Genomic DNA, 57,671 nt, shown 5'->3' on the forward strand with positions numbered 1-57,671 from the left:
CGACTAAATCGTCCCTATGCATGAGTTTTATTACTTTTGCATAGGCTTTTTTATTTGTTTATTAAAAGGGGGATTTAAAATGGCAAAAACAATGTCGGTTCAAGATATTGCTAGTACTTTAAAATCATATTGGAGTAATCAAGGATGTATGATTATGGATGCTTATGATACAGAAAAAGGGGCAGGAACAATGAGTCCCTTTACATTTTTGAGAGCTGTCGGTCCAGAGCCTTGGAATGTTTGTTACGTTGAACCATCCAGACGTCCAGCTGATGGTCGTTATGGTGAAAATCCTAATCGATTATATCAACATCATCAATTCCAAGTTTTAATGAAACCTTCTCCAGATAACATTCAAGATTTATATATTGATTCATTAAAAAAACTGGGAATTAATCCGTTAGAACATGATATTCGGTTTGTAGAAGATAACTGGGAAAATCCATCAATGGGTTGTGCTGGTGTCGGCTGGGAAGTTTGGCTAGATGGAATGGAAGTAACGCAATTTACTTACTTTCAAGTTGTTGGTGGAATTCAAATGAATCCAGTTGCCGTAGAGATTACTTATGGAATGGAAAGATTGGCATCCTATATTCAAGATGTTAATAACGTGTTTGATTTAGAGTGGTCAAATGGAGTTAAATATGGTGATATCTTCAAAGAGCCAGAATATGAACATTCTAAATATAGTTTTGAAGAAAGTGACCAAGAAATGCTTCATAAATTATTTGATGCCTATGAAAAAGAAGCACAACGATTAATTAAAGAAGGATTAGTTCATCCCGCATATGATTATGTTTTAAAATGTAGTCATACTTTTAATTTGTTAGATGCTCGGGGAGCCGTTTCCGTTACCGAGCGAGCTGGTTATTTATCACGAATTAGAAAAATGGCACATGGAATTGCTCAGGCTTTTGTAAAAGAACGTCAAAAATTAGGATTTCCTCTAATTAAGAATGAAGCTATTCGTGAAAAAACACTTGAAGAATATGCTAAAAAAGATCAACAAGAGAAAAAAAGAAAACAAAAAAAGAATAATAAGGGGGATAAAAAATAATGACACATAATTTTCTACTTGAAATTGGGTTGGAAGAAATGCCAGCTCCTGTTGTTACCCCAAGTATCAATGAATTAGCTGAAAAAGTTGAAAAATATTTAACTGAAAATCGAATTTCATTTGATAAAGTTAAAAAGTATTCTACTCCACGTAGGTTAGCTGTTGAAATTTCTGGTTTATCAGACAAACAACCTGATATAGATGAAGAAGCTAAAGGACCAGCTAAAAAAATTGCAGTTGCTGATGATGGTAGTTGGAGTAAGGCTGCTATTGGTTTTGCTAAAGGACAAGGATTGGAACCTGATAACATTACTTTTAAAGATGTAAAAGGTACTGATTATGCATTTGTTAATAAGCACGTTACAGGGAAACCGGTTGAAGATATCTTACCGGGATTAGTTGATGTAATTAAGTCAATGAATTTTCCTACCATGATGAAATGGGGAACTAATAAGTTCCATTTTGTTCGTCCAATTAAATGGCTGGTTGCTTTATTAGATGATGAGGTAATCCCAATGCAGATTGTAAGTGTTAAATCAGGCAGAATCACTCAAGGACAACGTTTCTTGGGAAACTCCATCAAATTGAATAATGCTAATGATTATGAAGATGAGTTATTAAAACAGTTCGTAATTGCTGATGCCGATAAAAGAAAAAATAAAATTAAACATCAAATTGATACCATTGCTAAAGAAAATGATTGGAAAGTTAACATTGATCCTGAACTACTTGAAGAGGTTAATAACTTAGTTGAATGGCCAACTAGTTTTTCGGGTAAGTTTGACAAACGTTTTTTGAATATTCCTCGTGAAGTCTTGATTACTTCTATGAAAACCCATCAACGTTTTTTCTATGTCGAAAATCAAAATGGGAATTTACTACCTGATTTTATTTCAGTTCGAAATGGGAATTCTGAACACTTAAATAATGTAATTGAAGGAAATGAGAAAGTTTTAGCAGCTCGCTTATATGATGCTGAATTCTTTTACGAAGAAGATCAAAAAAATAGCATTGATTATTTTGTTAATAAGTTAAAGAATGTTAGTTTTCATGATAAAATTTCCTCAATGTATGAGAAAATGCAGCGGGTACAAGTAATTGCACAACTAATTGCTAAGCAAGTTGGGCTTAATCAAAAACAAACTGATTTATTACATCGTGCGGCTGAAATTTATAAATTTGATTTAGTAACCGGGATGGTTGGTGAATTTTCTGAACTTCAAGGTATTATGGGAGAAAAATATGCTCTTTTAAATGGAGAAGATCCAGCTGTTGCTACAGCGATTAGAGAACATTACATGCCTATCTCCGCCAATGGTAAACTTCCTGAGACAAAAATTGGTGCTATTTTAGCAATTGCTGATAAGTTAGATAGTGTTTTGACTTTCTTTGCTGCGGGAATGATTCCAAGTGGTTCAAACGATCCATATGCATTAAGAAGACAGGCAACTGGGATTGTACGCATCTTTGCACAGCAACAATGGGATTTGCCAATGACTGCTTTAATGCAAAATATAATTGATGATGAAACAAAGAAAGATGTTTTACCTAAAATTGACCAAAGTAAAGTTATTAATGATGTAGTTAAATTTATTAAAGATCGTACAAAACGATATTTAGAAGGCAAAGATATTAGTTATGACTTAATTAATGCAGCTGTTTTGTCAACCAGTACAGATATTTTTTATAATATTAAAAGTGCTGTTGTTTTAAGTCATCATCAATATGATGATGATTTTAAGTCTACTATTGAATCCTTAACTCGAGTTACTAGAATTGCTACCAAGAGTGGTTTTAACTCAAATGATCTATTTGTAGATCCAGCATTGTTTGAAAATGATTCTGAGTTAAAGATGAATGCTGCGGTTGATAAATTAAATTCAGGATTTGTGGACTTGGATGCGGATGCTGCATATACTGAATTGGCTGATTTACGCAACGTGATTGATGATTATTTTGACCAAACTATGATTATGGTGAAAGATGAAACTGTAAAAAATAATCGATTGAAAGAGTTAACTAAACTCTCAAAATTAATTAATCATTTTGCCAATGTAGAAGAAATAATGGTTAAATAATAAAACCGATAATGAGTTAGTTGGTGATGATATTCATGACTAAAATTCCTGAAGAATTTGTCGAAAAAGTACGTGAGAACACAAATATTACTGATGTGGTTGGCAAATATGTTCAATTAAAGAAATCTGGGAAGAATTATTTTGGGTTATGTCCATTTCATGAGGAAAGAACGCCCTCTTTTTCAGTCAATGAAGAGAAGCAAATTTTTCATTGTTTTAGTTGTGGACGAGGAGGAAATGTTTTTACATTTTTGATGGATTTACAAGGACTTTCTTTCCCCCAAGCAGTAGAAGCAGTTGCAAAGGATGACGGAATTGAACTTCCATCAGATGCAACCTGGAATAAAGTGTCTCCTAAACAGGCATCCGCTAAACCATTAGCAGATATTCAAGAAAAAGCTGCCAAACTTTATCATCATATTTTAATAAATACTAAACTTGGCGAGTCTGCACTTGAATATTTACATCAACGTAAAATCAGTGATGAAATGATTGAAACTTTTAATTTGGGTTTTGCTCCTGAAGATCGTGTTTTAAAGCCTTTCTTTGCGGAAAATAAAACGGATTATCAGTTATTACGTAAATCAGGTTTGTTTACTGAAAGTACTTCTGGTGATTTGCGTGATCGTTTTGTTGGTAGATTAATGTTTCCTATTAGGAATATTTCTGGAGCTACAATTGGTTTTTCTGGTCGACTATTACAAAAAAATGATGATTTACCTAAATATTTGAATAGTCCTGAAACTGAAATTTTCAATAAACGAAGAATTGTTTATAATTTTGACTTAGCTCGTCCCAACATTAGAAAAAATCATGATTTAATTTTATTTGAGGGATTTATGGATGTGATTTCTGCTTATCAAGCAGGAGTTAAAAATGGAGTTGCCTCCATGGGGACTAGTCTTACCAACGAACAGATTTATGATTTTAATCGAGTTACTGATCGTGTTTATGTTTGTTATGATGGAGATACTCCTGGACAAAAAGCTACGAATCGTGCTGTTGATTTACTTTCAAAAGAAGGCCACTTTAATGTTAGAGTAATTCAAATGCCAGACGGAATCGATCCAGATGAATATCGTCGTGAACAGGGCTCTGAAGCATTTCAAAAAGTGATTAAAAATGGTCGCGAACCAGTCATTAAGTTTAAAATTAATTATTTACGTTCGCAATATAATCTTTCTAATGAAGAAGATAAGTTAGAATATGTTAATCAAGTATTACATTTAATTGCTAAATTAAATAATCCAGTTGAACAAGATTTATATTTGAATGAAATTGCGACATCTTTGGATTTGAGTAGTAAAAGTCTAAAAGTTCAATTAACTCGTTTTCAAAAATCCTTTTCAAAGCAAAATTGGCATGAGAAAAATCAAAAATTTGATCAAAGTTTTCATCCACAAATTTTAAATAAAAATACGCAAAAATATTCTCAGGTTGAAAATGCTGAAAGACAGTTATTAAATGCAATGTTATTAGATTCTGATGTTTGGACACGAGTAAAACATATTTCGGGTTTTAATTTCATTCATGATGATTATCAACAGCTTTATATGTTTGCACAAGAATTTTTCAAAAATCATGATGAGTATGATTCAGCTGAATTCAGTGATTTTGTTGGAGAACGTAAATTACAGTCAATTTTAGCTGAAATCGAAATGAATGATGATTTTAGTCAGCATAATGATAAAGGTATTGATGATTGTGTTAAAATAATAATGGAAGATGCACCACTCAATGAACAAATCAAGCAAATTAAAGCTGATTTTGATAATGCTAAACAACTTGGTGATGAAATGCAGCAACTTAAGTTAGCAAGTGAAATTATTGAGCTTCAAAGAAAACTGCAACAACTAAAATCGTCTGAAAAGTAATGGGAGGTTATAAAATGGCAGAACGAAGAGCTAAAAAAGAAAAAGAATTAAAGAAATCTACTCCCGAACCAAAAAGTAAAACCCAAGCTAAAAAATCTAAAACTACTAAAGCATTAAAAAAAGAATTTGATAAAGATGGCTATAAAAAAGTTTTTGATGTTTTAAAAAAGAAATATAAAAAAATTGGCCATATTACCTATAATGTTCTTCAACAAGAATTACAAGTTCCATTTGATTTAAGTAAAAAACAAATGGATGAGTTGATGGAAAAAATTGAAGATTCTGGGATTAGCATTGTTGACGAAAATGGTGAACCTGATGCACGTGCTTTAAAGGCTGCTAAGAAAGTTACTCAAAAAGAACTTAAAAATGCCTCTAATTCTAAAGGGGTTAAGATTAACGATCCAGTTAGAATGTACTTAAAAGAAATTGGACGAGTACCTTTATTAACTGCTGATGAAGAAGTACAGCTTGCACTTCGAATTGAACAAGGTGATGAATCTGCTAAACAAGAATTGGCAGAAGCTAACTTGCGATTAGTTGTTTCAATTGCTAAACGTTATGTTGGACGTGGAATGCAATTTCTTGATTTAATTCAAGAAGGAAACATGGGATTAATGAAAGCAGTTGAAAAATTTGATTATCGTAAGGGATTTAAATTTTCAACATATGCTACTTGGTGGATTAGGCAGGCAATTACTCGAGCAATTGCTGATCAAGCCCGAACAATTCGAATTCCAGTTCACATGGTTGAAACTATTAACAAACTAATTAGAGTTCAAAGACAGCTACTTCAGGACTTGGGTCGTGAACCTTTGCCAGTAGAGATTGGCGCCGAAATGGATATGCCAACTGCAAAAGTAAGAAATATCTTAAAAATATCTCAAGAGCCTGTATCGCTTGAAACTCCCATTGGTGAAGAGGATGATTCTCATTTGGGAGATTTTATTGAAGATAAAGATGCTACTAGTCCAGAAGATCATGCTTCCTATGAATTATTAAAGGAACAGTTAGAAAGTGTCCTTGATACATTGACTGATCGTGAAGAAAATGTTTTACGACTTCGTTTTGGTTTAGATGATGGGAGAACTAGAACTCTTGAAGAAGTTGGAAAAGTTTTTGGAGTTACGCGTGAGCGAATCAGACAAATTGAAGCTAAAGCATTACGTAAATTAAGACATCCTTCTAGAAGTAAGCAATTAAAAGATTTCTTAGATTAATAAAAAACAGAGATCCCTTGGGGTCCCTGTTTTTTATTAATACATAGTATAGTTAGGAGTAATTAAATGGATGCTAAAAATTTATCGAAACGAATGCAAGCCGTTGCAGATTTAGTTCCATCAGCTAAAACAATCGCTGATATTGGGTCTGATCATGCTTATTTACCTGCGTATTTATTATTAAATGGGATTATCCAGTTTGCAATTGCTGGAGAAGTTAGAAAAGGACCTTTGAAAAATGCAGAACTAGAACTTGAAAGACTCCATCTTCAAGGAAAAATGGAAGCAAGACTCGGTGATGGCTTAGATGTTATTCATGCAAAAGATCAAGTAAAAGTAATCACTATAGCAGGGATGGGTGGGGAATTAATTACTAAAATCTTAGATCGAGGAACAGACAAGTTAAACTCTGAAACAATATTAGTTTTACAACCTAATGTTGATGAAAATGTTTTAAGATACTGGTTAATGAAGCATAACTTTAAAATTATTGCTGAAAATATAGTAGTTGATGCTAATCATTACTACGAGATAATAAAAGCACAGTATACTTTTGAAAAAATCTCTTATAATAAAACTGAATTGGATTTTGGACCAATTTTAAAACAACAACAAAATCCCATTTTTAAAGCAAAATGGAATCATCGTTTAAAGAAAACTAATGAAATTTTAGATAAATTAAAGAAGTCTAAAACTCATCCTGTTACTAAAATAAAAAAGTTGGAAGCATTCAAAGCTGAAATGGAGGATGTTTTAAATGACTAAGGTCAATGATATTATTACTAGATTTGAAAAATTTGCTCCATTAGATTTACGTGAAGATGGCGATCCAACTGGTTTTCAAATTGGATTAAAAAAAAATAATGTGCATAAAATGATGACTACTTTAGATGTACGGCCAGAAATAGTTCAAGAAGCGATTGATAAGCATGTTGATTTTATTTTTGCTCATCATCCAGTAATGTTTCGACCAGCAAAAAATTTGGATTTGTCAAATCCACAAAATAAGATGTATGCCGATATTTTAAAGCACAATATTACCGTGTATGCTGCTCATACAAACTTAGATAATGCTAATGGTGGTATGAATGACTGGCTAGCGGAAGCAATAAAATTGCAAAATATCAAAGGATTAGTTTTGCATGATACTGATATTAATGGAATCAATCATTATATGGGTCGGATTGGTAATTTATCGCATTCTATGAGTGTGCGAGAATTAAGCGAATTATGTAAGAAAGAGTTTGGAATTTCTGGATTGCGGGTAGTTGCTAATGACGTAAATCGCTTGATTAAGCGAGTAGCTATTTTGGGTGGAAGTGGTGGAAAATTTTATTCTACTGCTTTAAAAAAAGGCGCAGAATTGTATATTACTGGGGATCTTTATTATCATACTTCTCAAGATATGTTAGCTTATGGACTAGATGCCATCGATCCCGGTCACCATATTGAAAGTATTTGTAAAATTAAATTACAGACAATATTTCAAAAGTGGAATCAAGAAAATGATTGGAAAATTGAAATAATTGCTTCTGATATTAATACAGATCCATTTACATTTGCATAAAAAAAGAGTCTGATTTAAGTATCAGACTCTTTTAATTTATTTAAGGCTTCATTACTAATTTGAGTAAGTTAACTCCGAAAATAGCGATTATAGCTCCAACAATTGCAACATCAATTGCAATTGTTTTAGAAAAGGGAACTTGGACTAAAGCTGACCCAATATAACCAATAATTTCTCCGTAAACAATACCCCAAAATAAAGTTGTTAAGTTAGCAGCAATTATTCTCATCGTATTAACACCCCTTACTTAATAGTAGTTTATCACTATTTTTCTCAAATGCAATTAAGTCGTGCCTATCAAGCAAAAGTAATTTATTTGTTATAATTGAAATAATATAAATGAAAGGGAGCGTTGCTAATGTCATACTCTTTATTGCAAAACATTAGTTCTTATAGTCTATTGCAAAGCACTAATACTTTACCGAAACTGGTTAATACTGCTAAAGAAAAAGGATATACAGCGCTTGCTTTAACGGATAAAAATGTAATGTATGGATCAGTTGCGTTTTACAAAGAAGCTAGTAAGCATGGTATTAAACCAATTATTGGATTGACATTATCAGTTCAAGGAACGTTTCTTTCAGAACATTCTTTTGATTTGGTTCTACTTGCTAAAGATCAAATTGGATATCAAAATTTAATGCGATTATCGACCTTGGCTATGACAACTAATTCACCACTTAAATTAAAACAATTGGGGGAATTATTACATCATTTGTTTGTTTTGTTACCTGAAACTAGTGAAGCCAATATCTTAATTACTTATGATCGAGTAAAAGATGCAACTTCTAATATCAATGATTTGAAACAATTAGCAGATGCTAATGCGGTAAAGCTAGGAATTACTGATGATTTTAAAAATAATCAATTACAACAAAAAAAGGAACTAAGCCAAAATACACAAATTGATTTAGTAGCATTAAACTCGGTCTCTTATTTAAAAGCACATGATTATTTTAATACGAAAGTTTTAAAAGCTATTGAAGCTGGGACAGTTTTGAATAATATTCCTGAACAAAAAAATGATTTAGGACATGATTGGTTAAGAACCAAAGACGAAACTGAAAACCGTTATTTAAATCATGACTTAAAATCCGCTTTAAACATAAACAAAGAGATTGTGGAGGCGTGTAATGTTACTATTCCTAAAGAACAGCCTCAATTACCCCACTTTGAAAATCCTACTCATGAATCTTCAGCTGAATATTTACGGGAATTATGTGAAGATGGTTTAAAAAAGATTATCAAACAACATCCTAAACAAAAAGTAGAATATCAAGATCGACTAAAGCATGAACTAGATGTTATTAATCGAATGGGTTTTGATGATTATTTTTTGATTGTTTGGGATGTAGTTAATTTTGCACATACTCATAACATTTTAACTGGACCCGGCAGAGGTTCTGCTGCAGGATCATTGGTAGCTTATTGTTTAAAGATTACCGATGTTGATCCGATTGAATATGATTTGTTGTTTGAACGTTTTTTAAATGAAGAACGAGCACAAATGCCTGATATTGATTTAGATATTCCTGATGACAAACGTGATGAAATTTTGCAATATGTTCATGAAAAATACGGAAATGATAGAGTGGCCCAAATTATTACATTTGGAACTTTAGGTGCTAAACAATCAATTCGTGATGTTGGAAGAGTATTTGGAATGACACCTGGTGAAATGTCTGAATGGAGTAAGGCAATTCCTGACCATCTTCATGAAACTTTAAGCAAAGCATTTCAAGAGTCGCAAAAGTTAAAAAATATTGTTGCCGATCAAAAAATCAATTTAACCTTATTTGAAACTGCTAATGAATTAGAAGGATTGCCAAGACATTATTCTACACATGCAGCGGGTTTGATTTTAAGTGACAAACCAATAGTTGAAAAGGCACCATTACAAAATGGAAATGACGGATTATTGATGACTCAATATTCTAAATATTATGTTGAAGACGTTGGTCTTTTAAAAATTGATTTCCTAGGTTTGCGTAATTTGTCAATTATGGCCAACATTTTAAAGATAATTCAAAAACAAGAAAAACTTGATTTTGCAATTTCTGAAATCAATTTAAACGATCCTAAAACATTAAAATTATTTCAAGAAGGAAAAACAGATGGAGTTTTTCAGTTTGAATCTACTGGAATAAAAAGTGTTTTAAAAAGGATGCATCCTGATAGTTTTAATTTAATTGCAGCAGTTAACGCCTTGTATCGTCCAGGACCAATGGAAAATATTGATAGTTTTATTGCTAGAAAAAATGGAAAAGAAAAAGTTGATTACCAAAACGATGCTATTAAGAAAATTTTGGGTTCAACTTATGGAATTATTGTTTATCAAGAACAAGTTATGCAGTTAGCAGCGACAATGGGTGGATTTTCTCTTGGGCAAGCCGATGTTTTAAGGCGGGCAATGAGTAAAAAACATCGAAATGAAATGGATTCTATGAAAGAACGGTTTATTAATGGTTCCATTACTAATGGCTATAGTAAAGAAACAGCAGAAACTACTTTTGAATATATTGAACGATTTGCTAGTTATGGCTTTAATAAATCACATGCGATTGCGTACAGTAAAATGGCCTTTGAACTTGCGTATTTAAAGGCTCATTTTCCAGGTCCCTTTTTTGCGGCATTACTTAACTCTGTTTTGGGTAATAAAAATAAAATCAAAAACTATATTCAAGAAGCTAAAGATGATCAAATTAAAGTTTTAACTCCTGATATTAATTACAGTAATCCAGAATTCATTTATCAAAATGAATCAATTAGATTTGGATTTAATGCTGTGAAAGGGCTTAGATCTGATTTTATTAAAGAAGTTATTCGGATTAGAAAATCGGGTGGTTTGTTTACCAGTTTGTCTGATTTTATTAATCGGATGGAAAAGAAGTTTCGTAAAGAAGATCAAATTAAAGCGCTAATTTATACTGGGGCTTTTGATAATTTTGGCTATAATCGACGGGAATTAATTGAAGCAGTTCCTGGATTAATTAATTCTGCTGAACTTTCAGGTTCGTTATTAGACTCAATTCCAGGTTTAGAGGTAAATATTAAAAGAAAAGCTGATTTTTTAGATTGGGAAAAAGTTAACTTTGAAAATGAATATCTTGGAACTTTTTTATCTGGTCATCCAGTTGAAAGATATAATGATTTAAAGGTACAAAAACATGCTTATCGTACCAATGAATTGCACAATGGGCAAAAAAATGTTTCTACAATTTTGCTTATTTCGCATATTAAAGTTATTAGAACTAAAAAAGGTCAATTGATGGCATTTATCGATGGAAGCGATCAATTTGGAACGATTGACATCACAATTTTTCCACAATTATATGCTCAAATTGGGCAATCTCTAAAGCAAAATATGGTAGTGTTAGTCCAAGGAAACGTTGAAAAAAGACGAGAATTACAAATTATTGCTGATTCAATTCAGCCTGCTGCAAATGTGGTTCATCAGATAGAAAATAAAAATGTGAAAAGTAAAAAAATGTTTTTACAGATTTCTGAAGAACAAGATAATAAAATAGTTTATGATAAGCTGAAAAACATTTTACTTGAAAATCATGGCACAATTCCAATCATTTTATATCGAAAAAAATCAAAGAAAAAACAAATTTTAGATCATAAATTTAATATTGCTTTAAACCCAAAAGTAATACAGGAATTGAGTGATTTACTGGGAAAAAACAATGTTGTAACAAGATAGTTTTTTATGAGCAATCAGCAGACATCTTTTTCTAAAAGTGATACAATGATGTTGAAATCTATTAAAAGCAAATTAAGTTTTAAACTTGATTTACATTAAAAAGGAGAGGTTTTACTTATGAAGAGAACAAAAATCGTAAGTACACTTGGACCTGCTTCAAATGACGTCGACACAATTGTTGACCTTTTGAATTCAGGTGCCAATGTTTTTCGTTTCAACTTTTCACACGGAGATCATGAAGAACATTTAGCAAGAATGAATATGGTCAGAGAAGCTGAAAAGAAAACTGGTAAAGTTGCCGGAATTATGCTTGATACCAAAGGTGCTGAAATCAGAACTACTGTTGAAAAAGGTGGTAAACTTGATTTTAAGATTGGTGACAAGTTTAGAATTTCTATGGATGACAGTCTTGAAGGTACTAAAGAAAAGATTGCTGTTACTTATCCAGGCTTATACGATGATGTTAAGGTGGGCGGACATGTTTTATTTGATGATGGTTTGCTTGATGCAAAAATCATCGAAAAAGATCCTAAAAACCACGAACTCGTTGTTGAAGTTATGAATAATGGTATTTTAGGTTCACGTAAAGGTGTTAATGCTCCTGGTGTTTCAATCAATTTGCCTGGTATCACTGAAAAAGATTCAGATGATATTCGTTTTGGTTGTGAACACGGCATCAACTATATTGCTGCTTCATTTGTTCGTAAACCTCAGGATGTTTTAGACATTCGTGCATTACTTGATGAAAAAGGAATGCAAGATGTACAAATTTTTCCTAAGATTGAGTCTCAAGAAGGTATTGACAACTTTAATGAAATTATTAAAGTATCAGATGGTTTAATGATTGCTCGTGGTGACATGGGTGTTGAAATTCCACCACAAATTGTACCAACTGTGCAAAAACGTTTGATTAAGATTTGTAATGAAATTGGCAAGCCAGTTATTACTGCAACTCAAATGTTAGATTCAATGCAAGACGAACCTCGTCCAACTCGTGCTGAGGTTTCTGATGTTGCTAATGCTGTTTATGATGGAACTGATGCAACGATGCTTTCTGGTGAAAGTGCTAATGGTGATTACCCAGTTAAATCGGTTGCTATGATGGCTAGCATTGATGAAGAAGCTGATAAACATTTCGATGAATTTGGTACGCCACGTCCTGTATTTAATGATAGCGATGTAACTGAAGCTCTTGGAGAATCAGTTGCTCGTATTGCTAAAGATATGGGGATTCACACGATTGTTGCAGCTACCGGATCAGGTTATACTGCACGCATGATTGCTAAATACCATCCAAATGCTAATATTTTAGCACTTACTTTTGATGATCGTGTTCGTCGTGGATTAACAGTTAACTGGGGTGTTTTACCAGTACTCGTTGATAAACCTGCTTCTGCTGAAGAAATGGTTAATTTAGCTGTTTCTAAGGCTGTTGAAACTGGATTAGCTAAAGAAGGCGAAGAAATCATTGTTACCACAGGTGTTCCCTTAGGTGACGAAGGTACTACTAACACAATTCGTGTTCAGTTAATTGGTGCCAAACTTGCTCAAGGACAAGGTATTGGTGATGAAACAGTGATTGGAAAAGCTGTTGTAGCTGGTGATGCTAAAGAGGCAGATGCTAAGACTGTTGATGGTAGTGTGTTAGTTGTTAAAGATACCAACAAAGATTACTTGCCAGCTATGAAAAAGGCTAGTGCAATTGTTGTTGAAAATGGTGGATTAACTTCATACGCTGCTGTTGTTGGAATTTCATTGAATATTCCAGTAATTGTTGCTGCTAACAATGCTACTAAAAATATTAAAGACGGTGAATTAGTCACTGTAGATGCTCGTCGTGGAGTTGTTTACCAAGGTAATCAATCTAAAAATGAGTAATTAATTTAATTATTTTAAAAAGACATTCGATTTTATTCGAATGTCTTTTTGTTTTGTTATAATAAGAATAACAAGTGATAAATAATTGGAGATTGAAAATGAATATAGATGATGGAACAATTATTACCGGTAAAGTAACAGATGAAAATGAGAAAGAATATTTTGTACAAAAAGTTGGAATTACTTATTCATTAAACAAAAAAGAAATTAAAAAAACTCTTAAGTTAGGTAGCAATTTTAAAGGATTTGCTTATGAAAATGAAAAACACGAAATGCAAATTACTCGGGATATTCCAGAGGTAGGAATTGATAGTTACGGATGGGGGAAAGTAGTTGGAACAAAATTTGGTTTGGGTATTTTTGTTGATATTGGATTAAAAAACAAAGATATTGCAGTTTCAATGGATGATTTACCTGATATGAAATCCCTTTGGCCCGATGTCGGAGATAAATTATTAATTGCTATTAAAAAGGATAATAAGGGAAGATTATGGGGTGAATTAGCTGACAATGAAATCTTTAAGGCTATTTCACAACCAGTTGATAACCCAAAATTAAAAAATCATGATGTTAAGGCTAGGGTAATTAACACCAAAAAAATGGGAACTCAGGTTTTGACTGATCATTATAACTTGGGTTTTATTGATAAATCTGAAGAAGAACAAGAACCACGGTTAGGTGAAGAAGTTAATGCTAGAATTATTGGACTTCGTCCTAACAAGACACTCTATTTGTCCCTTCGGCCTCGTTCTTATGAATCAATTGGAGAAGATGCAGAGATGATTCAGCGGATTTTAGAGATGAAACCTAATAATTTTTTACCATATAACGATAAAAGTGATCCAGAAGAAATTAAAAATTATTTTGGTATTAGCAAAGGACAATTTAAACGTGCATTAGGAAATTTATTGAAAAGTGGATTAGTTGAAAAAGAAACAGATGGAATCAAATTAATTAAATAATTGGTGATAAAATGCAAAATCAAGTTCAAGACTATTTACATTATTTATTAGTTGAACGAGGACTATCTGATAATTCGATTAAAAGTTATCGACAAGATTTAAATGATTTTGAAAATTATTTAAAAAAATCCCACATTGACTCTTTTGCTGCTGTTGATCAATATGAAATTTTAAGTTACTTAGAATTTAAAAAGCAGAGTGGTAAAGCTCGAAATTCAATTATTCATTCTGTTTCTACTTTACGAAAGTTTTATCAGTATTTAATGAGATTCAAACTAATAACTGAAAATCCAATGAATCGAATTGACACTCCAAAAAAGGGTACCCATTTACCAGCGGTATTAACTCAAAAAGAAGTTAATCGTTTGATGAAAATGCCAGATATTAATAATAAATACGGAATACGAGATCGAGCAGTCTTAGAAACGTTATATGCTACTGGTCTTCGAGTTTCAGAATTGGTTAATTTAAAACTTCAAGATTTGCATTTAGAAATGAATCTTATTCAAACAATTGGTAAAGGTGATAAGGAACGGATTGTCCCAATTGATGAAGTAGCAATTGATTGGCTCAAAAAATATTTAAATCAAATTCGTCCAGTATTATTAAAAAAAAGGAAATCTTCATATATATTTTTGAATGCTCATGGTAGCCAGCTTAGTCGACAAAGTGTTTGGGAAAAAATCAAACATTATGTTTCTCTAGCTGGAATTAAAAAAAATGTTACCCCTCATACCTTAAGACATACTTTTGCAACCCATTTATTAGAAAACGGTGCTGACTTAAGAACCGTTCAAGAGCTTTTAGGACACTCAGATATTTCTACAACCCAAATTTATACCCATGTTTCTCATGAGCATTTAACTAGAGAATATAATAAATATCATCCCCGTGCCTAATAAGATTTTTCTAGGAGGATTTATGCTTTATAAATATCAAAAAGATAACGAAAAAATTGTTTTAGGGATTTTATCGCTTTCAAAGCGTAATAATAATGTGAAATATTTAAAACAAGAACTTAATTGGTATAATGACTCGGATCAGCGAAATGTCTATTTATGGAACGATCAGTTTAATAATTGGTCGGGAGTGATCGGAATAGAAAAGTATAAATCATGTGTAATAATAAGACATATCATTTTGACACCAGATTCCAATACAGTTTTTAATGTTTTTCGTGTTCTAGATGGTATTCAAAAAATGTATCCTGGGGAAATGATTATGGGCACATTAGAAACTCAAGATTTTATTACTAAATGGGAGCGTAATAATGAGCGAAGATAATTTAAATATTCATTTAAATGATTTCGATGGACCCTTAGAATTATTATTACACTTGATTAAACAATCAAAAATGGATATTTATGATATCGATATCAAGGATATTACTGAGCAATATGTCAACTATTTAAACAAAATGAAAAAAATGCGAATTGAAATTGCTGGAGAGTTCTTTGTGTTGGCGGCTAATTTAATGCGGATAAAATCACAAATGTTGTTAGCTGAAGAAATAGATGATGATTACGAGGAAGATCCTCGAGAAGAGTTAGTGACTCAACTAGTTGAATATAAAAGATATAAGCAGGCAGCCTATGAATTGAAGCAACGAGAAAAAGAGCATAATAAAATGCATTCAAGGAATTTATTGGTAAATAATAAAAATATTGCCATTGAAACTGATGAATTTCAAATAAATATCTTACAAAATGCTTGGAATAAAATTAAACAAAGACAACAAAGCAATTTAGATCTCCCAATTGAGCAAATTAATGAATGGAATTATGAAATTAATACTCAAATTAAAATAATTGAAGAATATCTTTGCAATAGTTCTAGTAGCGAAATAAAATTTTCTAATTTATTTACAGTAGACAGTCCTATTGAGGAATTGATTACTGATTTTTTAGCATTATTGACAATGGTTAAAAATAAAATTGTAAGAGTATTTCAACAGAGCGATGATTCTGATATTACAATTAAAGGTGTTGAAAAATGACTTTGAGGAATAAAATTGAAGCATTGATTTATGTTTCTGGGGATCAAGGAATTACAATCAAAAAATTACAAGAAATAACTAATGCGTCAAGTGCTGCTATTCGAGAAAATATTGTAAATTTAACTTTGAATTATGAAAAATCTGATTCTGCTCTTTGTATCAAACAAAATGGTAACATAGTGCAAATGGTGACCAAACCAGATTTTGATTCTTTAATTCAGAAATATACTAAGGACAATGGTTCGTTACTGACTCAATCGGCTTTAGAAACATTGACAATTGTTGCTTATAAGCAACCTGTTACCAGAATTGAAGTTGACGAAGTACGTGGAATTAATAGTTCTGTCTCTCTGCGAAATTTATTGAGTTTCGGTTTAATTAGGATTAAAGGAAAAACTGATGATCCTGGCAGCCCAAGTTTATATATTACAACTGACTTATTTTTAAAAGCATTTGGATTAAAAAGTATTTCTGAATTGCCAACTTTATCTGAAGATAATGAAACATCTTTTGAAAATAATAATGAGATGTTTGATAAACAATAAAATCAATGGAGGATCATAATAATGAATGATCGATTACAAAAAGTAATGGCTCATGCAGGAGTGGCTTCTAGACGGGCGTGTGAAACGTTAATTGAAACTGGGCATGTCAGAGTTAATGGATCTGTAGTTACTACTTTAGGAGTTAAGGTTAATAATAATGATCGAATTGAAGTAGATCGTGTACCAATTAATAGGGAAACACCAGTTTATTTTGTTTTAAACAAACCTAGGGGAATTATTACATCTGTTAAAGATGAAAAAGATCGAAAAACCGTTATAGATTATTTTAAGCATAAAGTTACTGAACGAATTTATCCGGTTGGAAGGTTAGATTATGATACTAGCGGGGTATTATTGTTAACGAATGATGGCAATTTAGATTATTTGTTAACTCATCCAAAACATGAGATTAAAAAAACGTATATTGCAAAGGTGGATGGTATTCCTGATGAAAAAGATTTGGATCGAATTCGCAAAGGTGTTAAATTAGAAACAAATGTTAAAAGTGCACCAGCAGAAGCTAAAATGCTTAAAAAAGTTGGTGATAATGAACATAGTGGATTAATTGAGTTAACAATTCATGAAGGGAAAAATCACGAAGTAAAAAAAATGTTTAATGCAATTGGACATCCGGTTGAGAAGCTTAAAAGAACTAATTTTGCCGGAATTGAAGTTGGAAAACTTGAACCGGGTCAATGGCGTCCTTTGAAAAAGCGTGAAGTTCGTGATTTGTTTGAACTAGTTCAAAGTAAATAAGAATATTGAATAAAATTTCTCAATGGTATAAAAATAAATGGATTTTAAAAATAAATTGGCGTTGTTTTTGTTAGATGAAAGACAAGCACGTCGAAAAAGATTGTTAGAAAATTTGGTAACTGGTAAAAAAACTGTTGCAACTCTCTATTGGTCATTGCGTTATGATTTATTAAAATATTTTGGCGTAGGACGTTATTTTGAAATATATAATTTTAGTTATGATGAACTTTTAGACCAAAATTTAATAAAAGCAGTTCCAAATAATTCTTTTATACTTACAAATAAAGGTAAGAAAGATAAAGCTGAATTAATGACAGTTATTCCAGATGACAATTGGTCAAGACAATTTCAAAAAATTGATATTATCCATTTTAAACAGCGATTTCTGCTTTTTATCCAAGTTGTTTCAGAATATTATCATGGTGAACGTCACTATTATGCTTTGGATATAAATCCAAAGCATAAACAGTTTGTAAAAAACTATTTTAAATCGTTAAAAAAAAACGACTTAAAACAAAAGATTAAAAATGAATTAACTGTTTTTTTATCTGAATTAGATAACAAAACTGCCTTGTTATTTGCATTTGAATTAATTGGTTACCATAATAATGGAAATACTATGGAACAAATTGCACAAAAATTAAATTTGGATCTTTTTGCAGTTTATTTTATCGATCTCTCGTTATTTTGTTTGTTTACTAAGCATGTTGAACAAAATTCAGATTCAGTTTTTAAACCACTTTTAAATGGACTAAATAAATCATTAGTTAATCAAAGTGCATTGAAAACTTTTAATTTATATGAAAAATCGCATAATATAAGCAAAATTATCAACCAACGAAAGATTAAATCTTCCACGATTTATGAACACTTATTGGAAATTGCAATTTGCTTGCCAATTAATAAATTTCCCTATTCAGATTTTGTTACAAAAAAAGATAAAGAATTACTTATTAATGAGTTGGGTAAAAAAATTGATACATGGAATTATGAAGATTTAACTGAAAATATTAAGCATAAAATTTCTTTTTTTCAATTTAGATTAATAGAAATTCTGCTTACTAAAAGAAATCTTGTAAATATAAACGGTGAAATTGAAATTGACGAAAATTAAAAGAATACTACAAGAAAAATTTGGGTTTTCTAAATTAAGGTCAGGACAAACTGATACTATTAATAAGTTATTAACTGGAAATAACGTTTTATCTGTTTTACCGACAGGATCTGGAAAAACTTTAATTTATCAGTTATTTGGTTATTTAGTTAATAAGCCAATTGTGATTGTTTCTCCATTACTTTCATTGATGAGCGATCAAGTTAATCGAATGAATTTTTTAGGTGAAAAAAAAGTTGTTGCATTGAATTCTAATCAGGATTGGGAACAAAAACAATTTGCTTTAAAACATCTAGAGCAATATCGTTATATTTTTATTTCCCCAGAAATGATTACCAACCAGCAAGTTTTACAAAAAATAAAACGTTTGTCCTTAGGCTTATTTGTAATTGACGAAGCACATTGTATTTCAAAATGGGGAATCGATTTTCGGCCTGACTATTTAGAATTAGGTAATGTTTTAAAAAAGCTTAGTTATCCACAAGTATTAATGTTAACAGCAACTGCGTCAAAAAAAGTACAAAATGATATTATTGAAAAGTTACAATTGAAAAATTATCAAAAAGTCATAAAAAGTGTTGATCGACCTAATATTTATTTGAGTGTGCATAAAACTCCAAATGAAGTTGAGAAGCAAAATTATCTTTTGGAAATTTTAAAAAAACTTAATGGACATGGAATTATCTATTTTTCTAGTAAAAAAATGGCTAATATAATGGCTGACATGATTCATAAAAAAATGGGGTTAAAAACAGCTGCGTATCATTCCGACTTAAACAGCGCTGATCGTTTTAAAATTCAGCATCAATTTATGGATAATGATTTACAGCTTATTTGTGCCACTAATGCGTTTGGAATGGGAATTGATAAATCGGATGTTAGATTTGTAATCCATTACCATATGCCACAGGATTTAGAAAGTTATGTTCAAGAAATTGGTCGTGCTGGACGCGATGGAAACAAAAGCTTAGCAATTTTATTATATGCAGAAGGCGACGAAAAAATTGCTGCAAACTTAATTGATCACTCACTTCCAACCAAAATGGAAATTACTTTTTATTTACAAAAAGAATATTCAAGAATCGGAGAATCACACAAAAATTTATTGGATTTTTATTTTAAACATGGTTTTAGTGTTGAACAAATTCAAAAAATTTTTCAAAATGAATTTTCTCAAAAAGAAAAAGAGTTGTTGAAAATGCTAGATTATATTCATTGTAATGGTTGTAGAAGAAAATTATTATTAGCGGATTTTGATGAAAAATTTGATTCTCATAACGAAATGTGTTGTGATTTTGGGGTAGAAAATAATATTGAGTTTTCATTATTTAAGCAACAAAATAATACGGAAAATTTAACTAATAATGAAAATAATTGGCAACAGATTATTAATGATTTACTGTAGATAACATTTAAAATGATATAATAAAATAAATAGTTTTTTGGAGGTTTTGATTTGAATAATAACGATAGTGAAAATAAAAAAAACAAACCATGGAATCAATCTTTTTCTGATGACCGTGATGAAAGTGGTAATTTATCTCGAACAGAATTACGGAAAAGTCAAAGTAATTTTAAAGTAATTGTTGCTGTTTTAATCTCAATTATTGTTTTAATTGCTATTTTTGCTTTAGCATTTGGAATGTCTAAGCAAAGCACAGTACAACAAACTTCTAAGGTAACAACTCATAAAAAAGTTGACAAGAGTCACAAAAAAAGTGATAAAAAGAATAAAAAAGATGAATCAAAAGTAAAATCTGATAAAAAGAAAGATTCTAAAACTACTACAAAGAGTGATAATACAGCTCAGACAGCAAAAACTGATACTAGTAATTATTCTCCATCAACAGCTAATACTACTAAAGTAACCCCAACTGCTTCACCAAGTACTAACTCAACATCTTCAAGTGGTACTGGTTTACATAATACTGGAACACCTTCTAATCAATCTAACCAGCAGCCAGCTCCAGCTTCAACTAACAATAGTGCAAATAATCAGTCGCCAAAACAACCTAACAATCAACAAAATTCTGCTGATAATAATCAACAAAATCCCCAATCTTCAAATAGTTCAGATGATTCTGCTAATTATGTTGTGGCAAGTAGCAATCAAGGAGTTTATCGAATTGCTAAAAATGCCGGAATCTCAGTGTCACAATTACAAAACCTTAATGGGTTAAATAATCAAAGTGTTATTAAACCAGGACAAAAATTAAAAGTTAAATAAAAATAGGGATTGATATAAATGCATAAAAAAGGGCTTCAAGTTGCGATTGATGGACCAGCATCAGCTGGGAAAAGTACGGTTGCAAAAGCTGTTGCTAAACGTTTTAATTACATATATGTTGATACTGGTGCAATGTATCGGGCAATAACGTTAAAAGCAATTGAAGAACATTTAAAATTAGATAGTGAAGTTAAAATTTTAGATTTATTGAAAAAAATTAATATTGAGTTTAAACCAGGAAATCCAGTACAACGTGTATATGTAAATGGACAAGAAGTTACTAACCAAATAAGATCAGAAAATGTTACCAATAATGTTTCAACAGTTGCAGCATTACCAACAATCCGCAAAGAACTAGTTAAACGACAACAAGAAATAGCTGCTGAAGGCGGGGTAGTTATGGACGGTAGAGATATTGGAACAACTGTATTACCAAACGCTGAAGTGAAAATTTTCTTAATCGCTAGTGTATCTGAAAGAGCAGAACGACGTTATTTGGAAAATAAAAAAAACGGAATCAATGTGTCTTTAACAGATTTAAAAAGAGAAATTGAGGCAAGGGATTATAAAGATTCACATCGTAAAATTTCTCCTTTAAAAAAGGCTAATGATGCCACGAAGATTGATACAACCGCAATGACAATTGAACAGGTTGTTAATGAAATTTCTGATTTAATCTCTAAAAAAATAGGATAAATTAAAACTTAAATATTATTTTACTGGTATTCTAAATCTATTTAAGATAAAATAAAGGTAGAGTAGTATCAAGGAGGAAATGTTTGATGAGTGAAGATGAAAACAAACAATTATTAGACGCACTTGACAATATAAAGCAAGTGAACGTTGGTGACGTAGTTAAGGGTGAAATTTTAGCCGTTGATAACGACCAACAATTAATGGTGGGAATTGATAACGCTGGTGTCGAAGGTGTAATTCCCCGCAAAGAAATTTCTGCAACTTTAGAAGATAACCCAACTGATGGATACAAAGTCGGTGATCAAGTTAAAGTTGTCGTTATTTCTAAGATTGGTGACGATAAAGAAAATGGTAGTTATCTTCTTTCTATTCGTCGTCTTGAAGCCCTTAAAATTTGGGACGAAATTAAAGATAAAGCAGAAAAAGGCGAAAATATTAACGTTAAAGTAACTCGTCCAGTAAAAGGTGGATTAGTTGTTAATGCTGATGGAGTTCGTGGATTCATTCCTGCTTCAATGATTACTGACCATTTTGTAAGTGACTTGAACCAGTATAAAGGTGAAGAATTAGAAGTTAAGATTATTGAGGTTGTTCCTGAAGAAAACCGCTTAATTCTTTCACATCGTGCAATTGCTGAAAAAGACCGTAAAGAAGCAAGAGAAAAGATTATGAACAGCATTAAACCAGGCGATGTAGTTGAAGGAACTGTTGCTCGTTTAACTAACTTTGGTGCTTTCATTGATCTTGGTGGAATTGATGGTTTAGTTCATATCTCAGAAATTTCTTACGATCATGTAAGTAAAGCTTCTGATGTATTAAAAGTTGGTGAAAAGGTTAATGTTAAAGTTCTTTCTGTAGAACCAGAACGAAACCGTATTTCACTTTCAATTAAACAATTACAACCTGGTCCATGGGATGATATTGAAGATAAAGCAGCTGTTGGTAGCGTACTTGAAGGTACTGTTAAACGGCTTGTAGACTTTGGTGCTTTTGTTGAAGTATTACCGGGTGTTGAGGGATTAGTTCATATTTCTCAAATTTCTCATAAACATATTGACAAACCAAGTGATGTACTTAAATCTGGCGAAAAAATCAACGTAAAAGTTCTTTCTATCGATCCAGATGATCATCGTTTAGCTTTGTCAATCAAAGCATTAGAAGAAAAACCAGAAGAAGATAACAGTGAAAAGAAGACTCCTAAGAAGAACGTTGATGATAATTCAACTTCTGATGCTCCAGAGGAAGAAAATGGATTTACTTTGGGCGATATTTTAGGAAAAGCCATTGATGACGATTCAGAAGAATAGTTTTTAATAAAAATCCTTCATTTTTATGGAGGCTTTTTTATTTTTTAGAGAAGGGGTGAAATTATGGCACAACCAACTGTAGCAATTGTTGGAAGACCAAATGTAGGAAAATCTACAATCTTTAATCGGGTTGCTGGTCAGAGAATTTCAATTGTTGAAGATACTCCTGGAGTGACACGTGATCGTATTTATTCACATGGTGAATGGTTAGGGCATAACTTTAATTTGATTGATACTGGTGGAATTGAAGTGTCTAATGAACCATTTATAAAACAAATTACAGCACAAGCAGAAATTGCCATTGATGAAGCTGATGTAATCATTTTTATGGTTAATGGAAAGCAAGGCATCACCGATGCCGATGAACGAGTGGCACAAATTTTATATAAATCTGATAAACCAGTTGTTCTAGCTGTTAATAAAATTGATAATTTTGAAAGTCGCGCTGATATTTATGATTTTTATGCATTGGGTTTTGGTGATCCATATCCAATTTCTGGAGCGCATGGCTTAGGACTTGGTGATTTGTTAGATGAAGTTATTAAAAATTTCCCAGAAGTTCCAGAAAATCAACCAGATGATAGCATTCGTTTTAGCTTAATTGGAAGACCAAACGTAGGTAAATCATCATTGGTAAACGCCATTTTAGGAGATAATAGAGTAATTGTTTCTGATGTGGCTGGAACAACTAGAGATGCAATTGATACTAAGTTTGTATATGATGGACAGAAATTTACGATTGTTGATACGGCTGGAATTAGAAAACGAGGCAAAGTTTACGAAAAAACCGAAAAATACAGTGTTATGCGGGCTATGAAAGCTATTGATGATAGTAATGTAGTATTGGTTGTTTTAAACGCTGAAGAAGGAATTCGTGAACAAGATAAACGAGTTGCAGGTTATGCTCATGAAGCTGGTAAAGGTGTTATCATTGTTGTGAACAAATGGGATACTTTAAAAAAGGATAATCATACGCAACAGCAATTTGAAGCAGATATTCGTAGTGAATTTCAATATTTAGCTTATGCACCAATTATTTTTGTTTCTGCAAAAACTAAGCAAAGATTAGAACGATTACCAAACTTAATTGAAAAAGTTGATGAAAATCATAATAAACGAATTAATTCATCAACTTTAAATGAAGTTATTATGGATGCTGTTGCGATTACTCCAACCCCTACTATAAAGACTAGAAAATTACGAATTTATTATGCAACTCAGGTTGCGACTGCTCCACCAACGATTGTGTTGTTTGTTAATGATCCAGAATTATTACATTTTTCTTATAAACGTTATTTGGAAAATCAAATTAGAAAAAACTTTGATTTTAAAGGAACACCAATTCATATCATCGCTCGAAGTCGAAAATAGTAATTTATAATTGGGATTAAAGTAAAATTAGTTATAATTGCGTTGCAATCGCGGTTTTCATGTGCTATCTTTAAATACGAAATGATGTTTGCATTATTTCATCTAGTTCCGCTACATAAGACTTGTAGGAGCTTAGAAGTCGGTGTTTTTTAAACATCTTTCAGGAGGTGAATCACTCATGGCCAACAAAGCAGAATTAGTAGATGACGTTGCTAAATCAACTGGTTTAACTAAAAAGGATGCAACTGCTGCCTTAGATGCAGTTTTTGATGCCATCCAAGATCAACTTGCTAAAGGTGAACGTGTTCAATTAATCGGTTTCGGTAGTTTTGAAGTTCGTGAACGTGCCGCACGTAAAGGTCGTAACCCACAAACTGGAAAAGAAATTGAAATTCCAGCAAGTAAGGTACCTGCCTTTAAACCTGGTAAAGCATTGAAAGAAGCTGTCAAATAATTATTTATTTGATATTTAGTCGGTTCGCATGTGCGGACTGGCTTTTTTGTTAGAGGAGATAATATGAGTTATTCAGAAAAAGCATTAGATGAATTACAAAAAAATAATTTAGAAGAATTTAAAAACAATTTTAGGGAAGCCTTAAAATCTGATAGTGATGAAATGCTTTTTTCACTGGCAGAGGAACTATATTCTTTAGGATTTTCAGACGATGCCTTGAAAATTTATAAACAGTTATTGGCAAAATATCCTGATGAAGATGAGATTAGAACTTATATTGCTGATATTTTAATTTCAAAAGATGAAACTGATGAGGCTTTAAATTGTTTGAACGAGATTAAGCCATCTTCGCCTTATTATGTTAATGCCCTTTTAGTAGAAGCAGATTTATATCAAACACAGGATTTGTTTGTAGTTAGTGAACACAAACTACTAGAAGCAGAAAAAATTGCTCCTGATGAAAACGTGATTAAATTTGCTTTAGCAGAATTATATTATTCAACTGGAAAATATAATCAAGCAATCCCTATCTATCTTGATTTGATAAAGCAAGGGGAATTAAGTATTTCAAATGTTAATTTAGTTGAACGATTAGGGGTTTGTTATGCACATGCGGGTAGGTTTGAACAAGCAATTGGTTATTTGGAACAAATTAAACCAATTGATATGACTCCTTCTGTGCAATTTGAAACTGGATTTACTTATTTACAATTGGGAAATTATAAAAAAGCGATTGAATTGTTTGAAATGTTACGTGATGCAGATCCTCAGTATGCTACTCTTTATGTTTATTTAGGACAGGCCTTTTCAAAAGATGGTAAGCCTGAAGAAGCACTAAGAACCTATCAAGAAGGTATAAGCGTTGACGAGTATAATGTTGCCTTATATTTAAAAGCAGCTGATACAGCGGCAGAATTGGGCAAATCAGAGCTAGTAACTGAATACTTGCAAAAAGGTAATCAGGCTAATCCACAAAATATGGCGGTTATTATTAAACTTTCAGATGTCTATCTTAAAGATGGCAAATATCAAGAAGATGTTGATTTTTTGAAGCCATATTTACAAGAACATGATGTTGATTCTCAAATCTATTGGGATCTTGCGATTGCTTATGATCATTTGGAACAAATTAAAGATGCTCAAGTATATTATGAAAAAGCATATCCGGATTTAAAAAATAATCCAGATTTTTTGAAACAATATATCCTATTTTTACGTGAGAATGGGCAGGTTGAAAAAACTATTGGTTTATTAAAGCAATATGTAAAATTGGAGCCTGGCGACGATGAAATGATCTATATGCTAGATGATTTAGAACAACAATAAAAACAAAGTGCTACATAATTATCATCTATTATTGATAACTAGTAGCACTTTTTCTTTGTTTAACCTCTTTTTGGTATAATGTAGATAACTATTATCTAGTAATGAAAGAAGGGTGCTTCTTTGAAAATTAAACATTTACCAGTTGAATTTATTGATGCCCGTAAAGTGTTGCAGGTAATCGAAAGACATGGTTATGAAGCATATTTTGTTGGAGGAAGTGTTAGAGATACAATCATTGGAATCCCAATTCATGATGTTGATATGGCAACTTCTGCTTACCCAGCTGAAATCAAACAAATGTTTAAACGAACGATTGATACTGGTATTGAACATGGAACTATTACAGTTATGTTTGATAATATTGGTTTTGAAATAACAACTTTTAGAACTGAAACGGGATATCAAGATTACCGTAGACCGGATAAAGTTAACTTTGTTAGATCTCTAAAAGAAGATTTGAAAAGACGTGATTTTACAATTAATGCCTTAGCAATGCGCGAAAATGGAGATGTAATTGATTTGTTTGATGGGGTCGGCGATTTACAACGACATTTAATTAGAGCTGTAGGAGACCCAAAACAACGTTTTAATGAAGATGCTTTAAGAATGATGCGAGCAGTTCGTTTTGGCAGTCAGTTGGACTTTACGATTGAAAGTGCTACTTTTAAAGCTATTAAGAAACATAGTGCTTTATTAAAAAAAATTGCTATTGAAAGAATTAATGTTGAATTTGTTAAAATGATGTTAGGTTGTGCACCGGGACGCGGAATTCAGCAAATGCTTGAGACAAATATGTTTAAAAATATCCCTTTTTTTAATCAATTTATTGTAAACTTAAAAGAATTAATTCATTTACCAATTGCAGAAAATATTGATAATGAAGAACAAGTTTGGTCATTATTTGCAATTGTATTAAAACTAAATTATGAACAAATAAAAAAGATGATGCGTTTGTGGAAATGTTCTAATAAAATGATTGAAACCACACTTGAAATTGTGATGGGGTGTAATGCCATCATTGGAAATAATTTGACTATTTGGACAGCTTATAAAATTGGATTAAGTAATTTATTAAAAGCTAATCAGGTAGCTGCGGTATTTGAAAATTCAATCATGCCAAAACAAATAAATGATTTATATCAACATTTACCGATTAAACATAAAAATGAATTAAAAATTAATGGTAGCATTTTAATAAAAAACGGATTTCATCCTGGACCAGATTTAGGTAAAGTCTTAAGTCAATTAGAATATGAAGTCGTTAATTTGCAAGTTAATAATGATATTGATCAATTATTAAAACGAGCAAAAAATATAAGTAATAATATGTAAATGAGGTAATTTAATGGTAGAAACATTAAGAGCGGAAAATTTAACAAAAACATACGGCGAAAAAAAATTATTTGAAGATTTGGACTTTACCATTAATGAACATGATCGAATTGGTTTGATTGGCACTAATGGAAGTGGAAAATCATCATTATTGAATACTATTTCTGGTATTGATAGTGATGTTACAGGTCAAATTATAACTTCTAAAACTTATCGTATTGGTTATCTAAAACAGCATCCTAAATTACCTGAAAATATGACGGTTTTAGATGCAGTTTTTTCTGGTAATCAAAGTGTTTTTCAAGTAATTAGACATTATGAAGAAACCTTGAATAATTATTCTAAACATCCAGATAATAAAGAATTTGAAAAGGCATATTTGAATGCTGAAGCTCATATGAATGAAAAAGACGCCTGGAATGCTGAAAGCCGTGTTAAAACTGTTTTAAACCAACTGAAAATTACTGATTTAAAGCAAAAAGTTGGGACGATGTCTGGTGGTCAACAAAAACGAGTTGGATTGGCTCAAGTTTTAATCCAATCTCCAGATTTGTTGTTATTAGATGAACCAACTAATCATTTGGACTTTGATTCAATTGCATGGTTAGAACAATATCTTGCAAAATATAAAGGTTCATTAGTAGTTGTAACGCACGATCGCTATTTTCTTAATCAAGTTGTTAATCATATTTGGGAGCTTTCATTTGGAGGATTATACGAGTATCCAGGTAACTATCAAACCTATGTTGCTAAAAAAGCTGAATTGGTTAATGAGCAACGGGATGCTAGCCATAAAGAACAACAGTTGTATAAACAAGAATTAAAATGGATGAAAACTGGTGCAAAAGCACGTTCAACTAAGCAAAATGCCCGGATTGAAAGATTCAATGATTTACAGGATAAAGTAAAGGAAGGTCTCAATACTGATGAAAATGTTGATATCAGCATGGGCCAACAACGTTTGGGTAAGAAAGTAATTGAAATTAAAAATGTTGATTTAAAAATTACTGATAAGCCAATTTTGAGAGATTTCAGTATGTTAATCCAGAATCAGCAAAGAATTGGAATTAGTGGAGAAAATGGAGCAGGAAAATCAACATTTTTAAACATGATTGCTGGCTTGATTCCAATTGAATCTGGAACTATCGAGATTGGGGAAACAGTTAAATTAGGTTATTATACGCAACAGATGGAATCAATTCCAGATGATAAGCGAGTCATAAGCTATTTAACTGATGTAGGACAAAATGTTGTTGATCAGGATGGCAATAAAATTAGCGTTACCAATTTAATGGAACAGTTTTTATTTCCCAAGTTTATGCATGGAACATTAATAAGAAAATTATCAGGTGGAGAAAAAAGAAGGTTATATTTACTGAAACTTTTAATGGAACAGCCTAATGTATTATTATTAGATGAACCAACTAATAATTTAGATATTGGAACGCTTACGGTACTTGAAGATTATATTAATCATTTTAATGGAACAACAATTACTGTTTCACATGATCGTTATTTTCTAGACAAAGTTGCCGACCAATTGTTGATTTTTGACGGTAACGCAAAAATTGAAAGATATACTGGTGTATTTACTGATTATTTGGATAGTAAAAAAGAATCTAATCAAAATAACAATAAAATTAAAAATAAGAAAAGTTCAATTTCTAATAAAATTAAAATTGATTCAAAACAAAAAACTAAGCTTACCTATGCAGAAAAGTTAGAATGGGATAAGATTGAAACTAAAATTGATCATAATGAACAACAGATTAGTGAAGTTAAATCTTTGATGCAAGAAAATGGAAGTAATTATGACAAATTAGCTGATTTGCAAAAACAATTAGAAGAACTTAATCATGAATCAGAAAATTTGATTAGCAGATGGGAATATTTAAGTCAGTTTATAGATTAATATTTAAAAGGAGTTAATATGCTAGAAGACGCATATCTGAATTTAGCAAAATTTATCTTGGAAAATGGTCAAAAAAAAGAAGATCGGACTGGAACCGGAACAATTAGTTATTTTGGTTATCAGATGCGTTTTGATTTATCTGAAGGCTTTCCCTTATTAACTACTAAGAATGTTCCGTTTAGATTAATTAAAAGTGAACTTCTCTGGTTTTTACGGGGTGATACCAATATTCGTTATTTGTTGCAAAATAATAATCATATTTGGGACGAGTGGGCATTTAAAAAATGGGTTAATTCTCAAGATTATCATGGACCGGATATGACAGATTTTGGATTACGTGCTCAAAATGATTTAAAATTCAAAAAAGAATATTTAAAACAAAAACAAATATTTTGTGAAAAAATACTTGATAATAAAAAATTTGCTTCTAAATATGGAGATCTTGGGCTAGTTTATGGAAGCCAATGGAGAAATTGGAAAACTAGTACAGGTAATACTATTGACCAAATTGAAAGTGTCATTCATACGATTAAAAATAATCCAGATTCAAGGCGAATGATTGTGACTGCTTGGAATCCAGAAGATGTGGATAATGTTGCATTGCCACCATGTCATACCATGTTTCAATTTTATGTAAATAATGGCAAGTTAAGCTGCCAATTATATCAACGAAGTGCAGATGTATTTTTGGGAGTTCCATTTAATATTGCTAGTTATGCTCTATTAACTAACTTAATTGCAAAGGAATGTGGATTAAAACCTGGATATTTTATCCATACTTTGGGTGATGCACATATTTATTTAAATCATATTGAACAAATTAAAAAACAATTAACTAGAAAACCATATCAAGCACCTAAATTATGGTTAAATCCAGACAAAAAAAGTATTTTTGATTATAATATTGATGATATTAAAATTGAAAATTATCATCACCATAAGCCTATTAAAGGGTCAGTCGCAGTATAGGAGAAATTAATGTTAGCTTATATATGGGCAGAAGCAAAGAATCATGTGATTGGAAAAAATGGGAAATTACCGTGGAATATTCCCGATGATATGAAATTTTTTAAAGATCAAACGTTAAATCATCAAATTTTAGCAGGTTATACTACTTATAAAAGTTTTGGAAGACCATTGCCACATCGTAAAAATTTAGTTTTAACTCATCGTAATCCAAAACAATTTCCATCAAATGTAAAAATATTTGATGATGAGAAATCTTTTTTGCAATATGCAAATAACTATGTAAACGATATTATTTTTGTTGTGGGTGGAAGACAAGTTTATGAATCTTTACTTCCATATGTGAGTTTATTGTATCGTACATCTATTGATAAAGAAGTTGATGGAGATACAAAAATGGTTCCAATTGATTATTCAAAATTTGAAAAAATAAAAGAAATTCCAGGAAAAAACAATTCAGAATATCCTCATCAATTTGATATTTTTAAACGTAAGGAAAATTAGAAGGAGTAATTGTGCGTAAAAGTTTTTATGAATATTTAATGACAGAAAGAAATCCTGATAGCTACGATGAAATTGCACAGTTTGCTAATAATGCTTTTTTCGATCAGACCTTTCCAAAACATGAAAATGATTTCCAAAAATTATCTAAATATTTAGAAGAGAATGCTGGATATTTGCCATCTATGACGATTTTTGATGATGCGTGGCAAAAATATTTAGCTTACCTTGATTAGGGAGTTTTCAAAATGAAAAGTAATATTCAATGGTTTCCTGGACATATGGCAAAAGCAATCAGACAATTTGAAGAAAACACCGTGTTAGTCGATATTGTCTTTGAATTAGTTGATGCTCGTATTCCATATACTTCTATTAATCCTGAGGTAAAAAGAATTAGTAAAGATAAGCCCCGTTTGATGATATTAACTAAGTCTGATTTGGCTGATCCTGATTTAACTAATAGATGGATTTCATATTTCAAAAGTCAAGGTATCGATGCAATTTCAATTGATTCTAAAGTTAATGGTGTTAGAAAGAAAATTGAAAGTGCGGCTAGAGAAATTTTAAAAGATAAATTACGTGCTAAAAATGAAAAAGGGGTTGAACGCAAGTCGATCAAAGCGATTTGTGTTGGTGTTCCAAACGTTGGTAAATCAACTTTATTAAATCAATTAATTAATAGACGTTCTGCTCCAGTTGGAAATCGTCCTGGGGTTACTAAGGGGCAACAATGGCTCACATCTAATGGACGTTTGGAATTACTCGATACACCTGGTATTTTGTGGCCTAAGTTTCAAAGTCAAGAGATTGCAGAAAAGCTAGCATTGACAGGGGCAATTCGAGAAAAATCTTACCATAGCGATGATGTTGCTCTTTTTGCTTTAGATTTTTTTAAAAAGCACCATCCAGATGAGATTATTAAAAGATATCATTTAACTAATTCTGACTTAGATTTGAATAATCCAGATTTATTATTGAAAATAACTGAAAAAATTGGCATGCGTGATGATTATGACCGCGCTTCTGATCGAATCATTAATGATATTCGTAAGGGTAAATTAGGTCGTTACACACTTGATGAACCCAGTGAACTTATTAAGGAATAATATTCATGAAAATCACAGAAATTGCTAAACAATTTAAGCGGGTTAATAACTTATCAGACCCGCTTTTTTTGTTATATAAAAATGATCCCCGTAAAGGGGTTCAAACTATTGTTCGAAAAGCATCTAATAGAATCATTAAAAATGAGAAAAAAATTAATACATTTCATGAACGATTTCGTTATGAAACTATGATTTGGGAAAAAGGCGTAACTTATATTGCTGGGGTAGACGAGGTTGGAAGAGGTCCTTTAGCAGGCCCGGTAGTGTCTGGAGCAGTTATTATTCCTAAAGATTTTGATGTTATTGCAGTAAATGATTCAAAAAAGTTAACGGATCAACAACGTCGTGATTTATTTCCATTGATAAAGCAAGAAGCATTGAGTTACAACTGTGCTAAGATTTCAAACCAAGTTATTGATGATGTTAATATCTATGAAGCAACCAAAATTGCAATGAAACAAGCTATCGAGGGACTTTCTATAACTCCAGAACATATTATTGTAGATGCAATGCCAATTGATATTGACATACAGCAAACAAGATTGATTAAAGGAGATACAAAATCAATTAGTGTTGCGGCTGCTAGTATTATTGCTAAGGTAACTCGAGATGATTTAATGATTAAATATAGTCAAAAATATTCAGAATATGGATTTGAAAAAAATGATGGATATGGAACTAAGCAACATTTGGCTGCTTTACAGACATTTGGAGCAACTCCAATTCATCGAAAAAGTTTTGCACCAGTCAAAAATTTAAAATCATAAAACACGTATCTGTCTAAAAAGATGGAGTGTTATTTATGAATAAAAGAGAATTATTACTAAGAATTAAATTATGTTCTGGAATTGGTCTTAAGGGAGAAAATTTAGTCTATGACTGGATTAAGCAATATGAAATATCAAATTTATCACTTGCAGTTTTATGTGAAAAGATTTGTCATTTATTAAGTGAAAATCGGTTGAGAACGCGAAGCTTTAAAATTAATTTTTCAAGTTCTGAATTGGATAAACTAGTAAAAAATAATCAACAGCAAAATTGGATTTCAATTTTAGATAATAGTTACCCAAAACAATTGAAAGAAATCTATCTTCCACCGATTATTTTATTTTATGCAGGAGACATTAATATTTTAACCAAAAGATCAATGCTTGGAGTGGTTGGATCACGAAAATGTTCTAAGTATGCGATTTCTGCTATGAAAAAAGCGATTACTTACAAAGTAACTAATTATTTTGTGGTTGTTTCTGGTTTAGCTGCTGGGGTTGATACATTGAGTCATCAAATTACCTTGGCAAACCAAGGTAAAACAATTGCAGTTTTAGGGACGGGATTAGATTGTTATTATCCATATTCTAATCAAAGACTGCAGCAACAATTAATGTCTGCGCAATTAGTATTATCTGAATATGGCTTAGGTGATGGTCCGAGAAAATTTCATTTCGTGGAGAGAAATCGAATTATTGCTGGATTAAGTCAAAAATTATTAGTTGTAGAAGCACGAGAAAAATCCGGTAGCTTAATCACTGCGAGTTTAGCATTACGAGAAAATCGTGAAGTTCTAGCAATTCCTGGTAATATTGATAGTTATTATTCAACTGGAGCAAACGAATTGATTGCCGCTGGAGGCCAGCCTTGTTTAGATGAACGAGATCTGTTAGGCAGAGTTGTTATTTGACAGCGTAAAAAAACTGCAATATGATGTGTTAGAATTTAAACGGATTTTTACGCATTATATATGTAGAAAATTTATGAGGGATGAATTAATGGCCACAAGTGCTACAACTTTAAAACCAACTAAGAAAAAAACAACTAAACGAAAAAAACGTAATGCCAAAAAGAAATTAGTAATTGTTGAATCTCCGGCAAAAGCTAAAACAATTAGTAAGTATTTAGGACGTACTTATAATGTTATTGCTAGTAAAGGTCATATTCGTGATTTACCTAAAAGTCGAATGGGTGTAGATATTTCAGATGATTATAAACCTGATTATATTTCAATTCGTGGTAAGGGCGATACAATTAAAATGTTAAAAGCAGAAGCAAAAAAATCCAAAGAAATCTTCTTGGCTTCTGATCCTGATCGTGAAGGGGAAGCAATTGCATGGCATGTTGCGCATGTATTAAATTTAGACGTTACTGATAAAAATCGAGTTACTTTTAACGAAATCACTAAAGATACTGTTAAAGATGCCTTTAAGCATCCTAGAACAATTGATATGAACTTGGTAAATGCACAACAAGCTCGAAGAATTGTTGATCGCCTAGTAGGATATTCAATTTCCCCAATTTTGTGGAAAAAAGTAAAAAAAGGATTAAGTGCAGGACGTGTTCAATCAGTTGCATTATGGATTGTTATTCAACGTGAAAGAGAAATTAAAGCTTTTAATCCTGAAGAATACTGGACAATTGATTCAGTGTTTAAAAAAGGACGTTCAAAATTTAAGGCTAATTTTCATGGTTTAAATGGTAAAAAAAAGAAATTAAGTAATAATGATGACGTCCAAGATATTTTAAAACGACTTGATCCTAAAGGTGATTTTAAAATTAATGACGTGAAAAAAAGGGAAAAGAAACGACAACCTCCGCTTCCATTTACTACTAGTACGATGCAACAAGATGCTAATAAAAAATTGCATTATAAAACTGGTAGAACCATGATGGCGGCTCAACAACTTTACGAAGGCATTAATGTTGGAAAAGAAGGTAGTCAGGGTTTAATTACCTATATGCGTACAGACTCTACTCGAATTTCTTCAATTGCTAAGCATGAAGCTGCTGAGTTTTTGCACAAGGAATATGGACCAGAATATGCTGCTAATCATCCTAAAAAAGGTAAATTACCTGAAGGTTCACAAGATGCTCATGAAGCTGTGCGTCCAACTTCAGCCTTTAGGACACCTAAAAGTATTGAAAAATACCTGACAAAGGATCAATTTAGATTGTACTCTTTAATTTGGTCCCGGTTTATAGCTAGTCAAATGACTCCAGCGGTAGTTGATACAGAAACAGTTACCATTGAACAAAATGGAGTTGATTATCGTGCCAATGGATCAAAAATGAAGTTTGAAGGATATTTAAAAGTTTATTCTGCTGGAAAAGAAAAAGACAATATTTTACCAGAATTAAAAAAAGGTGATGTTGTTAAATTAGATACTAATAATCCAGACCAGCATTTTACTCAACCTCCAGCTAGATATACTGAAGCAGCATTAATTAAAACCTTAGAAGAAAATGGTGTCGGAAGACCATCAACTTATGCTCCAACTTTAATGACGATTCAAAAACGTTATTATGTAAAACTTGATGCTCGACGTTTTGTACCAACTGAATTAGGTGAGATTGTCAACACTTTGATTGAAGAATATTTTCCAGATATTGTTAACGTAGATTTTACCGCTGATATTGAAGGTAAATTGGACGAAATTGAAGAAGAAAAACGTAAATGGGTTGCAGTAGTTAATCAATTTTATCAGCCTTTTTCCAAGGAAGTTACTTATGCAGAAAAAGAAATGGAAGACGTTCAGATTAAAGAACCATTAGCAGGTTTTGATTGTGAAATATGTGGATCTCCAATGGTAGTTAAAATGGGAAAATATGGGAAGTTTTTTGCTTGTTCCCGTTTCCCTGATTGTAGAAATACTCAAACTATTGTAAAAGAAATTGGGGTTAGTTGTCCTAAATGTCATGAAGGACAAGTTATTGAAAGAAAAACTAAACGTAAGCGTATTTTTTATGGTTGTTCTCGATATCCTGATTGTGATTTTGTTTCTTGGGATAAACCAGTTGGTAGAGATTGCCCTAAATGTGGTCATTTCTTAGTTAATAAAAAAGTTCGTGGTGGCTGGCAAGTTATTTGTCCTGAAGGTGATTATGAAGAAGATGTAATTAAATAATAAAAAAGACTGTTCTAGTGAGCAGTCTTTTTAAGATATTGAGGAAAATAATGAAAAGAGATAATCAGAGTCTAATCGATTTATTTATTAAATATATTGTTAATGAAAGACAATATTCTAAAGATACTGCTCGTGCTTACCATGATGATATTTTTGAATTTGATCAGTTTTTAATTGCCTCAGGAGAACCTAAAGCTTTTAGAAAAGTTGACAGTTTTGATGTTGAAGTTTTTTTAGGTCATTTGCATGATCTTGGCGATAATAACAATACAGTTTCAAGAAAAACTTCTTCTTTACGTTCTTTTTATAATTTCTTAATTAATAATGAACTGGCCTCAGATAATCCTTTTTCATATGTTCATATAAAAAAACATTTGAATCATCTTCCGCGTTTTTTTTATGAAAAAGAATTAGAAAAGCTATTTCAAACAGCTAAAAAAAATAAAAATATTAGTTTAGCAAAACGTGATTTAGCTATTTTAGAAGTTTTATATGGTTCAGGACTACGAGTAAGTGAATGTGCGAATTTAACAACTAATCACGTGGATTTAGATAATAATATGATGTTAGTTCTTGGTAAAGGAAATAAGGAACGTTACATTCCTTTCGGGAGTTATGCTAATAATGCCATTCGTGACTATTTGGATAATGCTCGTAAGCCAATTATGAAAAAATATCAAAAGGAACATAATTATTTATTTATTGATTATCATGGAGATCATTTAACTAGTCGTGGTATTGAATATATTTTGGATAAAATCATGAAAAAAAGTGGGATGAATAGTAGCATTCATCCACATATGCTTCGTCATACATTTGCTACAGAAATGCTAAATAATGGAGCAGATTTAAGAACAGTTCAAGAATTATTGGGTCATGCTAATCTTTCAAGCACACAAATTTATACACATGTTACCAAAGCGAAATTATTAAAAAATTATCAACAATTTTTTAAACGATCTTCTAAGTAGTAAAGTTAAAAACTGATTAATACTTATTAATAATTTAACTTTTCTAATAGGAGTAAAATAAGATAGAATAGTAAATATACTTAAGTTTTAGTCAGAAACATACTCAATATTTTTATTTAGGAAATTATATTTCACTTTGGGGAGATTTAGATGACGGTAATTTTAAAAAATAATCAATTAAATGTGAAAATCGACGAAAAAGGTGCTGAGATAATTTCAGTTACTAATGATGAACTCCTTGAGTATATATGGAATGCCGATCCTCACCATTGGAAGCGACATGCACCAATTTTGTTCCCAATTGTAGGAAGACTACAAAATGATGAATACAATTATGATGGAACAGTTTATAAAATGTATCAACATGGATTTGCCCGTGATAGTGAATTTGAAGTTGTGGAACATACGGATACAAAAGTTGTGTTTTTATTACAACCAAATGATGAAATTAAGCTTCATTATCCCTTTAAATTTAAATTATATGTAACCTATATTTTAAAAGGTAATGATTTAAGTGTTGATATGTTGGTTAAAAATGAAGATCATCATTCAATGTATTTTTCAATTGGAGCTCATCCCGGTTTTAGAGTTCCTTTGTGCCCCGAGAAAGAATCATTTGATGACTATTTGGTTACGATTATTCCAGATTATCAGTATTCATTGGTTAGTTTAAATAAAGATGGATTAACAACTGACAATGTACAAAATAAAGCAGGATTTACTGATCCACTTCAAATTAGTCATCATTTATTTGCTGAAGACGCGAAAATATTTGATGTTTCTAAAAACAAAAAGACGACTTTTAAAATTACTTCTAACAAAGGAAAACATGGAGTTGCGGTTACAGCTTATAATAATCAATACTTTGGATTGTGGTCAACGTATCCACAAAAGTCGGATTTTGTTTGTGTTGAACCATGGTGGGGAATTGCTGATTCAGAAGGAAGTACTGGATTTATTAAGGATAAAAAAGATATTAGTAGATTACGCTGTGGGGAAGATTTCTATGCTAAGTTTACAATTAAATTCTTTTAGAAATGAATTAAATTTATAAATTTTTAAATAAAAACCTCTCAATTTAGTAATTAATTTGAGAGGTTTTCTTCGCGGTCAAAACAGCAACTATTATTTAATGGTTTTTTAAGTATTTTAAATACCAATAATATAAACCAAAGGGAACGATATTTTCTTGTCCATGAATGATTTTTTTAATGTTATTACGGTGCCTGTAAAAAATAAATATTGTTAATACAAATGCTAAAATAGTTAAAGCTGTATCATGTGTGAAGTAGGCTGCAATCACAATTATGACAAAACCAAGCATACTTCCCAAACTAACCATACTAGTTACAAAAATACAGATGGCAAAAGCAGCAGCGGCGATCCAAAAAAAGCCAAAATTATATGCCATTAACATTCCAGCACTTGTAGCAACAGCTTTTCCACCTTTAAAGTGATCAAAGATAGAAAATGTGTGTCCTAATACGGCTGCCACACCAAAAATAAGTGGATACCATGAACTTATTCCAAATTGTGTTGGCAACCATGTTGCAAGATAGCCTTTCCCAATATCTAAGATGGTTACAATAGTTCCAGCTAGCGGCCCTAATACTCGAAAAGTGTTAGTTGCTCCGATATTTTTAGAACCATGTCTTCTGATATCAACATGAAAAAATAATTTTCCAATCCAGATACCACTTGGTATTGATCCTAAAAGATAAGCAATAATTAAAAGAGATACTAACTTAATCATTTTTCCTCCAGGTTTTATTAATTAATTAACAAAAATAATTTTAGCATTAAATTAAAGAATAAAACAGTTGAATATTGGTAATCATTGTTAATTCAATGAGTGTTTGCAATCATTTTTAAATCAGTTATTATAAATATTGGACAAAAAGGAGCTTTGCGAAATGACGAAACAAAATAATTCACAAAAATATGATGCTTCTTCCATTCAGGTTTTACATGGATTAGAAGCAGTTCGAAAACGTCCCGGAATGTATATTGGTTCAACCGATGCTAGAGGATTACATCATTTGGTTTATGAAATAGTTGATAATGCGGTCGATGAAGCAATTGCAGGTTACGGTGACGAGATAAATGTAACAATTCATGAAGATGATAGCGTTACTGTTGAAGATCATGGTAGAGGAATGCCAGTTGGAATGCATTCATCAGGTAAACCCACTCCAGAAGTTATTTTGACTGTTTTACATGCTGGAGGAAAATTTGGTCAAGGTGGATATAAAACCTCTGGAGGGTTACATGGGGTTGGCTCAAGTGTCGTAAATGCTTTATCAAAACAGCTAACCGTTCAAATTGTGAGAGATCATGAATTATACCAAGAAGATTTTGAAAATGGCGGTAATCCAGTTGGAACATTACGTGATTTGGGAAAAACTCAAAAATCTAACGGAACATTAATTACTTTTAAGCCTGATCCGGAAATTTTTACCACTACTGTATATAATTTTGATACCTTAGCTGTGAGATTACGTGAGTCTGCATTTCTTTTAAAGGGAGTTAAAATATCTCTAATAGATGAACGACCTGGTAAAGAAAAACAAGAAATTTTTAAGTATAATGACGGAATAAAAGAATTTGTTGAATACTTAAATGAAGGCAAGAGTACATTAGGAAATGTACTTTATTTTGATGGTAAAAAAGATGGCATTGAAGTTGAAGTAGCTAGTCAATATAATGATGGCTATACTGAGAATATGCTTTCTTTTGTCAATAATGTTAGAACTAAAGATGGTGGTTCCCACGAAGCTGGTTTTAGAAGTGGTTGGACGAAAGCATTTAATGAATATGCCAGAAAAGTTGGTCTTTTAAAAGAAAAAGATAAAAATTTAGATGGTAATGATGTTCGTGAGGGTTTGACAGCTGTAATTGCTCTTCGTGTCCCTGAAGAAGCCCTTCAATTTGAGGGGCAAACTAAAGAAAAACTAGGAACACCAGAAGCTAGATCCATTGTTGATAGTGTTGTTTCGGAACAATTGTTATATTTTTTAATGGAAAATGGCGACTTTGCTAATACATTAGTACAAAAGGCTCTAAAAGCCCGTAAAGCTCGTGAGGCAGCTAAAAAAGCTCGTGATGAAACTCGCCATGGTAAAAAGAAAAAGAAACGTGAACGATTATTATCAGGAAAATTAACCCCCGCACAATCAAAAGATACTAGTAAAAATGAACTTTTTTTGGTTGAGGGTGATTCCGCTGGTGGCTCTGCTAAGCAAGGTCGAGATCGAAAACATCAAGCTATTTTGCCACTTCGGGGGAAAGTTTTAAACACTGAGAAAGCTAGCACTGCTGATATTTTGAAAAATGAAGAAATTAGTACCATTATGTATACAGTTGGAGCTGGCTTAGGTAATGAGTTCATTTTAAAAGATGCTAATTATGACAAAATTATTATTATGACTGATGCTGATGATGATGGAGCTCATATTCAGATTTTATTATTAACCTTTTTTTATAAATATATGCGTCCCATGATTGAAGCTGGAAAAGTATATGTAGCTCTTCCCCCACTTTATAAACTACAAGAAGGTAAAGGAAAAAAAGCTAAGATTGAATATGCGTGGACTAATGAAGAGTTAGATAACCTTAGAAAAGATTTTCCCAAGGGAATGACCTTACAACGATTCAAAGGTCTTGGAGAAATGAATGCCGATCAATTATGGGAAACAACAATGAACCCTGAACATCGCACTCTGATTAGAGTACAAATTGATGATGCAGTTATTGCTGAGAGACAAGTTTCAACGTTAATGGGTAATAAAGTTGAGCCTAGAAGAAATTGGATTGAAAATAATGTGCAATTTACGCTTGGCGATGAAGGAAGTATTTTAGATAAAACTAATAGTTAATGGGAGGTGAATTTTTTGGTAAAAAAATCAGAAATTAAAGATTTATCGCTTGCATCTGTAATGGATGAACGATTTAGTCGTTATTCTAAAGCTATTATTCAAGAAAGAGCTTTACCTGATATTCGTGATGGATTAAAACCTGTTCAAAGACGAATTATGTATTCTATGAATAAAGATGGTAATACATATGACAAGGGATTTAGAAAAGCAGCTAAATCTGTTGGTAATGTAATGGGAAACTTTCATCCGCATGGTGATAGTTCAATCTATGATGCTATGGTTAGAATGAGCCAATCATGGAAATTAAGAGAACCATTAATTGATATGCATGGTAATAATGGATCAATGGATGGCGATCCGCCCGCTGCAATGCGTTATACTGAAGCACGATTAAGTAAAATTGCAGGCGAAATGCTGCGAGATATTGATAAAGGAACAGTTGATTGGGTTTTAAATTTTGATGACACAGAATATGAACCAACTGTGCTACCATCAAGAATTCCTAATCTGTTGATTAATGGCGCTACTGGTATTTCTGCTGGATATGCTACAGAAATACCACCTCATAATTTAGGTGAAGTAATTGACGCATTAATTTACTTGCAAAGTAATCCTGAAGCCACCCTTGCTGATTTAATGCAATTTATTAAGGGACCTGACTTTCCAACCGGTGGAATCATTCAAGGAATTGATGGAATTAAACAAGCCTACGAAACCGGTCATGGAAGAGTTATGATTCGTTCTCGAAGTTCTATTTCTGAAATGCGTGGCGGTAAGAAACTTGTTCAAGTGGTTGAAATTCCATATGAAGTTAATAAATCACAACTGGTTAAACAGATTGATGAAATTCGGTTGAACAAAAAAATTGATGGAATTGCAGAAGTGAGAGATGATTCTGATCGATCAGGATTGATGATTTCTATCGAATTAAAACGTAATGCTGATGTTCAAGGAATCTTAAATTATTTATATAAAAATACTGATTTACAAATTTCTTATAATTTCAACGTGGTCGCAATAAAAAAAATGCGTCCTGAACGTTTATCCTTAAAGGATATTTTGGTAACCTATTTAGATTATCAGCGAAATGTCTTAACTAAGAGAACTGAATTTGATTTAAATAAAGCGAAGGAACGTCAACATATTGTTGAAGGACTAATTAAAGCATTATCTATTTTAGATGAAGTAATTAAAACGATTCGTGCCAGTTCTACTCGAAAAGATGCCCGCGATAACTTGGTTAAGGAGTATGAGTTTACTGAAAAACAAGCTGATGCAATTGTTGCCTTACAGTTATATCGTCTGACTAATACGGATGTTACCAAGTTAAAAAAAGAGAACGCTGATTTAGCAAGTCAAATTGCTAAATTTGAATCAATTTTGGATAATCCTAAAGAACTCAATCGTGTTTTAAGTAGAGAGCTATCTGACATTGCTAAGGAATATCGAAGTCCGCGTCGTTCAAGTATTGAAGCTGAAATTCAAAATCTGAATGTTAGCAAAAAGGTCACTGTTCCTGATGAACAGGTAGTTGTAATGGTTTCTAAAGATGGTTATTTAAAACGAAGTAGTTTACGTTCGTACAAAGCATCTGAACTATCAGATAATGGGTTAAAAAACGAAGATTATCCAATTTTCATTAAACAATTGAGTACACGAGATTCTATTTATATTTTTACTGACGGAGGGAACTTAATTTATCGGCCTGTTTTTGAAATTGAAGATGTTAAATGGAAAGATACTGGAGAACATATTTCTCAATTAAATGGATTAGATGCTAATGAAAGTGTTATTGCAGTATTTGATTTTCCAAATCTTAATCAATCTGGAAATTTTGTTATTACCACTAATGCTGGACATATCAAACAAACTGAATTTACAAAGTTATTGCCCAGTAGAACTTACAAAAGTAGAGCTGCTGTCTATGAAAAATTAAAAGATGCTTCGCAAAAAGTTGTTAATGTCGAATATCTTGAAAATAGTCATGATAACGAAGTAATTATCATGACAGAACATGGTTTAGCATTACGTTATAACTTGGACGAAGTTTCTACTAGTGGACCAAAAACTACTGGGGTTAAATCAATTAACTTAGGATCAGATGATACTGTTATAAATTCCCAAATTGTTAGTGATAGTTCAGAATTAGGGATTGTTTTTCAAGATGGTAATTTTAAAAAGATTAAAACAAATGATGTTCCAGTTACCTCTAGAGCACGTAAAGGAATCAAAGTATTAAAAGACTTAAAAACACGGCCAAATCTATTAGCTAGTTTTGTTAAAATCAATTCTGAAGATCAAATGTTACGTATTTATACTGATCATCGTAATGCTCATGATGTTATTTTAGATGAATATCGTATAGCCACTAGAACTTCAAATGGTTCAACTGAAATTAATACAAAGATTGATGGAGTACCAGTTTCGATTAATCATTTACCGTTGGATGATGTAAGCGAATCAACAATGGAAAAAAACTAATGGTTCCTTTACCAAATATTTTTTGTTTGTGTTAAAGTAATTAATATAAAGTTATTAAAGGAGATAATTAAATGACTAAAGAGCTAGTTTTTGGACACAAAAATCCAGATACTGATGCAATTGCTGCTGCAATTGCGTTAGCATATTTAGAAAAACAAGATGGATACGATACTGAGGCAGTTGCGTTGGGACCTGTTAATGCAGAAACTAAATTTGTATTGGATTATTTTGGGTTAAAAGCTCCTAGAATTGTTGAAGCTGCAAGACCTGAAACTGATAAAGTAATGTTGGTGGATCATAATGAACCACAACAAAGTATTAGTGATATTGCAGACTTAACAGTTACACATGTGGTTGATCATCATAGAATAAGTGGTTTTGAAACAGCTAAACCATTATATTATCGGGCTGCACCTTATGGTTGTTGTTCAACAATTTTGACACAGATGTATTCTGAAGAAGGGATTGATATTCCTAAAGAAATTGCTGGCTTAATGATGTCTGCTATTATTTCTGATACGTTACTTTTAAAATCTCCTACTACAACAGCGATTGATAGAGATGCATTACAGGCATTGGCAGATATTGCTGGAATTGATAACTATGAGGAATATGGCATTAAAATGCTTAAGGCTGGAACTAATGTTGATGCTAAGTCTGACAAAGAATTAATTGATGGTGATGCCAAATCTTTTGTTCTAGGTGGTAAAAATGTCAGAATCGATCAAATTAATGTAGTTGATTTAGATGATATTAATAAACGTCTTCCAGAAATAAAAAAAGCAATGGAAACTGAAGCTGAAGAAGAAAATTATGATTTATTTTTAGTTTTAGCAACAAATGTTCTTACAAGTAATTCTGAATTAATTATGGTTGGAGAACCAAAAGATCTTGTAGAAAAAGCATTTAATAATAAACTTGCTAATAATGATGTAATGGATTTACCAGGTGTAGTTTCTAGAAAGAAACAAGTTGTTCCACCATTAACTGAACAATTAGATCCAGAAAAATAACCTTTAATTTAGAATCGTACTTTTAAGTGCGGTTCTTTTTAAATAAATTAAATTGCTTGCAATTTAATTATTATTGATTAATATTAGTAGTAGAATAAATAGGAGGGATATTTATGAATGATTATGATAAACAAGAGTTAAAAAATAAATTAACTCCAGAACAATATGCAGTAACGCAAGAAGCTTCAACTGAACCAGCATTTACTGGTAAGTATGATGATTTTTATAAAAAGGGTATTTATGTTGATGTTGTGAGTGGTGAGCCATTGTTTAGTTCTGCCGATAAATATGATTCTGGATGTGGTTGGCCAGCATTTACTAAACCAATTGATCAAAACAATATTAAAGGAAAAACTGATAATTCTTTTGGCATGATACGTGAAGAAGTTGAAAGTTCAAAAGCTAACTCACATCTTGGACATGTTTTTCCTGATGGACCTCGTGATAAAGGTGGACTACGTTATTGTATTAATTCAGCTGCCTTGAAATTTATTCCTTATGATGAGATGGATAAAGAAGGATATGGTAAATATAAAAGTTTTTGTGATTAAAAAAGCTGGGAGGTTAGATGATGAGTGAAACAGAAACAGCTATCTTTGCTGGGGGTTGCTTTTGGTGCATGGTAAAACCATTTGATGAAATGCCTGGGATTGAATCTATTGAATCAGGATATACAGGTGGACATGTTGTTAATCCAACATATGAACAAGTTTGTAATGGAAATACTGGACATACCGAAGCGGTTAAAATAACCTTTGATCCAAATGTGATTTCTTACAAAGAATTAGTTGATATTTATTGGCGTCAAACTGATCCAACTGATGCCATGGGGCAATTCCAAGATCGCGGTGATAGTTATCGTCCTGTAATATATGTAAATAGTCCGGAACAACGCCAAGTTGCTGAGGCTTCTAAAGAAGCACTTGAAAAATCTGGTAAATTTGATAAACCAATTGTTACCAAGATTGAAGATGCTAAGCCATTTTATCCAGCTGAATCCTATCACCAAGATTTTTACAAAAAAAATCCATTTCGAGCAGAAATTGAAGAAATGGGCGGAAGAAAACAATTTAAAAAAGATGTTTGGAATAATTAATTATAATTTTAATGTGCTTAAAATATATTAAAAAATCAGATAATATTAGCTTATATAAAAGCTATTGTTATCTGATTTTTATTTAAAATGTAATATTTTCAGGGCGATCTCTAAATGATTCAATTACGGCTGCTTTTATTGTAATGATAATAATTGCTTTATCGTTTAGATTTTCATCTAACTTTTTTATTTGAGGAATTTTATTTGCTAATGTTTCAATTTGAGTGTGATCAGTAATGGTTTCAGCATTTGCTTGGTTAGAAGAAAAACGAAGCCCAGTTTTATTGTCAAATAAACTAGCAATTGCAACTTGTGAGTTGTAATTAATATTATTTACTCGTTTCGTATTAATAGAAGTTACAACATAAAATACATTTTCTTGCTTTTGACTCTGTGAATAGGTAACGATGGAATTACTAATTATACCCCGGTTATCCTTAGTTGCTAAATAAATAAAAGCAGGTAATTCGTTTAATATTTTGGAAAATTTGTTTTTATGGTTGTTAACTCCGCTGGCATTTTTACGAGTAGCCATTTTTTTGATGGTAAGTAAGGTCAGGGGAATAACTAAAACAATATATCCGACTACTACTCCTAGAATAATTAGACCTAAATGATTAAAATTAAATGGATAACCAATTACCAAAATAGCGATTAAAAACGAAATTCCATAGGTAATAAATAATTCTATAAATCTTTTCAAGTACATATTATCTCTCCGATATCTATTATTTATTAAATTAAACCAATATATTTTTTAGTTTTAATAATTGAATCTTGATTCAATACTTTTTTTACTTTATTAATATCTTTAGTCTTTTGATATAAACGGTATCCATATGTTTTTCTAGGCGTTAAAGTTCCGAGTTTAACGTTATTTTCAAAATTCACTTTTTTATCTGTTTTAATTTTTTTTTGAATTTTCTGCATTACTTGATAAAATCCATGTTGTTTAATATGAGTTACTGTATTAGATTTGTTTGATGGAAATATATAAGAATTTTCAGTTACGTCATCATATTCATGATAAATCCAAGTTAAATAGTTATTTAATTCAGTTAAAATTTCATCACTTAAGTTATCTTGATAGTCAATATCTGCTTTATTACTAATAATCAAATCATTAGGCTTTTTTAAATCTTTAATTTGCAAACTCATTAATAAATTAGGAGTTAATCCTGTGGCAAGACCTAAATCAAACATAAAAAGGTTGCGACGACCATAAGTTCCTTCTAATAATATTTCACGAATTCGTTCCATTAATTTATTTGATTTAATAGGTAATAAAGCAGGTCTACTACCATTTAATATTTTATTTGATGATAATTGTTTATCGACAGGGATTATAGTTAAGTTCATCTCATCAATCAATGTTAGAATTTTAGAAGCTGATAAATCAAAAAACTCACTTTCTCCGTCGCTATCAGCAGTCGAATAACTAAGTTTGTGACTGTGATATTGATCTAAATTACCATGAATAGTTTGTTCAATTGTTTTAGGATCATTATAAGTAGTGTTTGAAATATACATTTTTTCTAAATAATAATTATGATTTTCCAACATTGATCTTTTTAAATCATTAATACGATTAAATGGATTTTGGGTAATTCCAACTTTTGTAATAACAGAAGCCAAATCATGATTTTTTTTAAATTCTAAAACATAAATATATTTTTGATCATTAAAAGTGGGATTTGGAAATTTGTTTTTATAAACTTGATTAAATGTAAGATGTTTATCCATAATTAAATATTCTCCATAAAAATAGTCTATTCAATATTTTACCATTTATCACAGAATAGATCATTTGTTGGTACTTCGTATAATATATATTATGTAAAGTAGATGAAATAATATATATAAATTTGTTTCCCCTAATTTTAATACATAAATAAGTCTTGTTTAAAATTAATTTAATTTTAAATCTTTTTCCCAACCTAAAACAAGCGCACCTTCACCAAGATGAGTTCCAATAGCTGGACCAATATAACTATGTTCAACATTTATATTTGGGAAATTTTTTTTGAAACTTTTTAGCCAAATTTTTCCTGATTTGTAATCATTTGCGTCATATATAATTACTTTAATTGGATAATCAATATGTTCTAAATCTTCATTAAATAATTTTTCAACTCGTTTAAGTGCACGTTTCATGGTTCTAACTTTTTCAAATGCAATAATCTCATCGGTTTGATTATCAAATGTTAAAATTGGTTTAATATTTAATAATCCACCAATAAATGCTGAAGCATTTGACAATCTTCCACCTTTAACCAAATTTTGTAAATCAGAAACTATAAATAATTCATCAATAGTTGCTCGTTGTTCCTTTAATTTTACGATGATTGTGTCAGGATCAACATTTTGTGCTGACAAATTTGCAGCATATTTTGCCAAATCTCCCATTAAACTTACAGTAATCTGTGAATCAAAGGGAATAATTCTAATGTTTGAAACCATTTTTGAAACATTTACTACTTGGTTATATAATCCTGAAATTGTTGCAGCAAGTGTAATGGTTATAACAGTATCATAACCTTCATCTGCTAATTGATTGTATAATTTAATTAATTCACCAATTGGAGGTTGTGAGGTCGTTGGTAACTTTTTCGAATTGTCTAATTTTTGATAAAATTCTTTGTTTGATAAGTTGATTCCTTCTTGAAAATTTTGGTCTTCAAAAATAATTTCAAGTGGAATAACATGAATATTATATTTTTTGAGTTCTTTTTTTGAAAGATATGCTGAACTATCAGTAACAATAGCTGTTTTCAATTTATTCACTCCATTTATTATTTTTAGTAATACTATTTTCCAATCGATTAAGTAAAATTTTCAACATATTTTTTTCTTCATCTGTCCATTGTTCAAAAATATGTAATTTGAACTTTTTATAATCATTTTCAATGCTTTTGTAAGCATTAATTCCTTTGTTATCAATAGTATATATAAGTTGTCTCTTATCCTTTCCAATTGCTGTTTTATAAATCATTTCTTTTTCTACTAATCGTTTTAATTGTCGTGACAATGTTGAAGTATCTAAATTCATTTCTTTGGCTAGTTTTTCTTGGGTATTATATTTGTTGTTAATGGCAATTAATAATTTCCACTCTGAAATGGTTAAATTACTTTTTTGTGTAATTTTTAATAATTTTTGTTGTTGAATTTTACTTACATCATTTAATGCACTTAAAATGTTTTTCATTTTAAATTCCTCCAATCGATATTATAACATTAATTGTGTTATACAATATTGAGTAATTAGTAAATTTACTATAAGTTAGTACAAGTATAAGTTATACTAAATAAAGGTATAAATTTAAGCAAGGAGTCTTAGTATGTCTTTTGATGGATCATTTATGCATGCAATGTCAAATGAATTAAAAAATAAATTATTGAGCGGCCGAGTTACAAAAATAAACGAACCATATCCTAACGAAATAATGATGACAGTTCGTGCCAATGGCGATAATTATCAGACACTTTTATCTGCAAATCCCCTTTATGCGCGTATCCAAACCACAAAAATTCCATTTACCAATCCCAAAGAACCTAGTAATTTTGCTATGACCTTAAGGAAACGCTTACGGGGAAGTTTTATTAATAAGATTCATCAAGTTGATAATGACCGAGTTATGCATTTTCATTTCAATACTAGAAACGAATTAGGTGACATTGAAGAATTAGTTTTGGTTATTGAAGTTATGGCAAGACATAGTAATATTATTTTAGTAGAAGCTAAAAATCGTAAGATCATTGATGCTGTAAAAAGAATTGGATCAGAAAAAAATCGCTATCGTACCCTACTTCCTGGTTCAAAATACATTAATCCCCCTAAGCAAGACTTGATTAATCCTTTCACGTTAACCGATTTTACTACTATAGAACAACTTAATCATGATTTTCCTAATGTAAGTGTATTTGCAACTAATTTACAACAATATTTACAAGGATTGGGTAAAGATACTTCAACTGCATTAGCAACTGCAATTCATGAATCCGGCTCAAGCGTCAAAAGTAATTATCAGAATTTTTTTGCTAATTTTAATAATCCAAATCCAACTCTTAGTATTAATGAAAATGGAAAATTAAATTTTTCAGCCTTCCCTTACCATAATCAAAAAATTGAAAAACAATTTGGTACTTTAAGTGAAATGTTGGATGAATATTTTCAAACAAAAGTAAAACATGAAAGAGTTAGAGAACAAGGATCACAACTAATTCAAATTATTCAAAATGAATTAAAAAAGAATAAAAGAAAAATGAAAAAATTAGAGCAATCAGCCGAAGAATCTAAATTAGCTGACGAATATCGAATTAAAGGTGAGATTTTGATGACTTATTTAAATCAAGTCAAACCTGGCGAGAAATCAATTATATTAGCAAATTTTTATGATAATAATCATAAAATTAAAATAAATTTAAAACCTTTCCTATCACCTTCAGCTAATGCTCAATGGTATTTTAAGCAATATCAGAAAAAAAAGAACGCAATCAAATTTATTAGTCAACAATTGAAAAACACCAAATCAGAAATAGATTATTTTGAAAATATCAAATCACAAATTGAAATTGCAGATCCTGAAAATCTTGCTGATATAAAGATAGAATTACAAAATGAAGGATATCTGAAAAATAAAAATAAAGTAAAAAAACAACGAAAATCAAAAGTAAGCAGACCAGAACGATTTCTATCAGATAATGGTACAGTGATTTTAGTTGGTAAAAATAATCTGCAAAATGATCAGTTAACGCATAAAATAGCCGACAAACGTGATATCTGGTTGCACACCCAAAAGATTCATGGTTCTCATGTAATTATTCGTTCTTTCAATCCTAGTGATGAAACTATTTTACAAGCAGCAGAATTAGCTGCTTACTATTCTAAAGCCCGAAATTCTGCAAATGTTCCTGTTGATTATGATGTAGTAAAAAGAGTTAAAAAACCTAGTGGTGCTAAACCAGGGTTTGTTACTTATACAGGTCAAAAAACAGTTTATGTTACTCCCACCAAAGAAAAAACTAATCATCTTCGTGAAAATGCAATTAAAAATAAATAATAAAAAACAGGAAAATGTTTAATTTTCCTGTTTTTATTTTAATAAATTTTTTTGTGAATCATTAATTGTTTTACCAAATGAAAGCTTTGCTCCAATCTCAAAGTCTCTTTTTTTAGGAATATTGCTAATACCAAGTGATTTAAATGGGAAAATTATCTGCATAATTGCAAATCGATTGGTTGAGTCAACACTTGGAATTAACTTTTTTAAAAAGGAAGGATTAAAATGCTCAGTATACATTTGCATTAAGATTTTTATCCAATTAATACCAGTGACCTCACTTAAAAAAATTGTTTCGGTAATTCTTAAGGGAGTAATTCCAGATACTGCGTATCCTCCAGTATGATGATTAGTATGAAATAATACTTGAATTAGTCCAGTTAATTGATGTTCCTGAACTTCATTCTTTGCCATTTTTTCTATTTTTTTAACATCTAGAGCATCTTTTCCAAAAGGTATATAATAATCAGTTTGTCTATCAACTTCATCGTCATCAATGTCTTCTTGTGATTTAAAACCAACGGTAGAAATTGGAATAGTTTCATCACGATTTACCAATAGATCAATAGCAAAATCGGCTTTTGGAACATTCCAAATTCCATTTTTTTGGTCAGGTGGTAAAACAACAAGTTTGAAATTATCTTTTAACTTACGTAACTCTCTAATTAAATAATGACGATTTCCAGGTAAAAATACATAACTTGGTTTTTCTAATTTAATGATATTTAAAATTTCACCAAGTTGAACTGGCTCAATATATTGTTTATCACTAATAAGTGGAATTAATGAAACTGAATTTGGATTATTATTAAGAATAATGGTTTTATAACCAAGATGATGAAGTTGAATTAACATTTCAGCAGTATATGTATCGGCTGCTGTATTAGGTCCAAGATGATTTCTTCCTTTACCAATTACTAATGCACTATTATTACTTAATTGATTACTATCAGATTCCGATTCATAACTACCATAAAAAGAATCAATATGTTCTACAAATTCACCTGCAGTTGGTTCAATCATTTTATAAGTCTTTTTAATACTTAAATTTTCTTGCAGATAAACCACAGTTTGATTACTAACATTCCAATAATGACAAAACATACCATTTCCAAATCCATATCGATCTCCAGCTAATAATGCTTTTGGATCCAAAGGATTCGCTTTTACAAACTTAACGATTTTTAAAATATTTTTCATAATAACAAAAAAGAATTCATCAATCTTAGTTAGCTCACTTAGATCAGTCGTTGAATAACCACGATTTACAGCTTCGTACAAAATCAACAATTGTTGATCAGTTGGATGCAGTAACTGCTCAATTAAGTCATCTTCACTTAAATAGTCGTAACTTGGTAAAACATCTTTGGGACTAGGCTGTGAACTTCTTAGGGCATTCATAAAAGCTGCTTCAGCACTTCTACCAACTCCGATGGCAGCACCAGTAGCTTTAGCATGTGGCCCTAAATGTGAGTCTGCCATATCTAAATAATCAAATGGCCAAATCGGCGTTTTTACTGTGATGTGATCATTAATAGGTTGTAAGATTGGGGTTAATTTATTAAATCTAGGAGGTAATTTGATTTCTGGAAGTGAATGATTGATTATCAATGAAGCAACTATCATAGCCAAGGGATAACCAGTAGCTTTGGCAGCTATCGCCGTTTCTTGATTAAAAAAAGGATTTATTTTCAAAACGTAGAATTCATCAGTTTTTGAATTGACAGCAAATTGTATATGACAAATTCCTTTAATACCTAAACAATCCAATACTTTAAAAGTAGTCGCACGAAGTTGTTGAAGCATTAGATCATTCAATGTTTGTGCAGGTGCAAATACTACTGAATCAGTTGAATTTACCTTAACTGGGTTCATATCTTCTAATGATGAAATAATCATTTTAGTTCCAGCTTTATCTCTAAGTGCAACCATGCCAATTTCTTTGTATGTTCCAACTTCTTTTTCTAAAGAAATTTTATTTACTTTAGATTGTTGAAAAATATCATTAATTTGATCATTTAATTCTTCTACATTTTGGAAAACACTACGATATTGTCCTTTAATTGGATTTACAGGTTTTACAGATACAGGAAAATTTATTTTTTCAATGTTACTTCTCAGTTCATCAAAATCATTAATAATATTAGATGCTAATATTGGAATATGATTTTCAATCAATCGATTTGCTAATACGGTATTATTATCAACATTATCCTTAATTCCACCAAACAATGAAATGTTATTTTCATTTAAACCAATAATCTTAACATGATTTTCTTTTAAAATATTATTTTTATTTAGTCTTTGAATTACTTTTAATGCTTCCTTTTTCCCATAAATAGAAGTAATTGCATCGATTTTTTTAGTTTTAATAATTTCTTCAACATTTTGTGTGTTAATATTTTTGACGAATACATTACTTGCAGGAGCTTCCTGTAACAATAACGAATAAGGATTATTATCAATAATAAATGTTTTTATTCCAATCTTTTTCCACATCAAAAAAGCTTGAAAAGCAGCTGCATCTTGCTCATTTTCATGACCAACATCAGATGGTCCACCACCAATTATTAAGATATTTTTAATCTCATAATTCATATTTAACTCTCCTATGAGCTATTACACTTTCAATAAATTCGTCAAAAAGATCTAGATTGTCTTCCACTCCTACTGCACTTTCTGGTAAAAATTGAACAGAAAAAGTAGGATAATCACGACTTCTAAGTCCTTGAACTGTTCCATTAATTAAATCAACATAAGTAATAATTAATTTTGAATCATCTACGGAATTAGTAACGATTGCATAATCTTGTGCTTGATGTGGATAAACAATTTCATTGGTAATAATTTTTTTTACTGGATGATTATCTCCATAATTACCAATTTTTAATCTTTCAATTTTTGCACCATTAACGATTGCAATTAATTCATGACCAAGTCCGATTCCAAACAATGGTAATTCTTTTTGAATCTCTAAAATATTATCTATTATCGAATCTTCAATTTCTTCTGGAGAACCTGGTCCAGAAGAAATTACAACTCCTTCTGGGTCTAAATTTTTAATTTCAGAAAAACTGGTATTCCAAGGAACTACAATTAAATTACAATTTAATTTAGATAATTGACGTACAATCGATTCTCTTAGACCTAAGTCAATCACTACAATAGTAATACCGTTTCCTGGTACAAGATATGGTTTGGGAGTAGCAACAGATTGAATTTGTTGGTTGCTTAGTACTGATGCTTGTAATTGATCAAATGCATGTTCATCATTATTGCTAACAATGCTAGCCTTTTTAACATTATGATTATGAACATATTTTTGTAATGCTCTTGTATCAATTTGAGATATCCCTGGAATATGTCGTTCCTTTAAAAAAGAATTTAAAGATAAATTTTTTAGGTTTGAAAAAGAAATATTTTCCTCTTGATGTACTACAATTCCTTTAGCAGAAGTTAAAATAGATTCATAACTTTTAGGATTAATCCCAATATTTCCAATTGATGGCTGCGTAAAAGTAATAATTTGGTTGTGATACAAAGGATCTGTAAGTGACTCTTGATAATTATTTAAATTACTATTAATTGCTAGTTCTCCAGTTGCTGTAGCCAAATCACCAAATGCTTCACCAACAAAGGACGCACCATCATCAAGGATTAAATATTTTTTCACCAAAAAAACCACCCTCTTTACTTTAAAATACTTATAATTATTTTTTTGTAATTTCCACTCCATCACGATCATCAATTTCGGAAACTAATACTTTGATAGTTTCATCTTTTGAACTAGGAATATTTTTACCAACAAAATCTGCTCTAATTGGAAGTTCACGATGTCCTCGATCAACTAAAACAGCAAGATTAATTCGTTTGGGTCTACCAAATTCATTAATAGCACCTAAAGCGGCTCTAACTGTTCGACCGGTAAACAAAACATCATCAACTAACACAATATTTTTATCATTTATATCAACGACGTTTGTAGCAACTTTTTGGTTATTAGCCTTTTCCTTTTTATCATCACGATAATTTGTAATATCTAATTCAATTACTGGGACATCTGTATTTTCTAATTTTTTAAGTCGATTAGCTATTCTTTTAGCTAAATAAACTCCACGAGTTTTAATACCAATTAATACTAAGTTGTTAACGCCTTTGTTTTTTTCAATTATTTCATATGTTATTCTAGTTAATGCTCTTTGCATTGACATATTGTCTAATACAACTTTTTCATTATTCATGTTTATCTCCTTCTTTTTAGCTATGATATTGACTCCTCAATTTTTTTAAAGTTGTATCAAAAATTATTGGAATATGACTAGAGAAATCCATTTCTTTTCCTAAGGTTGGATGTGTAAATCCTAATTCTGAAGCATGAAGAAATTGACCATGTCCTTTAATAGTTTTTCTAGGCCCATATAATGGATCTCCAACTAACGGATGATTAATATATTTTAAATGAACTCTTATTTGATGTGTTCTACCAGTTTCTAATTGACATTGAATTAACGTATAATCATTACCAAATCTTTCTAAAACTTTAAAATGAGTTACAGCATTTCTACCGTCGTTAACCACCGCTTGTTTTTTACGATCTTTAGGTAATCTAGCAAGTGGAGCTTTAATAGTTCCATGATCCTCTTTAATATTGCCGTGCACTAATGCTATGTACTTTCGTCGACTTGTCTTATTTTTTAATTGTTGCGATAAAGATTTGTGTGCAATATCTGTTTTTGCAACCATTAATAATCCTGAGGTATCCTTATCAATTCTATGAACAATTCCAGGTCGAATAGTTCCATTAATACTAGATAATTTTGTATGGTACAAAAGAGCGTTAACTAAAGTATGATCTGGATGACCTGGAGCTGGATGAACAACCATTCCTTGCGGTTTGTTTACGACAATTACTTGATCATCTTCATAAACAATATCTAATTTAATATTTTCTGGTTCTAAATCAATTTTTTTAGGTTCAGGAATTATTACAGTAATAATATCATTATATTTAGTTTTATACTTTGGTTTTTCAATTTCTCCATTAACTAACACATGATTTTCTTTAATTAAATTTCCAGCACGAGAACGACTGATATCAGTATAATTATCAGAAATTATTTTATCTAGGCGAATTCCATTATTTTTGACTGTAAACTTACGATTATCCATCTTATTTTCCTTTACGAACGAGTGTATAAATAATAATCAATACTCCAATTGATAGACAACTATCAGCAACATTGAATACTGGAAAATGAATTAAATCTAATTGCAACATGTCAGTTACATAACCAAAAGAAATTCTATCAATCAAATTTCCAATTGTCCCAACTAACATTAAAACAAGACCGATGACGTATCGATAATTTTTATAATATTCAAAAATAAGATATCCAAAAATAAAAATTGCTATAACTGAAATAACAATAAACAAAAAAGAATTTCCAGTTAAAATACTCCAAGCCGCTCCTGTATTTTGTAAATTTGTAATTGATAAGACTCCTGGAATAAATTTAATGACTTTCCCAATTGGAACCAAGGAGCGAATCATTAATTTTGAAATTTGATCAATTACCAATAAAGTAATTCCAATGATTGTGATTAAAATATATTTTATTTTGTTTTTTTTAAAAAAACTCACTTTTTATCATTCCTATTATTATTTTTTTGAAATAATTTCTTGTAATTCAATTAATGAATTTGAAGGTAACAAAAATTTATAATTCTTTCCATTAACATCAAAAGAAATACTATTTCGTTTTGTTTTAATATTAGTAATTGAATTAATATTTATTTTCTTTCCAAACGGATTTAATACACTATGAATATCAAGTTTTCCATTGCTAACAAAAATCTTTCTAAAATAAATTTGAATCCATGCTAAAAATGCAAAAGCAATAAAAAGACCTAAAGTAATTGTTTGAAAATGTGTTATTTCCAACCAAATAATTACACCAATTAACATAACGATTAATGTCCAACTCCAACAAATACTACTTGTAAGTAATGGTGGTTGATACAAAAATTTTCTTTTTTGCGTTATCATATACAATACCTCTTTTTGAAATGGAGAAAATTTATGCTTTATAAGCTATATTCTGATGCTGCTGTAAATCCAATTAATTTAAAAAGCAGTGCCGGTGTCCTTATTATTAATAAACATCAACAAACGCAATTAAAAACAATTTTGAAAGCTAACGATAATCATACAGCTGAATTCATTGGCTGTCTTTTTGCATTTAAATCACTTATCAATAAAATTAATGATAATGAATTGCAACAAACAATAGTTATATACTATACCGATAGTAAAATTTTAGCCGATAGTTTAAACAAACATTATGCCAAAAATTATCAGATATATGTTAGTGAAATTATAAAATTAGAGAATGAATTTAAACAAGTTTTTATTAATTGGATACCAGAATCACAAAATAAAGGAGCACATATGCTTGCTAAACAAGCATTACATGAACTTAACTAATATATTGCTCAATTGGTTTTCTATAATTATCTAAATTAAGATTTTCATTAAAGATTAGCTCAGCTAAAAATTTTCCAACTAATGGTCCAGTAGTTAATCCTGAAGAACCTAATCCACTTCCAATTAAAATATTTTCGTGCCCAGGAATAGCTCCAAAAAAAGGAGCATAATCATCAGTATAAGCACGTGTTCCCACTCTTTCCATAATAACATCATTTGTATTAATATTAGTTACAAAATGACGAGCAACCTTTAATAAATGATTAGTTACCGATCTTTCAATATCTAAATTAAATTTTTGTTCATTATCATGTGTTGCACCAATAATGAGTTTACCTCGACCTACTGGAATTAAATCAAATTCTGATTCAGGCATCATTACTGGCATTTTTTGATCATTTTCAAATGATGGGACCTTAACTCCAATCAATTGTCCCTTTTGGGGACGTATTTTAACTTTAATATTTAATGGAGCTAGTGTTTGTTTGGCCCATGCTCCCGTGGCAACAATGATTTTATCAAAATAATAGATTTGATCTTTATATTTTAAATTATGCTCATCTTGAAATGTAACTTTGCCTTTTAAAATTTTAAGGTTGTTTTTTTGCGCAATATTCAATAAATGGTTGCAAAATAAGCCCCCTTCAATTCTAGCACCTCCAGAAATAAACAAGCCATCATATAATGGCTTGTTTATAATTGGAATCTTTTTTGTGATTTCCTCTTTAGTGAGAATATCAATTGAACCAATTTGAGGAGCTTCAAATTTTCTTTTCTTAGCTAGTTCAAAAAGACTATTTAAATCGTTAGAATTTTTCCTGGTAATAATGGTTCCGTTACTAGC

At 30.9% G+C, this 57,671-nt stretch carries 53 protein-coding genes (1 of these 53 running past the window's edge); 40 read left to right on the top strand and 13 right to left on the bottom strand.

The annotated features are described in order from the left end of the window. The first annotated feature begins 79 nt into the window (after positions 1–79). The 6 genes from glyQ (at position 80) to AC0GLR_RS03100 (ending at position 7,796) form a co-directional block, all read left to right on the top strand. Entirely contained in the window at positions 80–1,057 is a 978-nt protein-coding gene (gene glyQ, locus AC0GLR_RS03075; protein WP_495605303.1) for a glycine--tRNA ligase subunit alpha, read from the top strand. Beyond that, the gene (gene glyS / locus AC0GLR_RS03080; RefSeq protein ID WP_495605304.1) at positions 1,057–3,135 is read left to right on the top strand and encodes a glycine--tRNA ligase subunit beta; all 2,079 of its coding nucleotides are present in this window, start codon (positions 1,057–1,059) and stop codon (positions 3,133–3,135) included. Before glyQ ends, glyS begins: the two co-directional genes overlap by 1 nt. A gap of 35 nt (positions 3,136–3,170) precedes the next feature. Then, positions 3,171–5,009: a DNA primase gene (gene dnaG / locus AC0GLR_RS03085; protein WP_495605305.1), complete on the top strand. Its 1,839-nt coding sequence runs from the start codon at positions 3,171–3,173 to the stop codon at positions 5,007–5,009. 14 nt (positions 5,010–5,023) lie between these two features. Further along, complete coding sequence (gene rpoD / locus AC0GLR_RS03090) at positions 5,024–6,229, top strand: RNA polymerase sigma factor RpoD (protein ID WP_495605306.1); 1,206 nt, start codon at positions 5,024–5,026, stop codon at positions 6,227–6,229. Positions 6,230–6,295: 66 nt separating this feature from the next. Further along, a complete protein-coding gene (locus AC0GLR_RS03095; RefSeq protein ID WP_495605307.1) occupies positions 6,296–6,994 on the top strand; it encodes a tRNA (adenine(22)-N(1))-methyltransferase in 699 nt (232 codons plus the stop codon). Continuing rightward, positions 6,987–7,796, top strand: a complete 810-nt coding sequence (locus AC0GLR_RS03100; RefSeq protein WP_495605308.1) for a Nif3-like dinuclear metal center hexameric protein — start codon at positions 6,987–6,989, stop codon at positions 7,794–7,796. The genes AC0GLR_RS03095 and AC0GLR_RS03100 overlap by 8 nt, the downstream gene beginning before the upstream one ends. Before the next feature lie 40 nt (positions 7,797–7,836). Here the strand turns inward: AC0GLR_RS03100 and AC0GLR_RS03105 are convergent, their stop codons facing one another. After that, positions 7,837–8,025, bottom strand: coding sequence for a DUF2929 family protein (locus AC0GLR_RS03105; protein ID WP_495605309.1), 189 nt, complete (start codon positions 8,023–8,025; stop codon positions 7,837–7,839). A gap of 129 nt (positions 8,026–8,154) precedes the next feature. Here AC0GLR_RS03105 and dnaE point away from each other — a divergent pair, with 129 nt between their 5' ends. From dnaE to AC0GLR_RS03240, 27 genes are all read left to right on the top strand, one after another. Continuing rightward, the gene (gene dnaE / locus AC0GLR_RS03110; protein WP_495605310.1) at positions 8,155–11,502 is read left to right on the top strand and encodes a DNA polymerase III subunit alpha; all 3,348 of its coding nucleotides are present in this window, start codon (positions 8,155–8,157) and stop codon (positions 11,500–11,502) included. A gap of 117 nt (positions 11,503–11,619) precedes the next feature. Continuing rightward, positions 11,620–13,380 (top strand): pyruvate kinase, encoded by a 1,761-nt coding sequence (gene pyk, locus AC0GLR_RS03115; RefSeq protein ID WP_495605311.1) that lies wholly within the window; start codon positions 11,620–11,622, stop codon positions 13,378–13,380. 98 nt (positions 13,381–13,478) lie between these two features. After that, positions 13,479–14,342 (top strand): CvfB family protein, encoded by an 864-nt coding sequence (locus AC0GLR_RS03120; RefSeq protein ID WP_495605312.1) that lies wholly within the window; start codon positions 13,479–13,481, stop codon positions 14,340–14,342. A gap of 11 nt (positions 14,343–14,353) precedes the next feature. Then, positions 14,354–15,241 (top strand): site-specific tyrosine recombinase XerD, encoded by an 888-nt coding sequence (gene xerD, locus AC0GLR_RS03125; RefSeq protein ID WP_495605313.1) that lies wholly within the window; start codon positions 14,354–14,356, stop codon positions 15,239–15,241. Positions 15,242–15,263: 22 nt separating this feature from the next. Next, the gene (locus tag AC0GLR_RS03130) at positions 15,264–15,626 is read left to right on the top strand and encodes a riboflavin biosynthesis protein RibT (protein WP_495605314.1); all 363 of its coding nucleotides are present in this window, start codon (positions 15,264–15,266) and stop codon (positions 15,624–15,626) included. After that, on the top strand, positions 15,613–16,338 hold the full coding sequence (locus AC0GLR_RS03135) for a segregation and condensation protein A (protein ID WP_495605315.1): 726 nt from the start codon (positions 15,613–15,615) through the stop codon (positions 16,336–16,338). Before AC0GLR_RS03130 ends, AC0GLR_RS03135 begins: the two co-directional genes overlap by 14 nt. Next, the gene (scpB, locus tag AC0GLR_RS03140; protein WP_495605316.1) at positions 16,335–16,883 is read left to right on the top strand and encodes an SMC-Scp complex subunit ScpB; all 549 of its coding nucleotides are present in this window, start codon (positions 16,335–16,337) and stop codon (positions 16,881–16,883) included. The genes AC0GLR_RS03135 and scpB overlap by 4 nt, the downstream gene beginning before the upstream one ends. Before the next feature lie 21 nt (positions 16,884–16,904). Further along, positions 16,905–17,639, top strand: a complete 735-nt coding sequence (locus tag AC0GLR_RS03145) for a pseudouridine synthase (protein WP_495605317.1) — start codon at positions 16,905–16,907, stop codon at positions 17,637–17,639. A 37-nt stretch (positions 17,640–17,676) separates the two neighbouring features. Beyond that, positions 17,677–18,753, top strand: a complete 1,077-nt coding sequence (locus tag AC0GLR_RS03150) for a helix-turn-helix domain-containing protein (RefSeq protein WP_495605318.1) — start codon at positions 17,677–17,679, stop codon at positions 18,751–18,753. Then, positions 18,740–20,158, top strand: coding sequence for a RecQ family ATP-dependent DNA helicase (locus AC0GLR_RS03155; RefSeq protein WP_495605319.1), 1,419 nt, complete (start codon positions 18,740–18,742; stop codon positions 20,156–20,158). Before AC0GLR_RS03150 ends, AC0GLR_RS03155 begins: the two co-directional genes overlap by 14 nt. Before the next feature lie 51 nt (positions 20,159–20,209). After that, on the top strand, positions 20,210–20,980 hold the full coding sequence (locus AC0GLR_RS03160; protein ID WP_495605320.1) for a LysM peptidoglycan-binding domain-containing protein: 771 nt from the start codon (positions 20,210–20,212) through the stop codon (positions 20,978–20,980). An 18-nt stretch (positions 20,981–20,998) separates the two neighbouring features. Continuing rightward, positions 20,999–21,676: a (d)CMP kinase gene (gene cmk, locus AC0GLR_RS03165; protein WP_495605321.1), complete on the top strand. Its 678-nt coding sequence runs from the start codon at positions 20,999–21,001 to the stop codon at positions 21,674–21,676. 86 nt (positions 21,677–21,762) lie between these two features. Continuing rightward, a complete protein-coding gene (gene rpsA, locus AC0GLR_RS03170) occupies positions 21,763–22,983 on the top strand; it encodes a 30S ribosomal protein S1 (protein ID WP_495605322.1) in 1,221 nt (406 codons plus the stop codon). Positions 22,984–23,046: 63 nt separating this feature from the next. After that, complete coding sequence (gene der / locus AC0GLR_RS03175; protein WP_495605323.1) at positions 23,047–24,354, top strand: ribosome biogenesis GTPase Der; 1,308 nt, start codon at positions 23,047–23,049, stop codon at positions 24,352–24,354. Positions 24,355–24,532: 178 nt separating this feature from the next. After that, positions 24,533–24,808, top strand: a complete 276-nt coding sequence (locus AC0GLR_RS03180; RefSeq protein WP_054646161.1) for an HU family DNA-binding protein — start codon at positions 24,533–24,535, stop codon at positions 24,806–24,808. A 63-nt stretch (positions 24,809–24,871) separates the two neighbouring features. After that, positions 24,872–26,134, top strand: a complete 1,263-nt coding sequence (locus AC0GLR_RS03185; protein WP_495605324.1) for a tetratricopeptide repeat protein — start codon at positions 24,872–24,874, stop codon at positions 26,132–26,134. A gap of 120 nt (positions 26,135–26,254) precedes the next feature. Further along, on the top strand, positions 26,255–27,466 hold the full coding sequence (locus tag AC0GLR_RS03190) for a CCA tRNA nucleotidyltransferase (RefSeq protein WP_495605325.1): 1,212 nt from the start codon (positions 26,255–26,257) through the stop codon (positions 27,464–27,466). Between the two features lie 13 nt (positions 27,467–27,479). Beyond that, entirely contained in the window at positions 27,480–29,378 is a 1,899-nt protein-coding gene (locus AC0GLR_RS03195; RefSeq protein WP_495605326.1) for an ABC-F family ATP-binding cassette domain-containing protein, read from the top strand. Positions 29,379–29,396: 18 nt separating this feature from the next. Next, entirely contained in the window at positions 29,397–30,347 is a 951-nt protein-coding gene (locus tag AC0GLR_RS03200) for a thymidylate synthase (protein ID WP_495605327.1), read from the top strand. A 9-nt stretch (positions 30,348–30,356) separates the two neighbouring features. Then, the gene (locus AC0GLR_RS03205; RefSeq protein WP_495605328.1) at positions 30,357–30,848 is read left to right on the top strand and encodes a dihydrofolate reductase; all 492 of its coding nucleotides are present in this window, start codon (positions 30,357–30,359) and stop codon (positions 30,846–30,848) included. An 11-nt stretch (positions 30,849–30,859) separates the two neighbouring features. Further along, complete coding sequence (locus AC0GLR_RS03210; protein WP_495605329.1) at positions 30,860–31,081, top strand: YozE family protein; 222 nt, start codon at positions 30,860–30,862, stop codon at positions 31,079–31,081. 12 nt (positions 31,082–31,093) lie between these two features. Beyond that, positions 31,094–31,951, top strand: coding sequence for a ribosome biogenesis GTPase YlqF (gene ylqF / locus AC0GLR_RS03215; protein WP_495605330.1), 858 nt, complete (start codon positions 31,094–31,096; stop codon positions 31,949–31,951). Between the two features lie 5 nt (positions 31,952–31,956). Beyond that, complete coding sequence (gene rnhB / locus AC0GLR_RS03220) at positions 31,957–32,718, top strand: ribonuclease HII (RefSeq protein ID WP_495605331.1); 762 nt, start codon at positions 31,957–31,959, stop codon at positions 32,716–32,718. A 35-nt stretch (positions 32,719–32,753) separates the two neighbouring features. Next, positions 32,754–33,629: a DNA-processing protein DprA gene (dprA, locus tag AC0GLR_RS03225; RefSeq protein WP_495605332.1), complete on the top strand. Its 876-nt coding sequence runs from the start codon at positions 32,754–32,756 to the stop codon at positions 33,627–33,629. Between the two features lie 88 nt (positions 33,630–33,717). Further along, positions 33,718–35,847 (top strand): type I DNA topoisomerase, encoded by a 2,130-nt coding sequence (gene topA, locus AC0GLR_RS03230; protein ID WP_495605333.1) that lies wholly within the window; start codon positions 33,718–33,720, stop codon positions 35,845–35,847. 50 nt (positions 35,848–35,897) lie between these two features. Further along, on the top strand, positions 35,898–36,818 hold the full coding sequence (gene xerC / locus AC0GLR_RS03235; RefSeq protein ID WP_495605334.1) for a tyrosine recombinase XerC: 921 nt from the start codon (positions 35,898–35,900) through the stop codon (positions 36,816–36,818). A gap of 150 nt (positions 36,819–36,968) precedes the next feature. Continuing rightward, positions 36,969–37,853, top strand: coding sequence for an aldose 1-epimerase family protein (locus AC0GLR_RS03240; protein WP_495605335.1), 885 nt, complete (start codon positions 36,969–36,971; stop codon positions 37,851–37,853). A 94-nt stretch (positions 37,854–37,947) separates the two neighbouring features. On the opposite strand, the gene plsY is transcribed toward AC0GLR_RS03240, so the two are convergent. After that, a complete protein-coding gene (gene plsY / locus AC0GLR_RS03245) occupies positions 37,948–38,571 on the bottom strand; it encodes a glycerol-3-phosphate 1-O-acyltransferase PlsY (RefSeq protein ID WP_495605336.1) in 624 nt (207 codons plus the stop codon). A gap of 160 nt (positions 38,572–38,731) precedes the next feature. On the opposite strand from plsY, the gene parE reads away from it, so the two are divergent. From parE to msrA, 5 genes are all read left to right on the top strand, one after another. Beyond that, a complete protein-coding gene (gene parE, locus AC0GLR_RS03250; protein WP_495605337.1) occupies positions 38,732–40,693 on the top strand; it encodes a DNA topoisomerase IV subunit B in 1,962 nt (653 codons plus the stop codon). A 60-nt stretch (positions 40,694–40,753) separates the two neighbouring features. Continuing rightward, the gene (parC, locus tag AC0GLR_RS03255; protein WP_495605412.1) at positions 40,754–43,174 is read left to right on the top strand and encodes a DNA topoisomerase IV subunit A; all 2,421 of its coding nucleotides are present in this window, start codon (positions 40,754–40,756) and stop codon (positions 43,172–43,174) included. A 71-nt stretch (positions 43,175–43,245) separates the two neighbouring features. Continuing rightward, entirely contained in the window at positions 43,246–44,187 is a 942-nt protein-coding gene (locus AC0GLR_RS03260; protein ID WP_495605338.1) for a manganese-dependent inorganic pyrophosphatase, read from the top strand. A 113-nt stretch (positions 44,188–44,300) separates the two neighbouring features. Then, entirely contained in the window at positions 44,301–44,738 is a 438-nt protein-coding gene (msrB, locus tag AC0GLR_RS03265; protein WP_495605339.1) for a peptide-methionine (R)-S-oxide reductase MsrB, read from the top strand. 20 nt (positions 44,739–44,758) lie between these two features. Next, positions 44,759–45,283, top strand: a complete 525-nt coding sequence (msrA, locus tag AC0GLR_RS03270; RefSeq protein ID WP_495605340.1) for a peptide-methionine (S)-S-oxide reductase MsrA — start codon at positions 44,759–44,761, stop codon at positions 45,281–45,283. Positions 45,284–45,365: 82 nt separating this feature from the next. On the opposite strand, the gene AC0GLR_RS03275 is transcribed toward msrA, so the two are convergent. From AC0GLR_RS03275 to AC0GLR_RS03290, 4 genes are all read right to left on the bottom strand, one after another. After that, positions 45,366–45,992, bottom strand: a complete 627-nt coding sequence (locus tag AC0GLR_RS03275) for a pyridoxamine 5'-phosphate oxidase family protein (protein WP_495605341.1) — start codon at positions 45,990–45,992, stop codon at positions 45,366–45,368. Between the two features lie 26 nt (positions 45,993–46,018). Continuing rightward, on the bottom strand, positions 46,019–47,026 hold the full coding sequence (locus AC0GLR_RS03280; RefSeq protein ID WP_495605342.1) for a GIY-YIG nuclease family protein: 1,008 nt from the start codon (positions 47,024–47,026) through the stop codon (positions 46,019–46,021). 165 nt (positions 47,027–47,191) lie between these two features. Further along, a complete protein-coding gene (locus AC0GLR_RS03285; RefSeq protein WP_495605343.1) occupies positions 47,192–48,067 on the bottom strand; it encodes a DegV family protein in 876 nt (291 codons plus the stop codon). Further along, the gene (locus AC0GLR_RS03290; RefSeq protein ID WP_495605344.1) at positions 48,060–48,488 is read right to left on the bottom strand and encodes a MarR family winged helix-turn-helix transcriptional regulator; all 429 of its coding nucleotides are present in this window, start codon (positions 48,486–48,488) and stop codon (positions 48,060–48,062) included. Before AC0GLR_RS03290 ends, AC0GLR_RS03285 begins: the two co-directional genes overlap by 8 nt. Before the next feature lie 133 nt (positions 48,489–48,621). Between AC0GLR_RS03290 and AC0GLR_RS03295 the strand changes: the two genes are divergently transcribed. After that, positions 48,622–50,343, top strand: coding sequence for an Rqc2 family fibronectin-binding protein (locus AC0GLR_RS03295; RefSeq protein WP_495605345.1), 1,722 nt, complete (start codon positions 48,622–48,624; stop codon positions 50,341–50,343). 33 nt (positions 50,344–50,376) lie between these two features. On the opposite strand, the gene AC0GLR_RS03300 is transcribed toward AC0GLR_RS03295, so the two are convergent. The 6 genes from AC0GLR_RS03300 to AC0GLR_RS03325 are packed head-to-tail and all read right to left on the bottom strand — an operon-like array spanning position 50,377 to position 56,389. After that, positions 50,377–52,941, bottom strand: coding sequence for a carbamoyl phosphate synthase preATP-grasp domain-containing protein (locus tag AC0GLR_RS03300; RefSeq protein WP_495605346.1), 2,565 nt, complete (start codon positions 52,939–52,941; stop codon positions 50,377–50,379). Beyond that, positions 52,931–54,019 carry a carbamoyl phosphate synthase small subunit gene (locus AC0GLR_RS03305; RefSeq protein WP_495605347.1) on the bottom strand — a complete coding sequence of 363 codons (1,089 nt, stop codon included), beginning with the start codon at positions 54,017–54,019 and terminating at the stop codon, positions 52,931–52,933. The genes AC0GLR_RS03300 and AC0GLR_RS03305 overlap by 11 nt, the downstream gene beginning before the upstream one ends. Positions 54,020–54,053: 34 nt before the next feature. After that, the gene (gene pyrR, locus AC0GLR_RS03310; RefSeq protein ID WP_495605348.1) at positions 54,054–54,584 is read right to left on the bottom strand and encodes a bifunctional pyr operon transcriptional regulator/uracil phosphoribosyltransferase PyrR; all 531 of its coding nucleotides are present in this window, start codon (positions 54,582–54,584) and stop codon (positions 54,054–54,056) included. A gap of 16 nt (positions 54,585–54,600) precedes the next feature. Then, positions 54,601–55,512 carry an RluA family pseudouridine synthase gene (locus AC0GLR_RS03315; RefSeq protein WP_495605349.1) on the bottom strand — a complete coding sequence of 304 codons (912 nt, stop codon included), beginning with the start codon at positions 55,510–55,512 and terminating at the stop codon, positions 54,601–54,603. A gap of 1 nt (position 55,513) precedes the next feature. After that, complete coding sequence (lspA, locus tag AC0GLR_RS03320; protein ID WP_495605350.1) at positions 55,514–55,984, bottom strand: signal peptidase II; 471 nt, start codon at positions 55,982–55,984, stop codon at positions 55,514–55,516. A gap of 18 nt (positions 55,985–56,002) precedes the next feature. Next, a complete protein-coding gene (locus AC0GLR_RS03325) occupies positions 56,003–56,389 on the bottom strand; it encodes an EbsA family protein (protein WP_495605351.1) in 387 nt (128 codons plus the stop codon). A 33-nt stretch (positions 56,390–56,422) separates the two neighbouring features. On the opposite strand from AC0GLR_RS03325, the gene AC0GLR_RS03330 reads away from it, so the two are divergent. Then, positions 56,423–56,827, top strand: coding sequence for a ribonuclease HI family protein (locus AC0GLR_RS03330; protein WP_495605352.1), 405 nt, complete (start codon positions 56,423–56,425; stop codon positions 56,825–56,827). Here AC0GLR_RS03330 and AC0GLR_RS03335 read toward each other — a convergent pair. Then, positions 56,820–57,671 carry the 3' portion of an NAD(P)/FAD-dependent oxidoreductase gene (locus AC0GLR_RS03335; RefSeq protein WP_495605353.1) on the bottom strand. Its footprint extends 261 nt past the window's final position, so only the last 852 of its 1,113 coding nucleotides appear in the window; its start codon lies beyond the right edge, outside the window; the stop codon is at positions 56,820–56,822. The two genes, AC0GLR_RS03330 and AC0GLR_RS03335, sit on opposite strands and share 8 nt — an antisense overlap.

The sequence above is a fragment of the Fructilactobacillus sp. YLN 2412 genome (assembly GCF_059488745.1).

Coding starts and splice junctions, on each gene's coding strand:
- glyQ (WP_495605303.1), top strand. CDS start 80: ATGGCAAAAACAATGTCGGTTCAAGATATTGCTAGTACTTTAAAATCA.
- glyS (WP_495605304.1), top strand. CDS start 1,057: ATGACACATAATTTTCTACTTGAAATTGGGTTGGAAGAAATGCCAGCT.
- dnaG (WP_495605305.1), top strand. CDS start 3,171: ATGACTAAAATTCCTGAAGAATTTGTCGAAAAAGTACGTGAGAACACA.
- rpoD (WP_495605306.1), top strand. CDS start 5,024: ATGGCAGAACGAAGAGCTAAAAAAGAAAAAGAATTAAAGAAATCTACT.
- AC0GLR_RS03095 (WP_495605307.1), top strand. CDS start 6,296: ATGGATGCTAAAAATTTATCGAAACGAATGCAAGCCGTTGCAGATTTA.
- AC0GLR_RS03100 (WP_495605308.1), top strand. CDS start 6,987: ATGACTAAGGTCAATGATATTATTACTAGATTTGAAAAATTTGCTCCA.
- AC0GLR_RS03105 (WP_495605309.1), bottom strand. CDS start 8,025: ATGAGAATAATTGCTGCTAACTTAACAACTTTATTTTGGGGTATTGTT.
- dnaE (WP_495605310.1), top strand. CDS start 8,155: ATGTCATACTCTTTATTGCAAAACATTAGTTCTTATAGTCTATTGCAA.
- pyk (WP_495605311.1), top strand. CDS start 11,620: ATGAAGAGAACAAAAATCGTAAGTACACTTGGACCTGCTTCAAATGAC.
- AC0GLR_RS03120 (WP_495605312.1), top strand. CDS start 13,479: ATGAATATAGATGATGGAACAATTATTACCGGTAAAGTAACAGATGAA.
- xerD (WP_495605313.1), top strand. CDS start 14,354: ATGCAAAATCAAGTTCAAGACTATTTACATTATTTATTAGTTGAACGA.
- AC0GLR_RS03130 (WP_495605314.1), top strand. CDS start 15,264: ATGCTTTATAAATATCAAAAAGATAACGAAAAAATTGTTTTAGGGATT.
- AC0GLR_RS03135 (WP_495605315.1), top strand. CDS start 15,613: ATGAGCGAAGATAATTTAAATATTCATTTAAATGATTTCGATGGACCC.
- scpB (WP_495605316.1), top strand. CDS start 16,335: ATGACTTTGAGGAATAAAATTGAAGCATTGATTTATGTTTCTGGGGAT.
- AC0GLR_RS03145 (WP_495605317.1), top strand. CDS start 16,905: ATGAATGATCGATTACAAAAAGTAATGGCTCATGCAGGAGTGGCTTCT.
- AC0GLR_RS03150 (WP_495605318.1), top strand. CDS start 17,677: ATGGATTTTAAAAATAAATTGGCGTTGTTTTTGTTAGATGAAAGACAA.
- cmk (WP_495605321.1), top strand. CDS start 20,999: ATGCATAAAAAAGGGCTTCAAGTTGCGATTGATGGACCAGCATCAGCT.
- rpsA (WP_495605322.1), top strand. CDS start 21,763: ATGAGTGAAGATGAAAACAAACAATTATTAGACGCACTTGACAATATA.
- der (WP_495605323.1), top strand. CDS start 23,047: ATGGCACAACCAACTGTAGCAATTGTTGGAAGACCAAATGTAGGAAAA.
- AC0GLR_RS03180 (WP_054646161.1), top strand. CDS start 24,533: ATGGCCAACAAAGCAGAATTAGTAGATGACGTTGCTAAATCAACTGGT.
- AC0GLR_RS03185 (WP_495605324.1), top strand. CDS start 24,872: ATGAGTTATTCAGAAAAAGCATTAGATGAATTACAAAAAAATAATTTA.
- AC0GLR_RS03195 (WP_495605326.1), top strand. CDS start 27,480: ATGGTAGAAACATTAAGAGCGGAAAATTTAACAAAAACATACGGCGAA.
- AC0GLR_RS03200 (WP_495605327.1), top strand. CDS start 29,397: ATGCTAGAAGACGCATATCTGAATTTAGCAAAATTTATCTTGGAAAAT.
- AC0GLR_RS03205 (WP_495605328.1), top strand. CDS start 30,357: ATGTTAGCTTATATATGGGCAGAAGCAAAGAATCATGTGATTGGAAAA.
- ylqF (WP_495605330.1), top strand. CDS start 31,094: ATGAAAAGTAATATTCAATGGTTTCCTGGACATATGGCAAAAGCAATC.
- rnhB (WP_495605331.1), top strand. CDS start 31,957: ATGAAAATCACAGAAATTGCTAAACAATTTAAGCGGGTTAATAACTTA.
- dprA (WP_495605332.1), top strand. CDS start 32,754: ATGAATAAAAGAGAATTATTACTAAGAATTAAATTATGTTCTGGAATT.
- topA (WP_495605333.1), top strand. CDS start 33,718: ATGGCCACAAGTGCTACAACTTTAAAACCAACTAAGAAAAAAACAACT.
- xerC (WP_495605334.1), top strand. CDS start 35,898: ATGAAAAGAGATAATCAGAGTCTAATCGATTTATTTATTAAATATATT.
- AC0GLR_RS03240 (WP_495605335.1), top strand. CDS start 36,969: ATGACGGTAATTTTAAAAAATAATCAATTAAATGTGAAAATCGACGAA.
- plsY (WP_495605336.1), bottom strand. CDS start 38,571: ATGATTAAGTTAGTATCTCTTTTAATTATTGCTTATCTTTTAGGATCA.
- parE (WP_495605337.1), top strand. CDS start 38,732: ATGACGAAACAAAATAATTCACAAAAATATGATGCTTCTTCCATTCAG.
- parC (WP_495605412.1), top strand. CDS start 40,754: ATGGATGAACGATTTAGTCGTTATTCTAAAGCTATTATTCAAGAAAGA.
- AC0GLR_RS03260 (WP_495605338.1), top strand. CDS start 43,246: ATGACTAAAGAGCTAGTTTTTGGACACAAAAATCCAGATACTGATGCA.
- msrB (WP_495605339.1), top strand. CDS start 44,301: ATGAATGATTATGATAAACAAGAGTTAAAAAATAAATTAACTCCAGAA.
- msrA (WP_495605340.1), top strand. CDS start 44,759: ATGAGTGAAACAGAAACAGCTATCTTTGCTGGGGGTTGCTTTTGGTGC.
- AC0GLR_RS03275 (WP_495605341.1), bottom strand. CDS start 45,992: ATGTACTTGAAAAGATTTATAGAATTATTTATTACCTATGGAATTTCG.
- AC0GLR_RS03280 (WP_495605342.1), bottom strand. CDS start 47,026: ATGGATAAACATCTTACATTTAATCAAGTTTATAAAAACAAATTTCCA.
- AC0GLR_RS03290 (WP_495605344.1), bottom strand. CDS start 48,488: ATGAAAAACATTTTAAGTGCATTAAATGATGTAAGTAAAATTCAACAA.
- AC0GLR_RS03295 (WP_495605345.1), top strand. CDS start 48,622: ATGTCTTTTGATGGATCATTTATGCATGCAATGTCAAATGAATTAAAA.
- AC0GLR_RS03300 (WP_495605346.1), bottom strand. CDS start 52,941: ATGAATTATGAGATTAAAAATATCTTAATAATTGGTGGTGGACCATCT.
- pyrR (WP_495605348.1), bottom strand. CDS start 54,584: ATGAATAATGAAAAAGTTGTATTAGACAATATGTCAATGCAAAGAGCA.
- AC0GLR_RS03315 (WP_495605349.1), bottom strand. CDS start 55,512: ATGGATAATCGTAAGTTTACAGTCAAAAATAATGGAATTCGCCTAGAT.
- AC0GLR_RS03325 (WP_495605351.1), bottom strand. CDS start 56,389: ATGATAACGCAAAAAAGAAAATTTTTGTATCAACCACCATTACTTACA.
- AC0GLR_RS03330 (WP_495605352.1), top strand. CDS start 56,423: ATGCTTTATAAGCTATATTCTGATGCTGCTGTAAATCCAATTAATTTA.